The following is a 48,764-nucleotide window of genomic DNA, read 5'->3' as shown; positions in this document are numbered from 1 at the left end:
CCCTCGACCTGCGCAGATGGGATCGTGTCGTGCATACGGTTGAGCGCCCGCAGCAGCGTCGACTTGCCGGAACCGGACGGCCCGATGATGGCAAAGACTGAGTTCTGTGGAACCGTTAGCGTAATTTCGCGGAGCGCCACGAACGTACCATAGCGCACCGTTAGATCGCGGACATCCACCTTGTGACTGGATGTCGTGATATCGACCATCGGGCGGTCAATAGCGACCGCACCAACCGCCGGGAATTGCAGACGCGGCTGCCCCTGTATCACTCTCTCCTCCTCGCTCACCGCCAACCTCTCGATCATCCGACGCGTCCGGTGATGTACTGCTCGGTCCGCGGGTCTGCCGGGACGGTGAACAGTCGCTCGGTCGGCCCGTGCTCAACGACCTCCCCAACGCCGCCATCAGCCAGCGTAATGAAGACGGTCTCGTCGGAAACACGAGCCGCCTGTTGCATGTTGTGGGTCACGATGACGATGGTGACATCGCGCACCAGATCGCGCATCAGGTCCTCAATGCGCAGCGTCGCCAGTGGGTCGAGCGCCGAGCAGGGCTCGTCCATGAGGATGATCTCCGGCTGCATCGCCAGCGCCCGAGCGATGCAGAGACGCTGCTGCTGACCGCCCGACAGCGAGACCGCCGGAGTAACGAGGCGATCCTTGACCTCATCGAACAGGCCAACGCGGATCAGGGATTCCTCGACGATCCGGTCGCGCTCCGAGCGCGAGATGCCATCGAGCTGCAGACCCATCGAGACGTTTCCGGCGATCGTGCGCGCCCGCAGCGGGTTCGGCTGCTGAAAGACCATGCCGATCCGTCGCCGAACCTGCGCCGGATCAACCCGCCGGTCGTAAATGTCCTCGCCATCGAGCAGCGCGCTGCCCTCGGCACGCGCGCCGGGGATCGTCTCGTGCAGCCGGTTGAGCGAGCGCAGCAGCGTACTCTTGCCGGTGCCGGACGGCCCGATGATCGAGGTGATCTTCTGGCGCTTGATGTCGAGCGTCACCGGGCGCACCGCGAGCTTGGGACCATAAAACGGGGCCAGGCCGCGAAGCTCCAGGTGGGCGGTCGCGCTCGCCGCAGTGTGCGTTGCTGATGTTTGAACTGCTGTTGCTGTCATACGGTCCTCCTTAGCGACCACCAGTGGTCCGGCGCGTCGCCAGGCGCACCATGACGTTGGCGAAGAGCACGATGGCGACAAGGATCAGCGCCGCGCCCCACGCCTGCTGATTGAGCACCTCGAATGGCTGTTCTGTGTAGCGATAGGCGATCAGCGGTAGCGCCTGCATCGGGCCGAAGATGTCGAAGGTCAGGTTGTTGTTGCCGAGCACGGTGACGAGCAGCGGTGCCGTCTCGCCCATCGCGCGAGCGAACGCCAGCAGGATGCCGGTCACGATGCCGCTCAGCCCCATCGGGATGACGACGTTCAGCGTGAAGCGCCACTTCGGGACACCCAGCGCCATAGCCGCCTCGCGGACACTCCCCGGCACCAGCCGCAGGATCTCCTCAGTCGTTCGGGTCACGACCGGTACCATCAGCACCATCAGTGCGATCGAGCCGGCCAGCGCCGAGAACTGCTGGGCGCGCTGCACGATCAGCACGTAGGCGACCACACCGACGACGATCGATGGCATGGCTGTCAGCACGTCGGTGCTGAAGCGGATGACATTCGACGCGCTGGTGCCCGGATACTCAGCCAGGTAGATTCCAGCCATCACGCCGACCGGCACCGCCATCAGCAACGCGATACCGACGATCAGCAAGCTGCCGACGATCGCGTGCAGCACGCCTCCGGCGCTGGTTGGCGCGCTGCCCAGCGTGACCGGCTTGAACGTCTGTGTGAAGAAGTCGAAGTTGAGCGACTGAAAGCCCTGTACGACGACGTAGCTGATGATGAGCAGCAGCGGGACGAGCGCGATCAGCGTCGCTGCGCCGGTCATGCCAACCAGAATCTTGCTGGTGATCTTCCGTCGCTGACTGCCGGAGGCTTCCAGCAGCGATTGCCGTGGAGCGTGTGTTGCTGCCATCAGGCTCTCCCTCCGCTCCCACGCTGCACCTTCCAGACGAGCAGGCGCGCAATCGAGTTCGCCACCAGGGTGATGCAGAACAGCACCAGCGCGACCAGAATGAGAGCACTGGAGTGCATCTCGCTACCGGCGTTGGGCAGCTGGCTGGCGACGAGCGACGCGGCGGTTGTCGCCGGCGCGAACAGTGAGCCTTCGATCCGCGGCGTATTGCCGATGACCATCGTCGCGGCCATCGTCTCGCCGAGCGCCCGGCCAAGGCCGAGCATCATCCCGCCGATGATGCCGGCGCGGGCATACGGGATCATGGCGTGGCGGATGACCTCCCAGCGTGTCGCCCCCAACGCGATCAGCGCCTCACGCTGGTGCGTCGGCACAACTGACAGGACATCGCGCGAGACCGCTGCGATGGTCGGCACGATCATGATGGCGAGGATGATGCCGGCCACCAGCATGCCGCGACCGACCGTAACCGGACCGGCCAGCAGCGGGATTGCGTCCCCGAACTGCTCCGAGATCGGCGTCGCGATCCACTTCCGAAAGAACGGGATGAAGACGAAGATGCCCCACATGCCGTAGACGACACTGGGGATCGCCGCCAGCAGCTCGACCAGGAACGACAACGGCATGCGTAAGCGCGACGGGCTGACCTCGGCGAGGAAGACGCCGATCATGACGCCGATCGGCCCGGCAATCAGCAGGGCGATAGCCGACGACATGACCGTGCCGTAGATCGCCGGAAGCGCGCCGTACTGATTCTTGACCGGGTTCCAGGTGGAGCTGGTCAGGAAGCCGAAGCCGAATTCGTGTCGCGCAGCAGCCGAGCCATCCCAGGTGACAGCGATGATCGCAACCAGCAGGCTGACGACCAGAACCGCAAACGACAACGCGATAAGCCAGAACAGCAGATCTCCGTGACGAGTGCGGCGTCTCAGTCGCTCCCATCCACTCACGGCATCCGCATGCTGCATGTCCACTCTCCCAACCTCAGAACCGCCCTGCCGATGCGCCGACATCCAGTGCTGGACACCGACGCCTCAGACGAGCGATGTTCACCGCCGTTACGGCGCTTCGAAAACCGCAGTGCCGTTGACGGTGACCTGGGTGAGCTTGGCGATTGCCAGCTCACGGACTTCCTCCGGCAGCGGTGCGTAGTGCAGCTCTGCCGCCTGCGCCTCACCGGTCGTGAGTGCCCAGTACAGGAAGTCGGTCAGCGCTTCCGCCTTCGCCTGATCGGTCATCTCGCTGTGGATGAGGATCCAGGTAAAGCCCGCGATCGGGTAGGCGTTCGCGCCATCCTGCGGATCGGTGATCGAGACGCGCAGGTCCTCCGGCATGTCCGCCAGCGCACCAGCTGCAGCCGCACTGGTCGATTCAATCGACGGCGCGATGTAGTTGCCCTGCGCGTTCTTGATCGCCGGGGCCGGCAGATCGTTGGCTAGCGCGTAGATCAGCTCGACGTAGCCGATGGCACCCGGGGTCTGCTGCACGCCCGCCGTCACGCCCGGGTTCTTCTCGCCACCGATGCCGACCGGCCACTCGACCGCAGTGCCGGTGCCGACCTGGTCGGCCCACTCGGTGCTGACCTTCGACAGATAGTCGGTGAAGATCGAGGTCGTGCCGGAGCCATCCGAGCGATGCACGACGGTGATCGGCGTATCCGGCAGGGTCGCGCCCGGGTTATCGGCGGCGATCAGTGGGTCATTCCAGGTCGTAACAGTGCCGAGAAAGATCGCCGCCAGCGTCTCGCCAGAGAACTGCAACTCCTGCTCAACATCGAGGTTGTAAACGACCGTGACCGCGCCGAGGACGGTCGGGATGTGCAGTGCGTCCGGCGAGGCGGCCATCTCTTCATCGGTCATGTAAGCATCGGTGCCGCCGAAGTCGGTGACGTTTCCGGCGAAGTCCTTCTTGCCCTGACCAGAGCCGACCGACTGGTAGTTGATCGTCGTATCGGATGCAACCGACTTGTACTGCTCGATCCACGCCTGATAGATCGGATCCGGGAATGACGCGCCCGAGCCGGTCAGGCCGGCCGACACGTTGCGCGGCTCCCAGCCAGCGGCCGGCGTCGCATCGTTCGCTGCCGTCGTGGCGGTTGCCGGGGCAGTTGTTGCAGCCGCCTCAGTCGGCGCTTCGGTGCTTGCCGCCGCTTCCGTCGGCTCGGTCGTCGCCTCAGCTTCGGTTGCTGTCGGTTCGACACCCGGGGCGATTGTCGCAGTTGCCGCCGTGCTATTTGACGCTGTCGCAGTGCTGTCGTCGTCGTCTCCACCGCAGGCAGCCACGACCATGGTCAGTGTCATCATCGCAACGACGGTGAGAAGCAACCGCTTCCAGCGCTGCGACGAAACGTGAGAGCTTCCGATCACGCAGGTTTCCTTTCCTGGTGTTCCGGCTGGACGCACGTCATCCAGTGAATCGATACCCAATTCCATGAACCGTCTGGATCAACGCTGATCCATCCGGGTCACCTTCCAGTCGCTCGCGGAGCCAGCGGATATGAACGTCAACATTCCGGGGATCAACAATGATCTCCGGACCCCAAACCATGTCCAGCAGCTCAGCGCGCGTGCAGACTTCCCCGGCGCGCGATACGAGCGCCGAGAGCAGCCTGAACTCCTTGAGTGGAAGGTGCAGTTCGCGTCCATGAAAGACCGCGCGATGCTCCTTGAGCAGGACCGTCAGATCGCCCGATACAAGGACGTGGCTATTCTCCTGCGCCGGCGTTACCCGGCGCATGAGCGCGTTGATCCGCGCCAACATCTCGCGCAGCGAAAACGGCTTGGTGACATAATCGTCGGCTCCGAGATCGAGACCGTTGACCACGTCAGCCTCGCGAGAGAGCGCGGTCAGCATGAGAATTGGCACGTCCGAGGTCTTGCGGATCATGCGGCAGATCTGTCGGCCATCAAGCTCCGGCAGCATCAGATCCAGAATGACCAGGTCAGGGGACTCGGACAGGGCGAGATCCAGACCCGTCTTCCCATCGGCCGCCTGAAGGACACGGTAGCCGTGCCGCTCCAGATTCCAGGCGAGCGTTTCGCGAAGGTCGTCAGCATCCTCAACGAGGAGAATTGCGCCTCGCTCCTTCGCTTGCCGTCCCACCGACTCGACCACATCACCTCCAGCCTCATCAGCGTTTGTGCAGCGGCCATCGCTGCGCTTCCAACGCTACGGGCCGTTCGTAATGGACCTGTAAGTGGATTGTTAGGTTTTGATTAGGGCTGAGTGGAAACCAACTCATATTCGCCGGAAGCGAGAGGTGGCCAGGCGTGCGGGGTGACTGGCTAGCTCAGACCCGCCAGATTGGCGTCGCCTGTTTTCGGCTGTGCCGAGGGGGTGGGAGATTACTCGCGTGCGCGCCAAATAGTCGAGCGCAGTGATTTTGTCACGTGAGCGAGCCGCCGCCGATACGTTCGGACATGACCCGGCTTGCCCATCGCGGGGTGCCAACGCCCAAGGGCACCTGGACCATGGCGATCACTCCCTCGCTAAAAACGTCGGACCCGGTCCATCGCCACCCCGTCGGTATCAAAATGTAGGGGCGTATCGCACACGCCCGGTCAGAACCACGACCATTCAACAAGTGCCCCCGAACACCGCTGCTGCCGATCGGAATGGGTTGGGGGCCAAACGGGCGTATGCGATACGCCCCTACATCTTGGGGGCGGCGCGCCAACGTAGAATCTCGCGCCAAGCACGCGAATCTCCACTCGGGAGTGATCGCCTCACGGCGATGGACAAGCCGGGTCATGTCCCTACGAACGTATCGGCGGCGGATTACCTGACAGATTCATTGTGGTCGACTACGTAAGATGACAAACGATTGGTGATTCGTGACATATGATGTCGCTCCATATCTCGAATCTCAGCGAGGCTGCGGGGCCAGTCGGTTACAGTCGCGATCAGTGAACGCGGAGAGAGGGCAGCATGGACCAACTCCGAAGCGTTGGGAATGCAAAGATTCGCTTACTCAGGTGGATCAACAGCCAGGTCTGGAACTACTGGCTGGAAATCATCGCCGTCCTGCTGCTCACAACCGCGTCGTTGGCCACCGCCTGGAACGGCTATCAGGCTGCACGATGGGGTGGCGTACAATCCACCGCCTATTCGCAAGCATCGGCCAAGCGCGTGCAGGCGAGTGACGCCAGCTCATCCGGTTTCATCGAGATGTTCATGGATGTCGAAGTCTTCAATGACTTTGCCGATGCCTACACCAGCAACGATACCCAGCTCATGGCCTTTCTTGAGCGACAGTTCTCGGACCGCTTACGGCCGGCAGTTGATGCCTGGCTAGAGACGTCGCCACTGACAAACCCCGACGCACCCGGCAGTCCGCTGGAAATGTCGGAGTACACCACACCATCATTCGACCGCGCAGCGCAACTCTCCGACGAAGCCGATGCACTCTTTGCGTCAGGGCTCGATGCCAGCGACAAGAGCGACCAGTACATTCTGAACACGGTCTATCTCGCCACAGCGCTGTTCTTCGCTGGCATTGCCGGCAAGGTCGTCGGTCGCCCAGCACGCACGATGATTGTCGTCGTCGGGATTGCAATGCTGCTGTTTGGTCTCTATCACATCTTCTCACTACCCATTCAATAATCGAACGCGTGCACTCGTCATGCTACGCTACCGACGACTGCGAAAGTTCAGCAATTGCAAGGGGATGATATGCGCGTAGAAGCTGGCATTGGGGATGTGGCCTGGGGCGAGGTCGGAGCGTTGGCGGCCCGGGCAGAGGCGCTCGGCTTCGACGCACTCGGCGCACCGGAGTTGAAGCACGATCCGTTCATTACGACAGCGGTCATTGCACCGGCCACGTCCACGATTCGTCTGGCAACATCGGTCGCGATCGCATTTCCGCGCAGCCCCATGGTCGTTGCCTACATGTCGCGCAATCTGCAGGATCTGTCGCAGGGGCGCTTCACGGTTGGGCTTGGCACGCAGGTCAAGGGGCACATCGAGCGACGCTTCTCGACGACCTGGGATTCCCCCGGTCCGCGCTTGCGCGAGTACATCGAGTCGCTGCGCGCGATCTGGGACACCTGGCAGAACGGCACGCCGCTGAACTACAAGGGGCGTTTCTACAACTTCAGCCTGATGACACCGGAGTTCAGCCCGCCGCCGTCCGAGTATCCGGCACCACGTATCGAGATCGCGGCTGTCAATGCCTACAACATCCGGCTCGCAGGCGAGCTGTGCGATGGATTGCGCGTTCACCCGTTCTCGACCGCTGAATACACGCGCGATGTCATCTGGCCAAATGTGCAGGAGGGCGCGGCGAAGTCGGGGCGCTCGCTCGATACCTTCGAGCTGAACGGCACAGGGTTTATCGCCACTGGTCCGGACGATGACGCCGTCGCAGCCGCGCGTGAGAACGCCCGCTACCGCATCGCGTTCTATGCGTCGACGCGCACCTACCTGCCGGTACTGGAGCACCACGGCTGGGGGGAGCTGAACCCGGCGCTGCGCGAATTGATTGCACAGAGTCGCTGGGACGACCTCGGTACAGTAGTTCCCGACGAGGTGCTCGATACGTTCTGTATCTCGGGAACGTGGGACACGATTGTCGCCAAGGTCTCTGCGCGGTTAAGTGGCCTCACTGATGTCGTTTCGATGAGCATTCCGCAGCACGACGATCCACGCTTCAACGCCGCGCTGGCAGGCATGAAGCAGATACCTGGACGCCGTTGAACACGCCGGAAGACCGGCTGTTCGAAGGCACCGCCTGGTACTACGCGCGCTACCGCCCGAGCTACCCGACGGCGCTGATCGACTGGGTCGTCGGCGAGGGCGGGCTCGATGGCACCGGGCATTTGCTTGACCTCGGCTGTGGCACCGGACAGCTCACGTTGCCGTTCGCGCCACATGTTGCCATCGCCTTTGGCGTTGATCCCGACACCGCCATGCTCGCGGAGGCGGACGATGCGGCGCAGCACGCAGGCGTCCACAACGTCCGCTGGCTGGAGGGTCGCGCTGAGACGATCGAGACGCTGGCCGACCAGATCGCGCCACTGCGCATCACCGTGATGGGCCGCTCGTTCCACTGGATGCCGCCCGACGCAACGCTCGCCGCACTTGATCGCCTGACGGAGCCAGAGGGCAGCGTGCTGCTGACCGGCGACGGTTGTGGCATCTGGACCGGCGAGCTGGATTGGCAGGTCATCGTCCGCACCACCCTGCGCGACTGGCTCGGCACCGAACGCCGCGCCGGTGACAGTACCTACCGCGTCGCCCACGACCCGTGGGAAGACATCCTCGCCCGCTCCGCATTCCACCGCTTTGAAGAGCGTCACTTCCCTGTCCGCCATACCTGGTCCGTCGAGACGGTCCTCGGCTTCCTGTACTCCACCTCGTTCGCCGCCCCACGCCTCTTCGGCGACAACCGGCCCGCTTTCGAGGCCGATCTTCGCGAACGCCTGCTGGCGCTGGAACCGGCTGGGCGGTTTACGGAGGATGTAGTTGTAGATGGGTTTTTGGGGCGGAAGTAATTGGGTGGACGGTCCTCACCCTCTGGACAGCGGCCGGGGAGTGGGGGCCTTCCTCACTTGCATCTCACGTAACGTCAGGTTGTACGCTCCTCGCAGACTGCTGTCATGTGGCGGAGGGAGCGATGAAGATCGGGGAATTGGCGCTGCGGACGGGGTTGACGGTTCGGACGCTGCGTTTCTATGACGAGATCGGGCTTGTCCAGCCGTCGGAGCGCAGCGAGGGTGGGCACCGTCTGTACGGACCGGAGGCGGTCCGGCGGCTGCAGCAGGTGACATCTCTTCGCAGCCTGGGTTTGTCACTCGACGAGGTGCGCGAACTGCTGGATGCGCACAATCCGTCGCTGCTGGAAACGATTGAGCTGCAACGTGCTCGACTGAGCGATCAGATCGTAGCGCTGGAGACGCTCAAGTCACGGCTCGACGGCATCGCTCAACTCCTGCAGCAAGGCGAAGCAATCACGACCGACACACTGGTTACGACGATGGAGGCGATGAGCATGGTCGAGAAGTACTACAGCGAAGAGCAGCTGGAATGGCTGCGCAAGCGCCGTGAGGAAGTCGGTGAGGAGCGCATACAGGAGGTCGAAGCGGAGTGGCCGCAGCTGATGGCTGCGGTGCGCGCCAAGATGGAGGCGGGCGCTGATCCCGGCGATGCCGAAGTGCAGGCACTGATGGTGCGCTGGCGCGGGCTCGTCGCCGAGTTCACCGGCGGCAATCCCGGCATAACGAAGTCGGTGCAGTCCTTCTACGACAATGAAGACACGATGCCGACCGGCGAGTCGATCGACAAAGAGCTGTTCGCCTATGTTGGTCGAGCGATGCAGGCCGGAGAGTCGAACAACTAGCTCGGCAGCGGTCCAGTGTAGCGAGCGCGCGGGCGGATCAGCCTGTCGCGCTCGTTCTCTTCCAGCGCGTGCGCTACCCAGCCAGCCGTCCGACCGACGGCCATCAGCGCCAGCGGAGCGCCGGGCGGCATCGCATAGGCGCGCGCCAGCAGCACCATCGCCAGATCAATGACCGGCACGAGTCCAACCTCAGCAGCGGCCGCGATGGTGGCACGGCCGAGAGCGCCGATTTCCGTATCCCCGATTGCTGCGTCGAGCAACTCCAGCAGCAACGCCGCACGCGGGTCGCCGCTGGGATAGAGGCGATGGCCGAAGCCGGGCAAGCCGTCGCCACGCCGGAGTCGTCCGGCGACGACACTTCTCGCGCGCTCCGGCGTACCGATCTCGTCCAGCAGCGCGTCGACCCGTAACGTCATCCCGCCGTGCTTCACTCCCTGCAATGCGGCAAGTCCGCCCGAAATGGCGGCGTAGAGCGGTGCCCCGGCGGACATGATGCAGCGCACGGTGAACGACGAAACGTTCAGCTCGTGATCCGCCCAGAGGATCAACGCAGCATCCAGCAGGCGAGCGAGTTCCGGCGAGCCCGGCGCCCATGCGGTCGCGATGCGAGACGCAATCGGGGAGTCCGGAAGTGAATCACCTGTGAGCACATCGACGAACGCATGCAAGATCCACCAACCTGCCCGGACAACCGCCGACGGGGTGCGATCGTAGGCCGTAGGGTCGCTGGCCGAAAGCATGGGGAGCACCCACTGCAGGGCGGCGATCGGTTCAAGCTCTGGCGGCGGGGCGAGTGCGGGAATCGGCTGGCTGATCGGTGGCTGCGACGCGGACTCCTCGGCCCAGAGCAACGCGATGACGTCCTCGAAGCATCGCTCGCGGGCCAGCGCAATCGCGTCCTGCCCGCGATACCAGAGCCGACCATCGTCGATGAGCGTGATCGCCGATTCAAGCAAGGGCACCCCGAAGCTCAGCGCCTCGCGGACCGAACCAGTCGGGTTGCGCCGCACGTCCTGCCGCTCGCGGAGGCGACGCACGTCCTCAACACGATAGCGCCGCGCGCGCACGTCGCCGGGGGCCGGCTCGGATGCGATCAGGCCGCGGCTGACGTAGGCGTAGAGCGTTGAGGTCGTGATACCGAGCTCGGCAGCCGCCTCAGCCGCAGTCAGATAGCGGGAGTCGGTCGATGCATCACTCACAGTGAGCCTCCATATACATATATTGATTTCCTGATCAAGATTGACAATCTATATGGACCGAAGGTTACTACACCCAGAACGATGAACACATCGGCTATCTGCCGATCGAGAAGGGTGCATACGATGTCAACAGCACAGGTACATGCCGGGCTTGAAGGAATCGTCGCCGCTGCAACACATCTGAGTAGCGTTGATGGCGAGGCGGGGAAGCTGATTATCGCCGGCTATCCGGTTGAGGAGCTCGCGCCAAACGCGACGTTCGAGGAGGTCATATTCCTCCTGTTCAACGATCGCCTGCCAAACACCGCTGAGCTGGAGGCGCTGCAATCGAGCCTCGCCGCCCGCCGCGCATTGCCGGAGGCGACACAGGCAATCCTTGTGACAGCTGCAGCGCAGAAGACACCGCCGATGGACGCGCTCCGCATTGCAGTCGGCACGTTGGGGATGGGAGCGAGCGACACAGATTCCACTTCGCAGGACCTCGCACTGACGCTGATTGCTCAGGTTGCGACCATCGTCGCGACCTACGCGCAGCTCGCGTCCGGGAACCAGCCAATCACGCCAGACACAACACTCGGTCATACGGCGAACTATCTCTGGATGCTGACCGGCCAGCGGCCAGATGATGCCAGCGTCCGAGCGCTGGAGACATACCTGAATACGGTCGTCGATCACGGACTGAACGCCTCGACGTTCGCGGCGCGCGTCATCATCGCGACGCATTCGGACCTGGTTTCGGCGGTGACTGGCGCGGTCGGCGCATTGAAAGGTCCGCTGCATGGTGGCGACACCCGGACCGGCGCTCGACATGGTCTTCGAGATCAGCGGCCTCGATCGGGCCGAAGCCGACCTGCGCGCTCGACTGGAACGCGGCGCTCGCCTGATGGGCTTCGGTCACCGCGTCTACAAGGTGCGCGACCCGCGTGCGGACGTGCTCGGCGCGGCGTAATGCTGGCTGGACGCCGCCCGGACGTGACCCGGCGCTCTACGAGCAATGGGCGTCGAACAGATCGCGCTGCGCTTGCTGGAGGGTACAAGCCGGGACGGCGGCTACAGACAGGCGTCGAGTACTACACCGCTCTCCTGCTGCATAGCTGGATTTGCAGACCGAGCAGTTCGCGCCGACATTCGGCGTCAGCCGGCGAATGGTCGGTTGGCTGGCGCACTACTTCGACGCTGGAAACCGGCGCATCATCCGCCCGCGCAGTCCGTGTATGTGGGACCGGAGAATCAGAGATGGGTGCCAGTCGGCGAGCGGTGAAGGGGTGCGAAAGCGACAGAGTGTCGGATTGGCAACTGACTCTGACCTCTGTCATCTCGAACCACAGTGAGAGATCTCCCACCCGTTCGTGCCAGTCCAACGCAGGGGAGATTTCTCGCGTGCTCGCTCGAAATGACAGAAGAAGTTGGTGGCTGCCGCCGCCAACAGTCGGACGGTTTGACACCGATAATCCCCGCCGAGCGACGGAGAACAATGAGGCCAATCCCACTGACTGGGATTGGCCTCTCAGATCGTCGGATGAGTTTGCGGCTACCCAGCCGGCTTGAACTTCGGCAGGGTGATCTCGTCGGTGGCGTCCTCGTAGACGATCTCGACCGGCATGCCGATCTTGACGTGCTCGGGGTCGGCCTCGACCTGGACGAGGTTTGACATCATCCGCGCGCCCTCATCGAGCTCGACCATCGCGACGACGTAGGGAACCTCTTCGGCGAAGCCCGGCGCGCGCTGGTTGTAGACGATCGTGAAGGCGTGGACGGTGCCCTTGCCCGAGACGGTCTCCCAGGAGATGTTGTCCGAGAGCGTGAACGGGCTCAGGCCACGCGGGTAGAAGAAGTACTTGCCCGTGTCATTGCAGCGCTGGATCTTCATCTCGTGCTGCTTGAGGCTATCCCAGAACGGCTGGGTCACCGGATCGGGCGTTGGCAGCGGCTTCTTGTAATCGGCCATGTCTTTATCTCCTCAACAGTCTGCGCGACTAACCGCGAGCCAGAATCGCCGTGCCGGCCGACGACAGAACGCCACCTGTGCCGTGGACGATGCCGAGCTTGGCGTCCTTGACCTGGCGCTGGCCCTGATCGGCGTAGTCGTGGCGCAACTGGCGGACGCCCTCGATGACGGCGAACATGCCGTACATGCCAGTATGGCAGTAGGACAGGCCGCCACCGTTGGTATTCATCGGGAAGTCGCCGCCCGGCGCGGTGCGCTGGTTGGAGACGAAGTCGCCGCCCTCACCCTTGCCGCAGAAGCCCAGCTCCTCGAGCGAGAGCAGGACGGTGTAGGTGAACGAGTCGTAGACCATGGCGATGTCGATCTCGTCACGGCTGATGCCAGACATCTCGAACGCGCGCTGGCCTGAGTGCTTGGCGGCGAAGCTGGTGTAGCTCGGCATCTGCGAGATCAGCGAGTGGTCGTGACCCTCGCCGACGCCGAGGACAACAACCGGCGTCTGCTTCAGCGACTTGGCGCGCTCGACGCTTGTCATAACATAGGCACCACCACCATCGGTGACGAGGCAGCAGTCGAGCAGGTTGAACGGGTAGGTGATCGGGCGCGATTCGAGGACATCCTGAATCGTGATCGGATCCTGCATCATCGCCTTGGGGTTCATCATCGCCCACTTGCGGGTAGCGACGGCGATCTCGGCGAGCTGTTCGTGCGTCGTGCCGAACTCGTGCATGTGCCGCGTCGCGGCCATGGCGTATGCACCGACCGGCGAGGGCAGCCCGTACGGCCCCTCGAACTGGCCACGGAGCGACTGCGCCGAGTATGGATACGGCAACTGGCCAACGCGCGAGCGACCACTCTCGCCGTGGGTAACGAGCGCGACCTCGCAGCGGCCGGTGGCGATCGCCGCCGCAGCGTGGGCGATGTGGATGACGAACGATGAGCCGCCGACCGACGTCGTGTCGGTCACCTTCGGCTCGATGCCCAGATATTCGCCGAGTTCCAATGTCGAGATGCCGGCGGTAAACAGGCCGTCGACATCATCCTTGGTCAGTCCCGCATCGGCGAGCGCGTTGCGCGCCGCTTCGGCGTGCAGCATGATCGCCGGCTTGTCGGGGAGCCTGCCGAGCTGATCGGACTCGGCCACGCCGACAATGGCGGTCTTGCCATTCAAGCTGACGGTCACTCCGGTCTCCTTCCCTCGCGACTGGCACGCCACAAGCGGCGCACCAGTCGATTTCCCAATTCCAGATTGTCAGGTTCTCTATCGCTGAGCGACATACAGGTCGCGCGTCAGTTCCGCCTGTCCTGCGTGCTCACCAGCGTGCGTCGCCGCCAGCATCAGCACCTGCTGACCGGTCATCGTGCCGCGCCGCGGGTGGGCGTGGACGCGTTCCAGGTCTTTCGTGCCGAGCCGAGCCAGCGTCTCCTGCACCTGCGGCTTCAGCTCCGCCCACTGGCCCTGAAGCTCTGCGGCACTGTCGCCGGCAGCGACGAACTCGGAGTCACGATCGCGCTGATCCTCCTGGTCACCGAGCACAGCCAGTACATTCTGGCGCACATTCCCCATCGTGTGCGTCGCCAGCACATAGATGCTGTTCGTGTCCGGCGCGTCCGGCTTCCAGTTGATCCCGGCTTCATCGAGACCCTCGCAGCAGGCGAGGATACGTTCGACCATCTCAACGATCTTGTCGGAGAAGTCCTGCATCAATACTCGATCGTTCACCGATGTTCCTCTCAGGTTCCGCCCGCTGCGCGTCAGGCTGGCCTGACGGCCCTACCAGACAAGTTCGCCATATGGCTCAAGTGTCGTCGTCCAGGCACGTAGACCAGCCGCAATCTCGACCCACTGGTCGTCCGGCAGTGCGTTGATGTTCGACGTAATGCCAGGCATGTTTGCCTGACCAACGAACTCCGGTCCGAAGGCGCGCGGCACGATATCGACCAGCTCATCGACTGTCCAGCGCTGTGTGTTCTGGATCGTGCGGATGATCTTCGGTTGCGACATCAGCGTGACGTTATAGCCGAACGAGCCGAATACCTGCCCGTTGACGTGGCTCGCCGCATCGCTGGCCAGGAAGCCGACGAGTGGTGCGACGTTGTCCGGGTCCTTCTCGGTGCCGATCGCCAGCTCGCTCGGCAGCTTGCCGGTGTGGGCGACGGCCTCGACGGCGCGGGGGATCGAGTCGATCATCCGGGTCGAGCCGCTGGGCAGGATCGCGTTGGCGGTGACGCCATAGCGGCTGAGCGACGCTGCGCAGACGAGCGTCAGGCCGATGATGCCCGACTTGGCCGCCGCGTAGTTCGGCTGCCCCGGTGCGCCGAACGCCGAGTTCGATGACATGTTGATGATGCGTCCGCTCTCGCGGCGCTCGCGGAAGTGAACCGACGCCCACTTCGATGTGTTGAACGTGCCCTTGAGGTGGACAGCGATGACCGCGTCCCACTCCTCGGGGCTCATGTTGAAGATCATGCGGTCGCGGAGAATTCCGGCGACATTCACCAGAATGTCAAGCTTGCCGTAGGTATCGACCGCCTGCTGGACCATGCCCTGCGCGGCCTCGTAGTCGGTCACCGAATCGGTGTTGGCGACAGCTGTGCCGCCCGCCTCGGTGATCTCCTTGACGACCGTTGCTGCCGGCCCGGTGTCGATGCCTTCGCCATCGAGCGATGCGCCGAGGTCGTTGACGACGACCGACGCACCCTCAGATGCCAGCAGGTGGGCGATGCCGCGCCCGATGCCACGTCCTGCGCCGGTTACCAGCGCGACCTTTCCGTCCAGTACTCCCATGCTCGTTCCCCCTCCTACGATTCGCTCGGCCGCTGCTGGCGGCGTGCATCGTAGTAGAGCTGCCGCTCCCAGTAGGTGATGCTGTCCGACAGTGACGTCCAGGTCGATGGGTCGAGCTGCTGGGCCGCTGCGCCGTTCAGCTTGCGGCCATTGGCCTCGACCGGCTCCGGCGGCACGACGTTCTCGCCGATGGTCTTCGGGAACAGATCGATCAGTTCCTGCACCGTCCAGCGGCGGTCGGCCTGCAGAACGCCGCCCAGCTCCCAGTGCGAATACAGGTTGATCCCGTAGCCACCGACGCCGAAGAAGTGCCCATTGATGTTCTGGGCCTCGTCGGTGGCGAGGTAGGTGACCATCGGCGCAACGTTCGCCGGATCGCCCTCGCTACCAATCGCCAGCTCGCTGGGCAGCTTGCCGGTCTCCTCGCGCACTTTCTCGGCACGCGGCGTCGAGTCGATCATGCGGGTCGCCGCGTAGGGCAGGATGGCGTTGGCCGTCGCACCGTAGCGGTTGATGCTGTTGGCCAGCACCGCCGTCAGGCCGAGGATGCCGTACTTGGCCGCCGCGTAGTTCGGCTGGCCGGGGCTGCCCCAGGCCGATGTCGACGAGAAGTTGATAATCCGTCCACCTTCGCGCCGTTCGCGGAAATGCGCCGAGGCGTGGCGGCAGGTGTTGAACGTGCCGCGCAGGTGAACCGCTATCACCGCGTCCCACTCGGCCTCGTCCATGTTGAAGATCATGCGGTCACGGAGGATTCCGGCGACATTGACGACGATATCGAGCTTGCCGTAGCGATCAATCGCGCCCTGCACCATCTCTCCGACGGCGTCGTAATCAGTAATCGAATCCGTGTTGGCCATCGCCGTACCACCGGCGGCCTCGATCTCGGAGACGACCTGCTGCGCGATTGAGACGTCCGCGCTCGCCGCCGAGGCCGGTACCGGGTCGTTCACGACGACGCTGGCGCCCTCAGATGCCAGCAGCATCGCGACGCCGCGTCCGATGCCACGACCGGCGCCAGTTACCAGCGCAACCTTGCCTTCAAGCCTCCCCATCGGCTACTCCCTTGCTTGCGTGCCGACGAGGTGCCCTCTACCACTCGACATGGCGGAACTGCACCCGCCGGGCTTCGCGATCCCAGATAACAAATTGCCCGATCTGAAGCGCTCCCGGATTGAACAGATAGCGCCGTTCTCGCAGGATAGAGACGTTGCCGCGACCGATCTCCAGCAGCCCACGTTCGTCGCGTGCCTGCCGAAAATGCGTATGGCCAGTGAAGGTCAACCGCGCAGCCGGGTCGTCTTCATGCTCATTGCGATGCCCGCCGAACATCCGCGCTACCGGGTCGATCTGACCCCAGTGCTGGATCTCGTGCGTCAGGCGGATATCGCCGATCCGCACTTCCTCTTCGAGCGCGCTCAACAGTGTGATTGTCTCCGGCAGCAGATCAACCTCACCGGCGGCGGCAGCCAGCGCGACCTCGCGCTCGTGATTGCCATAGACCCCGATGACCTGCCAGCCGACCATCAGCGCGACGCAGGCGTCGGCCTGCTCCGAGCGATCGAACAGATCGCCGAGCAGGGCGATCGTCTCTACCTCCTCACTCGCACAGATCTCGAGCGCTCGCCCGAGCATCCTCGTTGACCCATGCACATCGGAGAAGACTCCGACCCGCTTCCCGAAGCTCAAGCTGCCTCATTCTAGTTCCCACCACCATCAGCCGAGGCCGACGGCACGATCAGGCAATCGACGACGCAGGCGCCCTGCCCGTCGTCAAAGACAAGCAGCGGATTGATGTCGATCTCGGCCACATCATCGCGCAAGTCGATACAGAGCTGCCCGAACTTCTCGATGATCCCGGCGACCGCGTCGAGATCGGCTGCTGCCGCACCGCGCGCGCCCTCAAGGATCGCCCGTCCGCGCAAGCGACCGAGCATCTCGCGGCCCTGCGCGCTGGTCACTGGCGGCGCTTCAAGCACGACATCCTTGAGGATCTCGACGAAGATGCCACCCAGTCCAACGGCGACAGCCGGTCCCATGGTCGGGTCCTGCGTCATGCCGAGTATTACCTCGTGTCCGCCGGAGATCATCTGCTGGACGAGTACACCATTGATCTGCGCATCAGCATCGTAGGCCGCTGCTGCTGCGATGATCTTCGCATATCCATCGCGAACAGCATCGTCACTATCGATGTTCAGCAGCACGCCACCGGCTTCGGTCTTGTGAGCGATGTCCGGCGACTCGATCTTCAGCACAACCGGATAGCCGATCTCCTGCGCCGCCGCGACCGCCTCGTCGGCGCTCGTCGCCAGTTGCTCGCCGGTGACCGGGATGTCGTAGAGCTTGAGCAGGTCCTTGGCCTCGCGCTCAACCAGCGGCTGCCCGTTGGCTGCGCGAACGATTGCTTGCGCCTGCTCGGCCACCGCCGACGGCTTGGCGTCCTGCGGCGGCGAGTCTGCGCGCTTGCGCTGGAAGTCGGCGTACTGGTTCAGCGCGCGGACAGCCCTTAGGCCATTCTCAGCGCCCTGCAGGAACGGGATGCCGTTCCAGGTCGGCGTCGGCTCGACCGGCGGCTGATCGCCCCGGAAACCCTCGTGCATCTTGCCGGCAACAAGCGAGAGGATCAGGAAGACCTTGTCGGGGTACTTGTCCGGGATCTCTTTCATGACCCGACCGACCGGGCTATCGAGATCGACAACGTTCGGGAACGCCTGGCCGTAGATGACGGTGTTGATGTTGGGGTCTTCGGCCATCGCCTCCAGCACGCCAGCCATGATTTCCGGCTGCTGCGCGACCTGGCCGGTCGTGTCGAGCGGGTTCCCGACGGTGCCGTAGGCCGGGATGATGTCGTGCAGTCGCTCGGCGGTGTGCTCGGCCAATGCCGGGAGGTTGATGCCGAGATCCTGGCTCAGGTCGGAGATGAGCCCACCAGCGCCGCCAGAGACGAAGATCGTGCCGACGCCGTTGGCTTTCGGTAGCGTGCGCGAATGGAACGCCGCCAACGTCTCGATCATCTCGTCGAGGTTGTAGACGCGGATGATGCCTTCCTTGCGCATCACCGCATCGATCACTTCGTCCGACCCGACCAGCGAGCCAGTGTGCGCGCGGGCCGCGCGCTGGCCACCCTCGGAGCGCCCGATCTTCAGCACAACGAGCGGCTTGCCGGCCTCGGCGGCCATACGCGCCACCGCCCGCAGCTTGTCAGCGTCTCGGAACTGCTCGATGAAGCAGCCGATGATGCGCGTCTCGTCGTCCTCGACGTAATAGCGCATGAAGTCGGTCGCATCGAGATCCGCCTCGTTGCCGGTTGTGACGACGTAGGAGTAGCCGAACTGGCGATCGGTCGGCGGGATGACGGCGCTGTAGGCCAGCAGTCCGCTCTGGAAGACGATGCCAACCGGCCCGCGGTGGACGACGTCGTACGGCCCCGACTTGGCGATCATCTTGGCTGGCGTGCTGATGATGCCCAGACAGTTCGGCCCGACAATGCGGATGCCGGTGCGATCGGCGAAGTCGCGGATCTCCTGCTGGCGGTCGGAGGCGTGCTCGTCGGATTGCTCGCCGAAGCCGCTGGTGATGATGTTGACTGCTTTGGCTCCGGCGCGCTCTGCCTGTCCCAGCACATCCATGACGAACTGGCTCGGCACGACGACAATCACCTTGTCGACCCCGCCGGGAATCGCGTCGATCGACGGGTAGCACGGGCAGCCCATGACGTCGTCGTAGCGCGGGTTGACGCCGTAGACCTGACCTTCGTAGCCACCCTTCAGGATCAGACGCTGGATCGAGTTGGCGAATCCGGGACGCTGCGACGCGCCAACAATCGCGATCGACTTCGGGTGAAAGAGCGCGTCCATTGCCTGCCGAAAGGCGACGGGATCATCCCCTGGTTTTGGCGTGTTCGAGACCTGCGATGCTGTCACTCCATCCTCCTCATCACTCCCCGCGCGTCCACGACGCTACTCGAAGATATCGTCGTCCCCGTGTCTACCGATCGCCGCGTGGGCCGATTCCCACGAGAGCGCATCCCCTTCGATGACATCCGGAACACCGAGCTGCCCCAGCATCCAGATGAGCTGCGCCCGGTGATGCATGTTGTGCGTCACGATGTGGACGATCGCGCCGCCGAACCGCTTCTCAGTCGGTGGCACATCCAGCGTATCGACGAACACCTCGTCCAGCCGATCCTCGCTCTGGATGCGCCGCGAGAGATCGGCGAAGGCGGCATAGGTCTGCTCGTGAGTGCGCAGCAGCCCATCGAGCGAGAGATCGAGCGGGTTGCGCTCCACCGGGCGCTCGGCGATCAGGTCGCTCCAGATCGCGACGTTCTCGATCATGTGGGCGAACGTCTGGCGAACGCTGCGGTCATCAACGGGGAACACCCGATCAAGCTGCTCATCCGTTGCCTGTCGCGCCTGATGCAGGAGCTCACGTGTCGTGGCGTAATCATGACCAAGCAAGCGGTCGAGAATGTCCACTCGCCCAGCGCTCGCTTCCTGTTAGAACGACGTTTCGCTAAAAGTAGGTGCGACCAAGCGTCTCAGCGACACAGGCCGGCTTGTCCTGTCCCTCGACTTCAATCGTGACTTCGTTGGTCATCTGCACAGCCTTGTCGCCGATCTCTTCAACGGCGACGAGCTTGTGGCGCGAGCGGATGCGCTTGCCGACCGGCACCGGCGCAGGGAACCGCACCTTGTTCAGTCCGTAGTTGACACCCATCCGGCCGCCGAGCTCGATCTTGACGCCGTCGCGCAATCCACTGAGATAGGGGATCAGCGACAGCGTCAGATAACCGTGCGCGACGGTACCGCCGAAGAACGTCTGCTTCGCACGCTCTGGATCGACGTGAATGTACTGATGATCGCCGGTCGCATCGGCGAACGCGTTGACGCGTTCCTGATCAATCTCGACCCATTCGCTGACGCCAAGCTCCTGGCCGATCAGCTCTTTCAGCTCCGCGACACTGCGGACGACCTTCGTGGCTTCTGCCTCACTCATCCGTCTGTCCTCCTGCATTTGGTTCGATTGGCGACGACACGTCCGCGTGAATCTGCATCAGGTCGCGCACCGTCTCGCTCGGCCGACGTCCGAAGCCGCACTCCGTGGCGACACCGAAGTTCGCCACGTGCCGCTGCGCCGTCTCGATGCGTCGTTGGGTCCCTTCGACACCGCCTGTGGTGTGGACGAGGCCGAGATAGAGCTCAGTCTCGGGGTGCAGCTGCATCTGCTCGAGCGGGGCGAAGTAGGCGTCATCGTCACGATCCCGCGGAACCGGCAGATGCAGCCAGGCGATCGAACGGCTGACGCCGGCCGACACCTTGTTCGCCACCTCCACCAGCAGGCTGGTGTCTTGCGGTTCCTTGAAGTGCTTGTGTCCGGCATCGCCGTAGCACAGGTGGATGCCCAGATCGACGTCATCCGGCACCTGCCCGCAGTAGCGGATGAGCCGCTCGACGATCGAATCAACCATGCCATCCCCGAGCTCCCAGAGGAACGACGGGAAGCTGCGCTCCAGAATGCCGAACTCGACCGCCACGTCCCACTGGATAGCCAGCTGATCGTGGGGGATCGCGTCCAGAATCTGGCCGAGCTCGTGCATCAGGCGCTGCTCGTACGGTCCTTCGACCGCCGCCTGATTCTCCGGCGTGACGAAACCTGCTACCGGCGCAAGCGGCGTCGGCAGACTGACCTGGAACTTCACGTGCGCCGGGATCGCGCCGTCCGCCTGCAACCCCTTGAACACCTCCCAGGAGGCAAGCGCGGCATCGGCATAGCCGAGGTTGCCGAAGGTAACATCATCTGCCGAGCCGGCCAGCCGGAACAACGGCAGCGAGGTATAGGCGTCATCCTGCGTCGGGACGCGCTCAATGCCCGGTGTCTGCGCCATGACCGCAAACTGCCAGCCGATCCAGTTGGTTCGGTCGCCGGTCTCACCATCCGGCACGCGCCGCAGCCGATCTCCAAGGATCTCGGCTGCGGCACGGAAGACCTGTTCACTGTCAGCGAGCGGCACGCTACCAACCAGCAGCGCGCCAACAGGTGATGATGACATTGCTCCTCCGACGCTCTAGGTGGTTGCGTGTTGCGCGAGAGATTCCTCGAGAACACGCTCGCGATGGTAGACCGTGTCGCCGTAGAGCGGCTCAAGGTGCTTGGCCCGCTTCCAGTACAGGTGCAGGTCGTATTCCCAGGTGTAGCCGATGCCGCCGTGGACCTGAATGGCCTCACCACATACTCGCTTGGACGCTTCGTTGAGCATGGACTTCGCGACTGACGCCGCCAGCGCCGCGTCAGCAGCGTCAGCATCCAGCGCCCAGGCTGCGTAGTAGACGGCAGCGTGCGAGTTCTCAACCAGCTCCAGCATCTCGGCCAGTTTGTGCTTGACTGCCTGGAACTGCCCGATGAACTGTCCGAACTGCTTGCGCACCTTGGCGTAATCGGACGACATCTCAAGCGACTTCCGCGATGCGCCGAGCATCTCAGCCGCCGCGCCGACCGCAGCAACACGCAGCACTGTCTCGAGCACAGCCGCCGCGCCGCCCTCCGCACCGATCATGTTTTCAGCCGCCACCTTGACGCCATCAAACGTCAATGTCGCGACCTTCGAGGTCATGTCAAGCATGGTCGTCGGCTCGACGCTAAGCCCGGCCGCGTCGCGCGGCACCGCGACGAGCGAAACACCTTCAGCCCCGGACGTGCCCTCGACGCGGCAGGCGACGATGATGACATCGACGCTCTGACCAAACGGGACGAACCGCTTCGTGCCGTTCAGCACCAGATTGTCGCCGTCACGCGCCACGGTCGTCGACACATCCTCGGGCGACCAGTCGATCGCGTCTTCCATAATCGCCAGCGTTGCGGTGAGGTCGCCATTAGCGAGATCCGGCAGATAGCGCGCCTTGGCGTTGTCATCGCCGGAGTGCATCAGCGCCGTGCCGGCAAGGATCACCGAGGCGAAGTACGGACCCGGATAGGGAATGCGGCCCATCTCTTCGAGAATGATGGCCTGCTCGATCATGCCGAGGCCGCCACCACCGTACTCTTCCGGGAACTGCGTGATGCCGAGGCCCATCAGCTGGGTGTAGACCGACGTGTCATAGCCGCGCTCGTCGTCCATCATGTCGCGGACCTGCTTGACCGGCACCTGCTCGGTCAGGAACTCACGCGCGAGATTGCGCAGCATTCCCTGATCTTCAGTGAAGTCGAAATCCATCTAACGTCCTCCCTCACCACCAGCCGCGGCCTGCGCTGCGGCAATTCGGTCTGCACGGACCTCTTTCGGCAAGCCCAGCACGCGCTCGCCGATGATGTTCTTCTGAATCTCGGACGAACCGGCGTAGATCGTGCCGGCCCGCGACCAGACGTACGGGTAGCTCCAGGCACCGGCGTCGTCTTCGCCACTCGGCAGGCCGCCGCCATCGGCGCGAAGCACCTCCGGCAGGTTATCCAGCTGCTGGCCATACGGGCCGAGGATGTCGAGGATGACTTCCTGGACGCGCTTGTCCAGCTCGGAGTAGTGCAGCTTGGCGATGGACGCTTCCGGGCCGGGTCGCTGACCCTTTTCCAATCGGCTGAGAATCCGCAGCGACGCGTAGCGCAGCACTTCGATATCAGCGGCGATTGCGCCGAGCTTCTGACGGACGATCGGATCATCGATCGCCTTGCCACCGGCGTACTCAAGCTGCTGTACGACCTCCAGCAGGCGCGCGTACTGCACCTGCAGGCGCGAGACACGAGAGAGTGTGTTGCCACCGCGCTCGTAGCCGAGCGTCGTCTGCGCGATCTGCCAACCGGCGTTCAACTCGCCGATCAGATTGTCGGCCGGCACACGCACGTCCGAGAAGAAGACTTCCGAGAACTCGCTGCTGCCGCTGATCTGCTTCAGCGGACGCACCTCAACCCCGGGATCCTTCATATCTATAAGGATGCAGGAGATACCCTGGTGCTTCGACGCACTACGATCGGTGCGGGCTAGCATCAGCCCCCAGTCAGAGATGTGTGCGCCACTGTTCCAGATCTTCTGGCCGTTGATGACGAACTCGTCGCCGTCGATATCGGCGCGGCACTGGAGTGACGCCAGGTCCGAGCCCGAATTCGGCTCGGAGTAGAGCTGGCACCAGATCTCCTCGCCGGTCAGGATGTTCTTGACGAAGCGCTGCTTCTGGTCTTCGGTGCCATGGTGGATGATCGTCGGTCCGACGATCGAGATACCGAGACCGCCGACGCCAGCCGGGGCGTTGACGCGCGCCATCTCCTCGCCAACGATCGCCTGCTCCATCGGGCGAGCTTCCTGCCCACCGTAGGCCTTCGGCCAGCCCATGCCGATGAACCCGGCCTCGTAGAGCTTGCGATGCCAGGCGCGTCGATCTTCGAGCGTGCGCAGCGGTTCGCTCGGCAAGTTCTCTTCAAACCAGGCGCGAACCTTGGCGCGATAAGCCTGATCTTCTGCGGTGTAGTTCAGGTCCATAGTATGCCGATCCTCTCACGTCCAACGAGTGACGAAGTGACGTCTGCTGACGGCGTTCCTCCCTCGAAACCTCTCCCGGCGAATCGCTCCGCCTCCCTCACCCTGATATTGCGCGTTGCGGCTGCACGCTACCTGTATTAGAGGCGTTCGTCAAGATGGCAGTCAATCACGATCCGCGAGTCACGCGCCGCCCGAGCCAGTTTCCGAACGGCTGCAAACAGGTTCTGATTGGCCTTGACGTGGCTGCGTGTGGTGGCTATACTTCCGAGGCTTCACCACGGTGCGGTGGACGACTCAGCTGGTCTGCGTCGGCATGACGCAAGGCTGGCCGTTTTGGTTGTCGGGCCGGGGTGAATGTCGGTGTGAAGCACCTTACCAACTGAGCCGTGATGCCGAGCAAGAGTGCGAGCTCGTGGGTCTGTGGAGGAGCGGGATCTGGCGTGTCGAGAGACAGGCCGGGTCTGAGTTCTGGGACCTGCAACAAGTACGAGATATGGATTTTGATGGAGAGTTTGATCCTGGCTCAGGATCAACGCTGGCGGCGTGCCTAATGCATGCAAGTCGAACGGGAGCCACCTTGGTGGTCGACCGTGGCGGACGGGTGAGGAGCACGTAGCTAACCTGCCCTGGTGTGGGGGATAGGCCTCGGAAACGGGGTGTAAGACCGCATACGCTCACTTGGGGAGACCGGAGTGAGGAAAGGCTTCTTTGGAAGTCGCACCTGGAGGGGGCTGCGTCCGATTAGCTGGTTGGTGGGGTAACGGCCTACCAAGGCGATGATCGGTCGCTGGTCTGAGAGGACGACCAGCCACACGGGGACTGAGACACGGCCCCGACTCCTACGGGAGGCAGCAGCAAGGAATTTTCCGCAATGGGCGCAAGCCTGACGGAGCAACGCCGCGTGCGGGATGACGCCCTTCGGGGTGTAAACCGCTTTTCAGGGGGACGAAGCCAGTGACGGTACCCCTGGAAGAAGGCCCGGCTAACTACGTGCCAGCAGCCGCGGTAAGACGTAGGGGCCGAGCGTTGTCCGGAGTTACTGGGCGTAAAGGGCGCGCAGGCGGCCGATCGCATCGGCGGTGAAAGCCCCCCGCTCAACGGGGGAGGGTCCGTCGAGATGGATTGGCTGGAGGCAGGGAGAGGGCGGTGGAATTCCGGGTGTAGTGGTGAAATGCGTAGAGATCCGGAGGAACACCAGTGGCGAAGGCGGCCGCCTGGACCTGACCTGACGCTGAGGCGCGAAGGCGTGGGGAGCGAACGGGATTAGATACCCCGGTAGTCCACGCAGTAAACGATGGGCACGAGGTGTGGCGGGAGTTGACCCCTGCCGTGCCGGCGCTAACGCAGTAAGTGCCCCGCCTGGGGAGTACGGCCGCAAGGCTAAAACTCAAAGGAATTGACGGGGGCCCGCACAAGCAGCGGAGCGTGTGGTTTAATTCGACGCAACGCGCAACACCTTACCACGGTTTGACGTCCACCGAATCTGCCTGAAAGGGTGGAGTGCCTTCGGGAGCGGTGAGACAGGTGCTGCATGGCTGTCGTCAGCTCGTGTCGTGAGATGTTGGGTTAAGTCCCGCAACGAGCGCAACCCTCGTCGCTAGTTACCATGGTGTGTCTAGCGAGACTGCCGGACCAAACCGGAGGAAGGTGGGGATGATGTCAAGTCAGCATGGCCCTTACACCGTGGGCGACACACACGCTACAATGGCCGGGACAGTGGGCTGCCAAGCGGTAACGCGGAGCCAATCCCCCAAACCCGGTCTCAGTTCAGATTGAGGGCTGCAACTCGCCCTCATGAAGGCGGAGTTGCTAGTAACCGCGGATCAGCATTGCCGCGGTGAATATGTTCCCGGGCCTTGTACACACCGCCCGTCACGTCACGGGAGCCGGCAACACCTGAAGTCGGTGGGCGAACCCATTGGGACGCAGCCGCCGAGGGTGGGGTTGGTGACTGGGACGAAGTCGTAACAAGGTAGCCGTAGCGGAAGCTGCGGCTGGATCACCTCCTTTCTAGGGAGTTGGGTGCCTGCACCACGTTCGTGGACATGCAGGACATCCCTTCCATGGTCAACGGTCGCACCGTGATGACCGCCGACCGGGGTTGCATCCCCCGCCGCCTGAGGAGCCGAACGCGAGTTCGGGGAGGGCGCGGGCGCAGGCCGGTGCGGTGGCAGGGGCGATCGCCGTCCTGGGACACTGGTTCCCCCACATCCCGAGTTCCCTTCCGTTTGGCATCACGGCTCAGTTGGCGAGAAGCTTCGCCGACAGGCGGGGCGTTTAGCTCAGCTGGTTAGAGCACACCCCTGATAAGGGTGAGGCCCGTGGTTCGAGTCCACGAACGCCCACCACGTCCACACGGACGCAGCATGGGTGGCGCGGATGTCCACAACGGGGCTGTAGCTTAGTTGGGAGAGCGCCGCCTTTGCACGGCGGAGGTCCGGGGTTCGACTCCCCGCAGCTCCACCGGAGCACCTTACCAAGTGAGGATGCGCATGACGATGCGGTCGGGAGACCGGCATCGTTCTGACTGACACCCATGCTCTGGGTCGTCGCCGTTTCGTTGGCGTAGCGGGTTCCCTGGTGGGACACGGTGGCCGGGAGACGCGCGCGGGACAGGGGTGGATGCAGCGCAGATTGAGGAAACGAACGACCCACGTGACGTGGGATCCGGGCGGGGACGACGCCAGCGTGGCGTTTCGAAGATCCGCACGGAAGGCACACGGTGGATGCCTTGGCGCCTGCGGCCGAAGAAGGACGTGGCCACGCGACGATACGCCTCGGGGAGCGGCGGGCACGCGACGATCCGAGGATGTCCGAATGGGGCAACCCGGCGGAGGTGGACCTCCGTCATCCCTGGCTGAACACATAGGCCAGGAGAAGGGCACCGGGGGAACTGAAACATCTCAGTACCTCGAGGAAAAGAGAATATTCCCGGAGTAGTGGCGAACGAAACGGGAGGAGCCGAAACCGGCCACCTGGTACAGCCTGCCGGCGATGGGTGGACGGGGTTGGACGGACCTGGACTGGGGACGGCAGTGCCCGGACCGAGTCAGCAATCCAGCGCGTACCGGAAGGCCACTGGAACGGGCCACCAGAGAGGGCGAGCGTCCCGTACGGGAAACGCACTGGACTCGGCCAGGAAACCGGGAGTACGGCGGGACACGCGAAATCCCGTCGGAAGCAGGGGGGACCACCCTCCAAGGCTAAATACCGCAGGCGACCGATAGCGCACAGTACCGTGAGGGAATGGTGAAAAGCACCCCGGCGAGGGGAGTGAAACAGATCCTGAAACCGTGTGCCGACACACTGTCAGAGGCTGTTGCCCTTTTGGGGGCAGGCTGATGGCGTGCTTTTTGTAGAACGAACCGGCGAGTGACCGTTTGTGGCGTGGTTGAGGGAGTGATACCCGGCGCCAGAGGGAAACCGAGTCCGAACAGGGCGATGACAGCTTCGGCTGTTGGGTCGCAGGCGGTCGACCCGAAACCAGGTGAGCTACCCATGGCCAGGGTGAAGCGCGTGTAAGAGCGCGTGGAGGCCCGCACCGACGTCTGTTGCAAAAGGCGCGGATGAGCTGTGGGTAGGGGTGAAATGCCAAGCGAACCTGGAGATAGCTGGTTCTCCCCGAAATGGCTTTAGGGCCAGCCTCGGTCGAGGAACGACACTGGAGGTAGAGCACTGGATGGGCGATGGGGCTTCCCGCTTACTGACCCCAACCAAACTCCGAATGCCGGTGCCGGGCGACCGGGAGTGAGACGGCGGGAGCTAAGTTTCGTCGTCGAGAGGGAAACAGCCCAGACCGCCGGCTAAGGTCCCCAAGTCTGGCCTCAGTGGGCAAGGTGGTCAGTGTGCCCAGACAACCAGGAGGTTGGCTTAGAAGCAGCCACCCTTGAAAGAGTGCGTAATAGCTCACTGGTCGAGTGCACTGGCGCCGACGATGTCCCGGGGCTCAAGGCCAGCACCGAAGCCGCGGATGTGATGGGATGATCCCATTGGATGGTAGGGGAGCGTCGTCGTCAGCAGAGAAGGTCGAGCGGGAGCACGGCTGGAGCGGCGACGAGTGAGAATGCCGGTATGAGTAGCGCAAGGGCGGTGACAATCCGCCCCACCGAATGCCCCAGGGTTCCGCAGCCATGCTGATCAGCTGCGGGTGAGTCGGGCCTAAGCCGAGGCCGCAAGGCGTAGGCGATGGACAACGGGTCAACATTCCCGTACCACAGTGAACCGTTATGAGCGATGGGGGGACGCAGGGCGGCAGATCCAGCGGTCAGTCATGACCGTCTAAGCCGGTAGGGAGGTCCGGGAGGCAAATCCCCTGGACCGTTGACCGAGAGGCGAATGCGAGGTGTGCCGACAGGTGCGCCAAGTGGGTTGGGCCTGACCTGCCGGGAAAAGCCTCTAGCCAGGGACACTGTGCCCGTACCGCAAACCGACACAGGTGGGCAGGTCGAATAGACTCAGGTGGACGGGAGACCCCTCGTTAAGGAACTCGGCAAATTGCCACCGTAACTTCGGGAGAAGGTGGGCCCCGCTAGCGTGAAACCCCTTGCGGGTGGAGCGTGAGGGGGTTGCAGTGAAGCGGCCCAGGCGACTGTTTACCAAAAACACAGGTCTCTGCGAACGGGAAACCGGACGTATAGGGGCTGATGCCTGCCCAGTGCCGGAAGGTTAAGGGGACGGGTGCGAGCTCGGAACCGAAGCCCCGGTAAACGGCGGCCGTAACTATAACGGTCCTAAGGTAGCGAAATTCCTTGTCGGGTAAGTTCCGACCCGCACGAAAGGCATAACGATCTGGGCGCTGTCTCAACGAGGGACCCGGTGAAATTGAAGTGTCCGTGAAGATGCGGACGACCCGCGGCAGGACAAAAAGACCCCGTGGAGCTTTACTCCAGCTTGCCATCGGGCGTAGATCTGGCTTGTGTAGGATAGGTGGGAGCCCGTGAAGCCGCGACGCCAGTTGCGGTGGAGGCGGCGGTGAAATACCACTCTGGCCAGGTCGGCGCTCTCACCCGCGACCCTGAAGCGGGCGTGGGGACAGTGGCTGGCGGGGAGTTTGACTGGGGCGGTCGCCTCCTAAACAGTAACGGAGGCGCCCAATGGTCCCCTCAGGCCGGATGGAAACCGGCCGGAGCGTGCACTGGCAGCAAGGGGGCTTGACTGCGAGGGTGACCACCCGAGCAGGGACGAAAGTCGGGCAGAGTGATCCCACGGTTCCGGGTGGAAGGGCCGTGGCGTAACGGATAAAAGCTACCCCGGGGATAACAGGCTGATGCTGCCCAAGAGTCCATATCGACGGCAGCGTTTGGCACCTCGATGTCGGCTCGTCTCATCCTGGGGCTGGAGGCGGTCCCAAGGGTTGGGCTGTTCGCCCATGAAAGAGGTACGCGAGCTGGGTTCAGAACGTCGTGAGACAGTTCGGTCTCTATCCGCCGTGGGCGCATAGAAGGTTGCGGGGGGCTGGCCCTAGTACGAGAGGACCGGGCTGGACAGACCGCTGGTGGGCCAGTTGTCGGACAACCGGCAATGCTGGGTAGCTACGTCTGGCAGGGATAACCGCTGACAGCATCTAAGTGGGAAGCCCGCCCCAAGATGAGCCTTCTCATCGTCAAGAGTAAGACCCCCGGAAGACGACCGGGTCAAGAGGCGGCCGGTGGACAGCGGGTAACCGACTGGAGCCTAGCCGTCCTCATGGTCGAGGGCGGATCTTCCACAGCACCACACAGATCGTCACGCCGCCTGGATCGCCACACTGCGTGGTCGCGTCGTTCCTCAAGCGCTGCATCCCTCCGGTCCCCGCCGCGCGTCTCCCGACCATCGATCCCCGGGATCTGTGGCCGAGGATGACGATGGCTGGGTACCACCAGCAGGTGTGTCAGGTCGGGGGTGGGCGTGGCCGAGAGCGCTCGGGTTCCACCCCGCTCCATCCCGAACCGGGTCGTGCCCCCGGGCAGCGCCGGAGAGTACTGCGCCGGCAACGGCGTGGGAGGCGAGGCCGTCGCGCTCACCCCCGACCTGATATAGCTCCACCCACCCATCAGTCAGATCCACCGCGCATCCACACTCCTCACCACCACCGCGGGGTGGAGCAGTGGCAGCTCGTTGGGCTCATAACCCAAAGGTCGCAGGTTCGAATCCTGCCCCCGCTACCAACACCACACAGGCCTCAGACACAACCGTCTGAGGCCTTCGTGCTATCTAAAAGGTTTCAGCCAAACATCCGAAGTTGACTCGCACGTTCCATGGATCGCAGCATCGCGAGATCTGTACGCTGAGTGATTAGTGGGAATGTGTAGTCGAAATCATGCTCCGACTGATACAGCGGCCGAAATCGCTCTGCTGCGTCGCGAAGTCGGCGAAGAAGATATGTTGGGTTGGCGTCGTTGTTGAACTCGCTCACCCGCGCGAGTGTCCCGTCGTCCCGCTCAAACACCGCGACACGCTCGCCGACGCGCTCCCCACGAACAGCCTCAGCAAGCCGCTTCGTGGCAGGGCTGTTGAACGTTTGATCAGTAATCGTCTCCAGTCGCGCGATCTCATCAGCTGACAAATCGCCATCCAGAATACGCTGGCCAAGATCGAGATAGGCTTCGCGAGGATCGCCGAACTGTTCCGGGGCCAGATGGCGTGCCACCTCATCGTGGAGGAACTGGCGCAAGAACGCCTCTTCTCTCCGGCTGCGCAGACCACTGCCCTTGAGCGTCACGGCAGCGTCGTAGTCCAGCAGTGCATAGTTCTTCAGACGCAGCGACAGCATCCCACGGTAACGACCATCATGCGCCAGGTTGATGCCTGCTGGCAGGTTGGCGCTGACTGCGCGTACCAGCGCCTCCTCGTCCGCTTGCGTCCGAATGCTTGATGGCGGTTCGAAGAACACACCGTCGGTGTCAATCTCAATCGTGCGTGCTCCGTGTGACTCCAGATCACGAACGATTTGCTGAATCAGATCGTGGCCCCGGAGTGTCACTCGTTCGGCTGCACCGACATCATTGAAGTAGCCGCGCGAGTAGCCAAGATACCCGTAGAACGAGTTGATCAACACCTTGAAGCTCGACTGAATCCCCCGCCAGTTGGCTCGCTCTCGCCCCTGCGTCGCCTGTTCTCGACGCTTGGCATCGAATCGCTGCCGAGTCAACACGCTCAACATGGGCAGGAAGACTCCGAGCGAATCAGACTCAGGATAGATACGATCGGTCAACATGATCGATGGGTACAGACTCTCGACGTCGCACTTCACGACTGGAGAGAACCGGCCAGTTCTGCGGAGTTCGATGTATCCGCCAGGGTAACCGCGCGATGGGCCTGGAACCGGGATGCTCTGACCGCGCGCAAGATAGGCGCGCAACAGAAGATCGTTAATCTTCTCGCCGGGTCCACCTGTTGCGACTGCCTGGAGCCCGCGGGGGAGAATGCGTGTTTGATGGAACTCAGTTGGTAGCGCCAGCTCACTGAGAATGTTGACGTCGATGACATCGTCGGTTGCATACCGAATCAGACGCTCACGGTCGTTGAGCCAGGCATTGGCGATCTCGGGTCCCGCAACCATCGTCCGATCCGAGCGCGTCAGGCCAAGCGCCTGGATAGCGGGCTTCAGCGCGTATGAAGACAGTTGGCCGGTCGCATCGTAGCGCTGGATCTGTTGGTAAGTGTCGACGACATGGCGGCCATAGACACGAGCGACGCTATATGGAACAGTGCGGGCGCCAGCCTTGAATCGCTGCTCGCCGCCAATGCGAAGGAGTGACCCGTCACGACCCCATTCGAGCGCAACGCGATGGCGGTTCGCGCGGGCAGCAATGTACGGCAGATCGAAATTGAAGATGTTGTGGCCTTCGATCACGTCAGGGTCTTGCGCTTGAATCCAGGCCGAGAGCGATCGGATCATGTCCGGCTCGCTGAGTTCGTCACCGCGTAGCACGATCGATGGTTCACCGTTGATCGCGGCAGTAATGAGCACAATCCGCGCCTCTTCTGGTGACGGATCGAGACCGAGTGTTTCGATGTCTAGCTGCGCGCGTACAAGGTCTTCAAACTGCATTCCGCGAAAGAGTGCACGACCAGAATCGACGAGATACTGTCCTGTTGCGTTGGCAAAGGCAGCATACGAACGCCCTGAGTCTCTCAGCGATCTATATACGTCCGACCAGACCGACCAGTCGGGCATGTCGCAGCGGATGCAGGACTATCCCCATCAAGCGCGGAAGTCTCAACGGTTCGGGGTAGTGAGGTTGCCGTTCGCTCGTCAACGACAAGCTACGGTCGCTGCTCGATCGTCTCGTGGCGGATGCCGCTCGTCGTTCTGAAGAAAGGCGGAGCGAACGATCGCCGGACCGCCTGATCGCGACCACAATACCGGCCGTTGGGTCGCTTCCAAAAAGCCTGGCTCCTGGCGCATCTCCGGGGCGCGCGTCGTGCTCCATCGTTCCTCACAACCGTTTGATGCGTCACATGATGTTGATGATACTCCGTGTGCGCGACCTACCTCTGGTGGTGCGTTCTGCTAGTCTTGCACCGTAATCGCTGCATTCGAGAAACGGGATCCTCGCGTGACTGGCCGCAATGGTGACATGCTCAACCTCGTGCGACGTGCCGCAAATGGCATTATCGACATCCTGTTGCCACCGGTATGTGCCGGCTGTGGTCTCGGCGGTGCCTGGCTTTGTCCGCGCTGCGCCGAAGGCATTCTGCCAATCGATCGGAGCATGGCCTGTCAACGCTGCGGGTCTCCGCATGGCGTTGGTACGAGTGGCTGTGAGCGTTGCTCAACGTGGCCAGCGGAGCTTCAGCAGGTGCGTAGCGTGTACGCGTACCAGGATGCGATTCGGACGATGATCCACCGATTGAAGTATGGTTCGGAACCGGCGCGAGCAGCCTGGTGCGCTTCAGCTATCGCTGCAGAAGTTGCAGACATCGGTTGGTCGGTTGATCTCATTGTTCCAATTCCGTTGCATCGATCGAAGCAGAGAAGCCGTGGGTACAATCAGTCGCTTCTCATTGCTCAGCATATGGCTAGACAGATCGATGTTCAGGCGCAAGATGCTCTGGTCCGAGTCCGACATACTCAATCGCAAGTCGATCTGGATGCCGCAGAACGCCGCGACAACGTACGCGGCGCGTTCGTCGCGCGTCGACAATTCAACGGCGCTTCCATCCTGCTTGTCGATGATGTTGTGACAACTGGGTCAACGCTGATTGAGTGCGCTATCGCCTGTCATCAGGCCGGTGCCGGCTCGGTCGATGCAATGACGCTGGCGACTGCTGTCTCCGACTAGTTGCGTAGCGATCGGTAGGCAACGAGCAGCGCAATCAGCGCAGCAATAGACAGGCACACCGTTACAACGACAATTGCCAGAACCACTGTGCTCATCGGCTGGCTGTAATTCGCTGCGCGGCGGCGGTGGCAGTTGCTGTTGCTTCTGCGTCGGCGTGCTCCACTGCTTCCAGAGTCAGTGCCCCAATCGCAGGCTGGTGGGCGTCCAACGCGTGCTGTACGACCGCTGCGATATCCATGAAGCCAATTGAGCCCTCAAGGAACGCATCAACAGCTACAGAGTCCGCAGCTGACAGAACAGTTGGAAAGGTAGATCCGGCTCGGCCCGCTTCATAGGCGAGTCGAAGCAGGGGAAACACAGTCAGGTCGGGCGGCTCGAAGTCGAGCTGGGACAACTGCATCACATCAAGCATCTCGGTTGGCGCAGACGCGCGCTCGGGCCAGGTGAGCGCGTACTGGATCGGCAGTCGCATGTCATGGGAACCAAGCTGCGCGATAATCGAACCATCAATAAACTGTACGAGCGAGTGAACGAGCGACTGCGGGTGGACGACGACGTCGATGCGATCGTATGGCATGTCGAAGAGCCAATGTGCCTCGATGACTTCCAAACCCTTGTTCATCAACGTGGCAGAATCAATAGTGATCTTGCGGCCCATTGACCAGTTCGGATGCTTCAAAGCATCTTCCACCGACACCTGAGCGAGAAACGTGCAATCCCGGTTTCGGAATGGTCCGCCTGAGGCTGTCAGGATCAGGCGGCGTGCGTGCTCGACGCGGCGAATATCCCCGCCGAGACACTGCCACAATGCGGAGTGCTCACTGTCGACTGGACGTAACGCCCCCGGATACCGACGCGCCACCGGCATTACGATCTCCCCAGCTGCGACGATCGTCTCCTTATTTGCGAGCGCAACGACCTTGCCTGCTTCAAGCGCAGCGATGGTTGGTTTGATGGCGGCGTGGCCAGTCGTCGCGACGACGAGGATGTCGACATCCTCAAGCGTTGCGATCGTGGACAATGCATCGCCGGTGATGCGCGTCGCACCCGGCACATCAATGTCGCCATGCTCTAAGGCAATGTAGCGCGCAGAGTGCGTACGCGCTTGTTCGCGTAACGTGGCTGCGTTTTGTGATGTTGCGAGGGCGACGACACGGAAGCGATCTGGATGCGTTGCAATGACATCCAGCGTGCTCCGGCCTATCGAACCGGTGGACCCGAGGATCGCAACTCTTTGCGGAATATCACTCACGACCACCCCAGCCAGCCGACAAACAGCGCTGCGTAAAAAGTCAACGGGACGGTAACCAAAAGGGCGTCAATGCGATCGAGGACGCCACCGTGGCCGGGAATGACCGAGCCCATGTCTTTGATGCCGATCTGCCGTTTGATCAGCGACTCACACAGGTCACCGGTCATCGCGCCAAATGCGACGAGCATGCCCAGGACGAGCATGACGATCGCCGATGCGGGCACACCAAATGCCCAACCGGCGATGAGGCCAGTGAGCGCACCGCCGACAAGTCCGGCGATCGCGCCTTCGCGCGTTTTGCCCGGGCTGATGTGCGGGATCAGCTTCTCTCGGCCCCAGGTTCGACCGATGAGGTAGGCAAAGACATCGGTCATCCAGGTCGTCACCAGGACGAACAGAAGCCAGGCAAGACCCAGCGCGGCACGACCGTCACCGATCAATGCATCTGCCTGACGTACCCAATCCATGTCCACGGTACCGTGGATTCGGCGAATGAGGATGAAGTGCATCAGGGTGAATCCGATATACATCACACCGCTCAGGCTGAACGACCAGTCAATGAGCGCGCCGTTGATGTCCTTCTTGGTCAGATGCTGGGCCAGCGCGAGCAAGGTGTACGCACACATCGCGCCGGTGAGTGCCCTGAACGGCGCGTCGGTTCCTGCGATGATGATGAGGGCGATAATGGCGATCGTGCCGGTCCAGGTAGAGGGTCGGGCACCCACACGCTGATAGGCGCGATAGAGCTCGTAGAGCGCACCAATGGCGATCATACCGACGACGATCGAGAAGACGGGGCTGCCCAGAATCGCCGGGATAATGGCGACGAGGACGACGCCGATGGACGATATTGCGCGCTGACGCATGACTGCCTCAGACCCGCGCCGGCTGTGCCGGCTGAGAGTCGGTCAGGCCACCAAAGCGGCGATCGCGCTGCCCGTATTCGACCACGGCATCATCAAGATCGTCGGGGCCGAAATCGGGCCACAGGACCGGACTGAAGACGTACTCGGCATATGCAGCCTGCCAGATCAGGAAGTTACTCGTCCGGAATTCTCCAGACGTCCGAACAATGAGATCTGGATTCGGCATGCCTGCCGTAAACAGATGTGCGTTGATGACTTCTTCGGTGATCTCTTCGGCCGGAATACCGTCGTTCACAATCGCCTGGATAGCGCTCACGATTTCAGCGCGTCCGCCGTAATTGAAGGCAAGCGTGAGCGTAATGCGCTGGTTGTCACGCGTAAGCTCGATCGCGTTGTGAATCGAAGCACACAGGCTGGGTGACAGTCCATTGAGGCTGCCGATGTGCTGCAACCTCGCCCCTTGTCTGTGCAGTTCGGCAGTCTCGCTCTCGATTGCATGCGCGAGGATGTTCAGGATGCCGTCGACCTCTTCACGCGGTCGACGCCAATTCTCAGTTGAGAATGCCCAGAGAGTGAGATAACCGATGCCAAGCTCAGCGGCGCGGGTCGTGATCCGGCGGATGTTCTCAGTACCGGCCTCGTGCCCGGCGATGCGTGGGAGTCCACGCTGTTTTGCCCAGCGGCCATTGCCGTCCATAATGATCCCGACATGCTCGGGGATAGGTTTGGCGACTGGCTCCGCGCCATCGTGCATCGTGCGTGCCCCTGTCGGCGGCTAAACCTCGAGGACTTCAGCCTCTTTGGCTTGACCGATCTGATCCGCGTCGTCGGTGAATCGCTTGGTCAACTGGTCGATGTCAGTTGCGGCTCGTCGCTCGTCGTCTTCGCCGATTTCCTTGTCCTTCAGAAGGGACTTCAAACTATCGACAGCGTCGCGGCGAACGTTGCGAATGGCAATCTTGCTCTCCTCGACCTTGCCGCGCACGACCTTTACGAGCGACTTGCGGCGCTCCTCGGTCAGGCTGGGGATATTCAGACGAATGACTGCACCGTCATTGTTGGGTGTCAGACCGAGATCCGACTTCTGAATTGCGCGCTCGATATCCCCCATGGCTCCGCGATCCCACGGCTGAATGACGAGCATGCGTGCCTCCGGAGCGGAGACGCCGGCGATCTGATTGAGTGGCGTTGGGGTGCCGTAGTAATCGACCATGAGGCGTTCAACGAGCGCAGGTGCCGCTCGGCCCGTTCGAATCCCGGACAGCTCGCGATGCAACGCGTCGATCGCACCAACCATTCGATGTTCGGCATCGGCCTTAATCTCAGGAATCATATCGCCCCCTCACTGACACCGAACGGATCGTCCGGCACGCTCAGTTCATCGCCTTCTGTTCGTGCGAGCAGATGAGTGTGCCAACCGATTCGCCTTGTGCTGCTCGCTGGATGTTACCATCCTCCTGAATATTAAAGACGATGATCGGCAAATTGTTATCCCGACACAGCGCCACCGCTGAACCATCCATCACCCGTAGGTTGCGTTCGAGGACGTCCTGATATGACAGCACGTCGTAGCGCACTGCCGTGGGATCCGTGCGCGGATCAGCAGTGTAGACACCGTCGGTGCCGTTCTTCGCCATGAGGATCGCTTCGGCACCGAGTTCGGCCGCACGCAGAGCGGCGGCAGTATCGGTGGTGAAGAACGGGTTGCCCGTGCCGCCGGCCAGGATGACAACACGGCCTTTTTCCATGTGCCGGATCGCTCGCCGTCGGATAAATGGCTCGGCGATCTGATGCATCTCTATCGCCGTTTGAACACGCGTCGGCGTCCCCTGATGTTCGAGGGCATCTTGTAACGCCAGCGCGTTCTGAATCGTCGCGAGCATGCCCATGTAATCGGCGGTTGCGCGATCCATGCCGGTCGTGCTGGCTTCGAGCCCGCGCCAGATGTTGCCGCCGCCGATGACGATGGCGATTTCAGTGCCGGTGTCGTGAACATCACGGATGTGGCGAGCGAGGCTCGACACGACCGCTGGGTCGATGCCGTAGCCTCGATCACCTTCGAGAGCTTCACCGGAGAGCTTAAGGACGATGCGCGTGTATCGCTTCCGCTCGCACGAATCGCCCGACATTATGCGTCGGCCGCATCACTGTCGCCGGCCGTTTCGCCGAGCTCGAAGCGTGCAAAACGGCGGATGACGATGTTCTCGCCAATCTTGGCGATGGCATCCTGCACCAGATCGTTGACCGTGCGTCGCGGCTCGCGAATGGATGGCTGCGACAGCAGGACCCTGGCCTCAACGAAGTGCTTCTCGTCGCCGAACTCGGTAATTCCGGCTGCGCGGTCGTCAGCCGAAACGTCTGAGTCCGAGACCCAGGCAGGGCTGGCAGCTGCGATCTGCATCGCGACTTCCTTCGCCAACTGCTTGAAGTCGTCCGTTCGAGCAACGAAGTCGGTTTCGCAATTGATCTCAACCATCGCGCCGATGCGGCCGCCGTGGATGTAGGTCTCAATCAGACCCTGGCGAGCATCGCGACCGGCCTTCTTGCTGGCCTTCGCAGCGCCCTGATCGCGAAGAATGGCGGCTGCCTTGTCAAGATCGCCGCCGGCTTCTTCGAGCGCACGCTTGCACTCCATGATGCCCGCGCCGGTGCGCTCTCGAAGTTCCTTTACGAGTGCAGTGGACATTCAGTTCCCCTCATTTCAGATGAATGGCGCGAGTTACGCCCTCGGCTTCATGGGACGGCCCGTGCTGGTGTCGCTCACCAGTCACGGGCCGTCGCGCAAAATCGTCTAGTTATCGGCGTCGCGGCCGACGGGACTGCGCATCGCGATCGGACTGCTCACCCGCGTTGTCCGGGTAGCCGTAATCGGCGGCCGATCCACGAGCTTCCTCTTCGTCCGCTGCTGCAATCTCGAGGCGTGTTCGGCCTTCTATGATCGCGTCTGACAGCTTTGAGAGGACCAGCCGCACCGAGCGGATTGCGTCGTCGTTCGCGGGGATCACGAAGTCGATCGGATCCGGATCGCAGTTGGTATCGACCATCGCGATGATGGGGATGCCCAGTCGACTGGCTTCCTTGATCGCCAGCTCTTCGCGGCGCGGGTCAACGACAACGATAGCTGCCGGGCGCTGCGTCAGCTCCTTGAGTCCGCCGAGCGTGCGCTGCAGCTTCTCAAGCTCCTGCTCTTTCGACTGCGCTTCCTGCTTCGGAAGAGACTCGAAGTCGCCGCCCAACGACTGGCGCTCCAGGTTGCGCAGGTACTGCAAGCGGGAGCGGATCGTCACGAAGTTGGTGAGCGTTCCGCCCAGCCAACGGCGATTGACGAAGAACATTCCGCAGCGGCTGGCTTCCTGCTCAACCGTCGCCTGTGCCTGCTTCTTGGTGCCAACGAAGACGATCTTTCCGCCACGAGCGGCGAGGTCAGACAGGAACTCCTGCGCCTCAGCCAGGAGCTTGGCGGTCTGATGCAGATCAATGACGTGGATGCCATTGCGCTCGCCGAAGATATAGGGGCGCATCTTCGGGTTCCAGCGCTTGGTCTGGTGACCGAAGTGCACTCCCGCTTCGAGGAGCTGCTTCATCGTGACCTGGGTTTCTTCGGGAGACATTGTGGCTGTCATCCGACCTCCTGGTGTTTGATCCTCCGCGCGCCTCAACTCGGCCACCCGATCGGCATATGCCGCAACACCAGGCGTCGATCCGCGCACGTGCGAATTAGTCCGGCGCGTGCCGAACCATCCGACATTGTAGCACAACGGGCGCTGAATTCAGCGCCCGTTGGAGTCAAACTGCTTGAGTTGTGGGCAAGGCTATTGTGCCTGAAGATAGTCCTGCACGAGCCAGCCGGTGCCGGAATCGGACTCAACCTGCCACCACGTATAGCCCTCGGCATCAAGCGGCCCGTCGAGAATCGTCAGGCTCGTGCCATCAAGAAGCACGTCGATGATGTCGGACTCGGTCGATGGTTCCGCTCGGAAGTTGACGCCGGTTCCACCTGAATTTGCGACGACCGCAGAACCGCCGATGGCGAGCTCGCCACCTGTTTCCGGCGGATTGTCTGTGCCCGGCACTTCGGTGGATGCCCCGGCTGGCGGCGTCGTCACAATGATCGGCGGCTGCCCGGTGCCAGTCTCGACCGTCATCGTTGGCGAAGCTGTGATCGCCGGTAGCGTTGAAACGGCTGTGCTCTCCCCGACCGTGTTGGTGTCGTTGTCGTCGCCCCAGAATGCCTGGGCCCAGAACCAGAACAACGCCAGGATCAGGATGACGCCCAGAATCGGCGCGCCGATTCGCAGGTAATCGGTCCAGTAGCGCTCTTCGGGATAGTAGCCCAGATCGCGTCCGCCAGAAGGTGGCGGCTCTCGTCCATTTCGTCATCCATCGGTGGATAGTCGTCGTCTGGGTCGTTGCTGTAGCCCGATGAGCCGGAGACGCTGTAGATCGGCTGTCCGCCGCGCGTTGAAATGATCCGATTGGCATCCGCCTGATCAGCAAAGACAGGGCGCAGCGGGATGAACGGTCGAATCTGACCGGTTGCGTCGGCCGGTTCCCAGTAGTTGCCCATGCCGCGCTCACAGTCGAGGTCATCTTCAAAGACGAGGTGGTTTTGTTGCGGTGCGTATAGGACCGGATTACGGCACCACCCTCTGCGCCAGATCGGCGCCGGCTCGTAGTGCTTGCAGGTGCTGCACTTGCGTCCGGTCATTCCGCCCCCCATCACCGGCTGGCTCGAAGCCACAACACAATGGTCGGAACCGCATGAATCGAGCACCTGCGGCGCAGCAGTTCTGCGCGCGCCGACAGATCTTTAACTCGATACACCGGCCGGTGACGAGTATAGCACGGTCGATTTCGTCAGTTGCGGAATTTAGTTTTCGTCGTCTGTTCCGTCGTCCTCGATTTCACCTTCTTCACCGCCCGGTAGGTCGTCCTCGCCTGAGGCAGACGTTGCGCTGGGGGAGGAGAAGCTCCGCAGGTAGGAGAACGAAGAAGATGCACTGGAGTCGATGCCTGATGTTTCTGACTCGAGTGCGCTGGTCGCGCCGGACGCGTCAGCAGATGCTTCGGCTGGCGCAGCCATGTCGAGCCGACCCTCCAGCACAGCGCCCTCGTGGATTACTAGACGATGCGTGTTCACGCCAGCGCGAATCACGCCGGTCGGTCGAATCTCGAGGCGTCCTGCACAGGCAATTGAGCCTTCAAGCAGCCCTTCGACGATCGCGTCAGTTGCGGTGACATCGGCATTGATCTCTGCTCCGGGGGCGACGTAGAGAACGCCGTCGCAGCGCAGCACGCCCGACACGCGCCCCTCAACGCGCAAGTCATGTTCGGTCTCCAGCGTGCCGTCGACCGACGTGTGGCGATCAACCAGTGAACGGCTTCCATTGAGTGACTGAGATGCCGCAAGGTCGGTCGATCCAGCTGATCCGCGAATGCTCATCGGTGGATACTCCTTCGATCGTGTCCTGCCTGCGTCATTCCGTCGCTTCCGAGAGCTGCATCTTCATTTCGCCTTCAACAGATGCACCCTCATGCACGATCAGCGTCGGCGACTGTACATCCCCGGAGATGATCCCGGTCGGCAGCACTTCCAGTCGGCCGAGGCAATCGATGGTTCCCAGCACCGTACCGGCAACGACAATCGTGCGCGCGCGAAGCATGGCTTTCACCGTCGCGCCTTCGGCAACATAGATCTCATCTGCCGCCGTCAGCTCCCCTTCGATCGAACCGAAGATCTGAACGGAGCCGTCTGACGAGAGAGTGCCCGACCAGCTGGAGTTGGCAGCCACGACGCCAGTCGCTGAATCCGCCATCCGCGGCGGTTGGTGCGGCTGGCTCATCGCAGGCGCAGGTGAGGCAATTCGAGGCGAAGAGTCGCTGGGCAGCGGATACGCCTCGGCGTCATCTTCAATCTCGTCGCCTTCGTCCTGGTCGGATCCAAGCTGCTGGCGCAAGGTCGATATCTGCCGTTGGAATGAATCTGCGCGACTCTCTTTGCGGAATACCATTGTCTGCCTCCCTCAGATTGAGGTGAACGCGACGACCACGACAGTGTCGTGAAAGAGACTGATCGATTGTCTGCTCACGAGAGTGGCACTCAGATCCTCCAACGCACCATCCTCCCGCAGTCGAGTATAAAGTGTACGTACACCTCTGTCCAGATTTGTCAGGAAGTCAAGGACGACACGAAATTCGGCACTTGACGTGACTCGGATAAATTGACTTGCCAAGTACCCGTCAGTAGTTGGAATCACGTACGGGTCGCGTTGGTAATTCAGCAGGAGGAGCGGACGTCAGTGCGACACGAGCTGCGTGGCGCAAGCGTTGTAGCGAGGTGACACGCACCCGACATGACGCGAGGAAAGTGGTACGCCCGACAGGATTCGAACCTGTGGCCTCTTGCTCCGGAGGCAAGCGCTCTATCCACTGAGCTACGGGCGCGAGATGGCGCGCACGGGTGCGGAGCCAGCATGGATTGTAGCATCTGCGAACCATCCTGAACCGCGCCGGTCGCGCTGATCTGGGATGATCGGCCCTGGTCTAGGAACGTTGGTTTGTAAGATCGTCGGCAACAAGAGTTGCCACCCGATTGCCCAGATCGACGGCGTAGTTCGTGCCTCGATCTTCCGGGTAGATCTGCGACATATTGGCGACATACAGTCCGTCGATCGGTGTTCGCAGTGCCGGCACCTTACTGGAGTAGTCCAGGGTGATGACCGGCTGCGCTGCGCGAGCGCGGAACACCCACATCTCTTTGACCCAGGATTCGTCGAACGCCGGATTGATGAGCCGAAGCTTTGGCAGTAACTCGGATCGAATCTCTTCGTCTGACATCTGGATGAATGGGTGGTCCCAGTCCAGATACTTCCCGAGATAGACAAGATGCGTGTTGCCATAGACGGCCGGGTCGATGAGGTTTGTGTGCTCGATGATCCCGGTAAACGGCAGTCGCTCGTCGCCGATGTTCAACCAGTAGGTGTCCGAGAGCTTGCGGTCTAGCCGCAGCAAAACGACCAGCGCCCCCTGATACGTCATCGAGGTCATCTGCGACCGATAGGGCTCCGGCAGATCCGGCACGAGCTTGAGGACAAGCGGGGACGGGATTGTCGCGACGGTGATGTCCGCTTCATGCGACGCGCAGTCTGTGCCGGTGAGGGTAAAACGTGCCGGCCCGTTGTCATTGATCTGCAAGTTGGAGATGCCAACGCCTGAGCGGATGTCGACCCCCAACTCCCGGCAGCGCTCGGCCAGGCGGTCGATCAGGACGTTGAAGCTGCCGTCGATATACCCCAGTTGCTCACGCGCCAGCAGTCCTGGCCGTGACTGCGTCCGCAAAAACACCTTGTTCCAGAACCAGACCATCGAGACTTCGGTCGCGCGCGGCCCCCACTTGGCTCGCAGCTGTGCGCCCCAGACGCGGTCGAACGCGCGCTGCCCGACGGCTTTGCGCAGCCACTCCCAGGCTGTCACCTTCTCGAAGCGCTTCCAGCGTCCGCTTGCTTCGGTGATGCGCTGCAGGTACAGCGTCGTGAATCCGATGCGCAGCCGGTCGATCATCGGGATGAATGAGAGCCGGAGGAGATCGGTTGCCGAGGTCAGCGAATAGATCTTGCCGTCGTAGAAGAATCCAACGTTTGAATCGATCCAGCGCAGATGGTCACCGATGCCAAGCTCGTTGATGAGCTCGGTGATCGCCGCATCGCTCATAAACAGGTGGTGATAGAACTTTTCGATTGGCGCGCCGTTTTCGAGCGGGAAGGCGGCGGCCAGACCGCCGAGCTTCGTGTCCTGCTCCCAGAGCGTGACCTGGTGCCCTTGTTTAGCCAGTCGATAGGCTGCAGTTAGCCCGGCGATGCCGCCGCCGATGACGGCAACGCGCTGCGGGGTCGGCGATCCGTCCGTCGTCATTCGATCAGGCGGTACGCGCGCGGGAGTCGGACGGCTTCCGCCAGAACGTGAAGAAGCGCTGAATCTCGCCGTTGCGCCACGACACAAGCAACTGGCTGGCGTTGAAGATCGACGAGTAGGTACCTGCCGCGACGCCGATGAGCAGCGCAAACACGAACCAGCGCGTCGATTCACCACCAAAGAGATAGAGCGCTGCGAGCGTCAGGATGACGGTGAGCGAGGTGTTCAGGGATCGCACAACTGTTTGCGCGACGCTGAAGTTCACAGTCTCTTCGTAGGTCGGCGCAATGCGTCGGTCCAGGTTTTCGCGGATACGGTCGAAGACGACGATCGTATCGTGGACGGAGAAGCCCATGACGGTCAGGACTGCTGTGACAAATAGCGCGTCGATCTCTACGTCTGCGACCCAGCCGAGGATCGAGAACACGCCAAGGACGAACAGAACGTCGTGAAGCATGGCGACGATTGCAAACGCGCCGTAGAGGACAGGACGCTCGGTATTGCGGAACGCCCAGGCGATATACAACAGCACGCCGATCGAGGCGAGAATGACTGCCATGATAGCGCGGTTACGAATCTGATTACCGACGGTAGGCCCAACGGTCTCGATCTGCAGTTCGGTGAACTCGCCGAACTGGCTGCGGAACTCGTCTTCGATCTCGGCCTTCACCGGGGAGCCCTCTTTCAGCTCCTTCATCCGAATCAGGATCGAATTGTCTTCCGAGGTTTGAACAACAGAGTCGTTGAATCCCTGGCCTGCGAGAATAGTTCTCACTTGCTGCGAATCCACCGGCTGGTTGAACTGCAACTCCCAGGAGGTGCCGCCGGTGAAGTCGATCCCGAGGCTCAATCCATGGACAAACAACGCGATGATTCCGGGCAGGAGCAGGATCGCCGAGACGGCGTACCAGATGTGGCGCTTACCAACGATGTCGATCATGTCGTTGCGATTCCCGTCCTCTTGGTAACTACTCGGTGGCGCTCGCTGGAACGCCCTGCCCGTGGTCGACGCCCAGCCACCAGCGATCATTGATTGGGCGAATCGTCAACAGGATTCGCAGCATGTTGCGAGTGACGACAATCGCCGTGAACATCGAGATGACAACGCCGATGAAGAGCGTCAGCGCGAAACCCTGGATGATGCTGGCACCGGTGTAGCGCCCGAACCAGAACAGGATGGCGCAGGTAATCATCGTCGATACGTTCGAGTCGCGGATCGACGGCCAGGCATGGTCAAATCCGGCCTCAATGGCTGCCGGGATTGGTCGACCAAGGCGTAACTCATCCTTCAGTCTGGCGAAGATCAGGACGTTCGCATCGACGGCCATGCCGATCGACAGAATGAATCCGGCGATGCCGGCCAAAGTCAGCGTTACCGGAATCAGCTTGAACAGCGCGAAGACGATTGCGGTGTAGATGAACAGCGCTGCGACGGACAGAAGACCCGGCAGGCGGTAGTACAGGATCATCATCAGCGCGACGAGCCCGAGGCCAACTGCGCCGGCGAGGATCGACTTGTCGATCGAGTCCTGACCGAGCGACGGCCCGACTGTTCGGCTCTGGACAACTTCGAGCGGAACCGACAGAGCACCGGACTTCAGCTGCAGGACCAGATTCGTCACTTCTGTGGCTGACAGCCCGTTGATGACGCCTTCGTTAGAAATTGCATCCTGGATGGTCGCGGTATTGATGACGGTCTTATCGACGACGATCGACATCGGCTGGCCGATGTGCGTGCTGGTGAACTCGTAGAACTTGTCGGCGGCGTCTGACTTGAGGCGGAAGCCGACGACGAGCGAACCGACGCTATCCTGGGTCGGGAACGCATCTTCCAGGTCGGAACCCGAGACGATCGTCGTGAAGACTGGCCCCGTTACTTCTGGAGTTGATTCAGCGCCAGGTGTGGCTTCTGCCGTTGCATCTGCGGTGGCGTCCGGGCTGGCTTCGGCAGTGCCGGGTGTCGCGCTCGAATCCGGCTGCGTCGCATTACCGAGCGTCGTGTTGACCTTGGTGCCAACAGCGAGTGACTGGCCCTGCGTATCAATGATCTCGAGGAGAGCGGTCTGCTTCAGCAAATCAACTGCCTGCTGCGGATCGGTGACGCCTGGTAGCTCGACGACAATCTGATTGCTACCGCGAGTCTGAATAAGCGGCTCAGAAACACCGAGGCCGCCGACGCGGCGCTCAATCGTGTCACGCGTGCCAACGAGCTCGTCGCGACCAACTGAACCACCGTCCGGAGGTCGAGCCTCAAGCACAACCTGCAAGCCACCCTGCAAGTCGAGCCCCTGATGAACATAAATATTGTCCTTGGCTCCGGCGATGTTGAGCCAGTCGGATGGGATGGCGATCCAGGTCGAGACGAGGGTGATGATGAGGATCAACGCGATTGTCAATTTGGAATGCGCGCGCAATGAATTACACCCCTTGCCGGTGGCAGCACCGGATATATTCGGCACGAACCGCGCCTGGTCCAACAATTTTCATCATGCCGACCGATGAGTGTACGCGTGGCGTTCGTATCGTGTCAACGTGACTGCGATTCACCCGAGTCGGCCTCTCGATAGAGTCGGTGCGATTCGATGTAGTCGGCGACAGTCGGCAGGACTTGAAACCTGTACGGCCCGTCTGCTCGCACGTTTGCGCGAATCTCCGTTGCCGATACGCCAATTAACGGAATCGGTATCATCTCGATTCGGTTACGCGCTTCCGGAACGCGCTGTTCGATCGCTTCAACATCGACATCAACCGCCGGCCGCAATGCAACGCCAAGACGGGCGAGTTCAGCAATACGTCCGGGTTGATACCAGGTCGGAAAATCACGCAAAGAATCCTGCCCCATCAGGAAATACATCTCAACGTCATCACCAAGCTGGTCTTTGATCAGCTTGAGTGAATCAGCCGTGTACGACCAACCCGGTCGATCGAGATCAATCGTATTGATCTCAAAATGCGCATCATCTCCGACCGCCAATTGCAGCATCGCCAGGCGATGAGCTCCCGAAGAAATCACGCGTCCGGGCTTATGCGGTGGGGCACCAGCCGGCAGGAAGATGACTCGATTAAGGCCGAGTCGAAAGCGCATGATCTCGGCACTGATGAGATGTCCGACGTGAATCGGGTCGAACGTCCCACCGTAAATACCAACACGAGTGTCGCGAGTCAGCTTCGGCCTCCGTCGGTCCTTACACCCGGACCAGCGTAGCATCCATCGTCCGTACGCGGGTGGTTGTGGAAGTTATAGCACTGCCTGTTCGACGTGAGGCGGTAGAATCCGGGAATGAGACAGCAACGTTCAACTCAACCTCCGCCACGTCGCCATTTTCAGCCGCCTCGCCAGCGTCCATCACGTCCGGCGCGTGTCTGGCTTCCTGCCGACTGGCGGGCGTTGGTGCCGCCTGCTTTGTATCGCGCAATGGCGGCGGCGGTATTGCTGGCTATCCCGGCGCTGGAGCGCCAGGCGGGCGAAGGGGCGCTTGCCGCGGCCCTGGTCGCCCTTGCCGTCATGTTTGCAATCGGTTCGTATCTCGTCTACCGCTCTGAAGCACAGACTAGTTGGCCGATCCCGGCCAGTGACGCGCTCGCGATGATCGTGATCGTTCCTGTTGCGCTGGTTGCGTCGAGCATGGCGCAATCAACAGTGCAGTTCGGCGGGGGTTGGGGGCCGAATCTCGCCGCCGTCGTTGCCGCCTGTTGCGCGGGTGGGATCGTCCTTATCGGCGCAGCAGTCGCTACGTCAATGGCCGAAGTGTCGCCGGAGTCCGCGCCTCTGGCGTTCCTTGCCGGCCCGCTGATGCTCGTTGTGGTTGTGTTGGGGGCAGGTCGATTCGGTGGGCAGGATGCGGCGCTCGGTCTCTCTGCGGCGATGATGACGGCGGCATTGGCAACGACCGCGAGCGGTGTCGTCGCAGCGCACATCCGCCCGTGGGTCCCGATTATCGCGTCGCTGGTGTTCATCATCGTCGTGGCGTTGCTGGCGCGCTCAGCGGCGAACCTCTCGACGGCTGCAACGACGATCAGCCTGTTTGCCACGGCAATCGCCGCAGCGTCATTGCTGGCAGTGTCGGCGGTGGCGAGCTGGTTAGATCGTCACCGCCGCCGGCGGATACGTCCTGCAGTCGATTAGCGCTTCGCCTTTGAGGCCCGCGGGGTTCGTCCGTTCGACTTCGGACTGTCATTCGCAGATGATTCGATTTCGGCGAGTGTGTCGACGAGTGCGTCTGCTTCTTCACTCTGCTCCGAGAGTACCGTCATCGAGGCAACGTGGTCGCCGTCTCCCAACTTCATCACGGAGACGCCCTGAGTTGCTCGCCCATAGCGCGAGATTTGCGCGACGCGCATGCGGATGACGATGCCGTCGTTCGACATCAGCATGACTTCCTGTTCCGGGTTCACCATCTCGGCACTGGCAAGGCGGCCGTTGCGTGCGTTCAGCCGCATGGCCGTAACGCCCTGTCCGTTGCGGTTCTGGACGTTGAACTCGGACAACGCTGTGCGCTTGCCGAAGCCGTTCTCTGAGATCGTCAGCAGGTCGTCGTGCGCCGAAATTTCGTCAATGACAATCGCCGCCATAACGCGATCACCGGCAGCGAGCTTGATCCCACCAACGCCGCGCGTCGCACGGCCCATAGGTCGCGCATCGTTTTCGTCGAACCGGATCGCCTTGGCACGCTCAGTCACCAGAATGACGTCGTCCTTGCCGGTGGTCATCCGCACCCAGGCGAGCTCGTCATCGTCCTCCAGGACGATCGCAATCAGCCCGGTCGAACGCACCGACGAGAAGTGATTGAGCGCGGTGCGCTTCACGCGACCGTTGCGCGTGCAGAACAGCAGATACTCAGCTTCCTTGAAGTCGCGCACCGGCAGCAGCGTCGTGATCGATTCGCCCGGGTCGAGGCCGATCAGGTTGACGACCGGCATGCCCTTGGCCGTGCGTCCGGCATCGGGCAGGTCATACACCTTCAGTTGGAAGACACGACCACGATTCGTGAAGAACAGCAGCGAGTCATGGGTGTTGGCCGCGACCAGATGCTGAACGGCATCCGCTTCGCGCATCGTGACGCCTGTGACGCCGCGACCGCCGCGACGCTGCGTGCGATAGACACCATCCGGAATCCGCTTCACATAACCACGATTAGTGATGGTGACCAGCACATTCATCTCCGGGATGAGATCCTCGTCGCTGATCTCACCATCGGCATCGACGATTCGCGTTCGCCGCTCGTCGCCATACGTCTCCTTGAGGTAGGTCAGGTCGTCCTTGATGAGGCCGAGGATCTTCTCCGGATGCGCCAGCAGGTCTTCGAGCCGCGCAATCTCCTTGAGCAAGGCGTTGTACTCATCTTCGATTCGCTGGCGCTCCAGAGCCGCGAGGCGGCGGAGCTGCATGTCGAGGATGGCAGTCGCCTGCACCTCAGTCAGACTGAAATTCGTCATCAGGTTGTTGCGAGCGCTCTCGCTGGAATTCGATTCGCGGATGGTCTTGATCACTGCGTCGAGGTTATCCAGCGCGATCTTGAGACCTTCGAGGATGTGGGCACGCCGCTGCGCTCGCTCCAGCTCGAACTGTGTTCGCCGAGTAATGATCTCCTGCCGGTGCTCAATGTGCAGCTGCAACATCCGGCGCAGACCGAGCACACGCGGCTGGACGCCGTCGACAAGTGCAAGCATGTTGACGCCGAACGACGATTGCAGCGCGGTG

General features: G+C 62.2%; 43 protein-coding genes, 4 tRNA genes and 2 rRNA genes. 12 read left to right on the top strand and 37 right to left on the bottom strand.

The window, feature by feature from the left end; all coding sequences use genetic code 11:
- The 6 genes from M9890_05610 to M9890_05585 all read right to left on the bottom strand — a co-directional run.
- The coding region (locus M9890_05610) for an ATP-binding cassette domain-containing protein (GenBank protein MCO5176433.1) at window positions 1–290 on the bottom strand (290 nt) is incomplete at its 3' end.
- 14 nt (window positions 291–304) lie between these two features.
- Complete coding sequence (locus M9890_05605; protein MCO5176432.1) at window positions 305–1,123, bottom strand: phosphate ABC transporter ATP-binding protein; 819 nt, start codon at window positions 1,121–1,123, stop codon at window positions 305–307.
- A 10-nt stretch (window positions 1,124–1,133) separates the two neighbouring features.
- Window positions 1,134–2,030, bottom strand: coding sequence for a phosphate ABC transporter permease PstA (gene pstA / locus M9890_05600; GenBank protein MCO5176431.1), 897 nt, complete (start codon window positions 2,028–2,030; stop codon window positions 1,134–1,136).
- Window positions 2,030–2,998 (bottom strand): phosphate ABC transporter permease subunit PstC, encoded by a 969-nt coding sequence (gene pstC / locus M9890_05595; protein ID MCO5176430.1) that lies wholly within the window; start codon window positions 2,996–2,998, stop codon window positions 2,030–2,032. The genes pstA and pstC overlap by 1 nt, the downstream gene beginning before the upstream one ends.
- Window positions 2,999–3,088: 90 nt before the next feature.
- The gene (gene pstS / locus M9890_05590) at window positions 3,089–4,396 is read right to left on the bottom strand and encodes a phosphate ABC transporter substrate-binding protein PstS (GenBank protein ID MCO5176429.1); all 1,308 of its coding nucleotides are present in this window, start codon (window positions 4,394–4,396) and stop codon (window positions 3,089–3,091) included.
- A 37-nt stretch (window positions 4,397–4,433) separates the two neighbouring features.
- Window positions 4,434–5,144, bottom strand: a complete 711-nt coding sequence (locus M9890_05585) for a response regulator transcription factor (GenBank protein MCO5176428.1) — start codon at window positions 5,142–5,144, stop codon at window positions 4,434–4,436.
- An 813-nt stretch (window positions 5,145–5,957) separates the two neighbouring features.
- Here M9890_05585 and M9890_05580 point away from each other — a divergent pair.
- The 4 genes from M9890_05580 to M9890_05565 all read left to right on the top strand — a co-directional run bounded on the left by M9890_05580 (window position 5,958) and on the right by M9890_05565 (window position 9,366).
- Complete coding sequence (locus M9890_05580; GenBank protein ID MCO5176427.1) at window positions 5,958–6,632, top strand: hypothetical protein; 675 nt, start codon at window positions 5,958–5,960, stop codon at window positions 6,630–6,632.
- A gap of 69 nt (window positions 6,633–6,701) precedes the next feature.
- The gene (locus M9890_05575; protein ID MCO5176426.1) at window positions 6,702–7,724 is read left to right on the top strand and encodes a TIGR03617 family F420-dependent LLM class oxidoreductase; all 1,023 of its coding nucleotides are present in this window, start codon (window positions 6,702–6,704) and stop codon (window positions 7,722–7,724) included.
- Complete coding sequence (locus M9890_05570; protein ID MCO5176425.1) at window positions 7,721–8,521, top strand: methyltransferase domain-containing protein; 801 nt, start codon at window positions 7,721–7,723, stop codon at window positions 8,519–8,521. Before M9890_05575 ends, M9890_05570 begins: the two co-directional genes overlap by 4 nt.
- 122 nt (window positions 8,522–8,643) lie before the next feature.
- Entirely contained in the window at window positions 8,644–9,366 is a 723-nt protein-coding gene (locus tag M9890_05565) for a MerR family transcriptional regulator (GenBank protein ID MCO5176424.1), read from the top strand.
- Here M9890_05565 and M9890_05560 read toward each other — a convergent pair.
- Window positions 9,363–10,565, bottom strand: coding sequence for a citrate synthase (locus M9890_05560; GenBank protein MCO5176423.1), 1,203 nt, complete (start codon window positions 10,563–10,565; stop codon window positions 9,363–9,365). The two genes, M9890_05565 and M9890_05560, sit on opposite strands and share 4 nt — an antisense overlap.
- Before the next feature lie 778 nt (window positions 10,566–11,343).
- Between M9890_05560 and M9890_05555 the strand changes: the two genes are divergently transcribed.
- Entirely contained in the window at window positions 11,344–11,514 is a 171-nt protein-coding gene (locus M9890_05555) for a hypothetical protein (protein MCO5176422.1), read from the top strand.
- Window positions 11,515–12,096: 582 nt separating this feature from the next.
- On the opposite strand, the gene M9890_05550 is transcribed toward M9890_05555, so the two are convergent.
- From M9890_05550 to M9890_05495, 12 genes are all read right to left on the bottom strand, one after another.
- Window positions 12,097–12,513 carry a Zn-ribbon domain-containing OB-fold protein gene (locus M9890_05550; GenBank protein ID MCO5176421.1) on the bottom strand — a complete coding sequence of 139 codons (417 nt, stop codon included), beginning with the start codon at window positions 12,511–12,513 and terminating at the stop codon, window positions 12,097–12,099.
- Between the two features lie 28 nt (window positions 12,514–12,541).
- Window positions 12,542–13,696, bottom strand: a complete 1,155-nt coding sequence (locus tag M9890_05545; protein MCO5176420.1) for an acetyl-CoA acetyltransferase — start codon at window positions 13,694–13,696, stop codon at window positions 12,542–12,544.
- A gap of 78 nt (window positions 13,697–13,774) precedes the next feature.
- Window positions 13,775–14,236 carry a DUF1572 domain-containing protein gene (locus M9890_05540; protein ID MCO5176419.1) on the bottom strand — a complete coding sequence of 154 codons (462 nt, stop codon included), beginning with the start codon at window positions 14,234–14,236 and terminating at the stop codon, window positions 13,775–13,777.
- 51 nt (window positions 14,237–14,287) lie between these two features.
- Window positions 14,288–15,301 carry an SDR family oxidoreductase gene (locus tag M9890_05535; GenBank protein MCO5176418.1) on the bottom strand — a complete coding sequence of 338 codons (1,014 nt, stop codon included), beginning with the start codon at window positions 15,299–15,301 and terminating at the stop codon, window positions 14,288–14,290.
- 14 nt (window positions 15,302–15,315) lie between these two features.
- Window positions 15,316–16,356, bottom strand: coding sequence for an SDR family oxidoreductase (locus M9890_05530; protein ID MCO5176417.1), 1,041 nt, complete (start codon window positions 16,354–16,356; stop codon window positions 15,316–15,318).
- 37 nt (window positions 16,357–16,393) lie between these two features.
- Window positions 16,394–16,990 carry a metallophosphatase family protein gene (locus M9890_05525; protein ID MCO5176416.1) on the bottom strand — a complete coding sequence of 199 codons (597 nt, stop codon included), beginning with the start codon at window positions 16,988–16,990 and terminating at the stop codon, window positions 16,394–16,396.
- Between the two features lie 11 nt (window positions 16,991–17,001).
- On the bottom strand, window positions 17,002–19,224 hold the full coding sequence (locus M9890_05520) for an acetate--CoA ligase family protein (GenBank protein MCO5176415.1): 2,223 nt from the start codon (window positions 19,222–19,224) through the stop codon (window positions 17,002–17,004).
- 36 nt (window positions 19,225–19,260) lie between these two features.
- Window positions 19,261–19,779, bottom strand: a complete 519-nt coding sequence (locus tag M9890_05515; GenBank protein MCO5176414.1) for a DinB family protein — start codon at window positions 19,777–19,779, stop codon at window positions 19,261–19,263.
- Window positions 19,780–19,816: 37 nt separating this feature from the next.
- Window positions 19,817–20,299: a MaoC family dehydratase gene (locus M9890_05510; protein ID MCO5176413.1), complete on the bottom strand. Its 483-nt coding sequence runs from the start codon at window positions 20,297–20,299 to the stop codon at window positions 19,817–19,819.
- Window positions 20,292–21,353 (bottom strand): hypothetical protein, encoded by a 1,062-nt coding sequence (locus M9890_05505; GenBank protein ID MCO5176412.1) that lies wholly within the window; start codon window positions 21,351–21,353, stop codon window positions 20,292–20,294. The genes M9890_05510 and M9890_05505 overlap by 8 nt, the downstream gene beginning before the upstream one ends.
- A 15-nt stretch (window positions 21,354–21,368) precedes the next feature.
- Window positions 21,369–22,514: an acyl-CoA/acyl-ACP dehydrogenase gene (locus M9890_05500; protein MCO5176411.1), complete on the bottom strand. Its 1,146-nt coding sequence runs from the start codon at window positions 22,512–22,514 to the stop codon at window positions 21,369–21,371.
- The gene (locus tag M9890_05495; GenBank protein ID MCO5176410.1) at window positions 22,515–23,768 is read right to left on the bottom strand and encodes an acyl-CoA dehydrogenase family protein; all 1,254 of its coding nucleotides are present in this window, start codon (window positions 23,766–23,768) and stop codon (window positions 22,515–22,517) included.
- A 500-nt stretch (window positions 23,769–24,268) separates the two neighbouring features.
- On the opposite strand from M9890_05495, the gene M9890_05490 reads away from it, so the two are divergent.
- From M9890_05490 to M9890_05470, 5 genes are all read left to right on the top strand, one after another.
- Window positions 24,269–25,778, top strand: a 16S ribosomal RNA gene (locus M9890_05490).
- A 261-nt stretch (window positions 25,779–26,039) separates the two neighbouring features.
- Window positions 26,040–26,116, top strand: a tRNA-Ile gene (locus M9890_05485).
- Between the two features lie 42 nt (window positions 26,117–26,158).
- Window positions 26,159–26,231, top strand: a tRNA-Ala gene (locus M9890_05480).
- Between the two features lie 236 nt (window positions 26,232–26,467).
- Window positions 26,468–29,474 (top strand): 23S ribosomal RNA (locus tag M9890_05475).
- The 16S and 23S rRNA genes sit together here with 3 tRNA genes alongside, the layout of an rRNA operon.
- 365 nt (window positions 29,475–29,839) lie before the next feature.
- A tRNA-Met gene (locus M9890_05470) sits at window positions 29,840–29,914 on the top strand.
- A 56-nt stretch (window positions 29,915–29,970) separates the two neighbouring features.
- Here the strand turns inward: M9890_05470 and M9890_05465 are convergent.
- A complete protein-coding gene (locus M9890_05465) occupies window positions 29,971–31,800 on the bottom strand; it encodes a hypothetical protein (GenBank protein ID MCO5176409.1) in 1,830 nt (609 codons plus the stop codon).
- Window positions 31,801–32,590: 790 nt separating this feature from the next.
- On the opposite strand from M9890_05465, the gene M9890_05460 reads away from it, so the two are divergent.
- Complete coding sequence (locus M9890_05460; GenBank protein MCO5176408.1) at window positions 32,591–33,034, top strand: hypothetical protein; 444 nt, start codon at window positions 32,591–32,593, stop codon at window positions 33,032–33,034.
- 91 nt (window positions 33,035–33,125) lie between these two features.
- Here the strand turns inward: M9890_05460 and dxr are convergent, their stop codons facing one another.
- From dxr to nadD, 16 genes are all read right to left on the bottom strand, one after another.
- A complete protein-coding gene (dxr, locus tag M9890_05455) occupies window positions 33,126–34,286 on the bottom strand; it encodes a 1-deoxy-D-xylulose-5-phosphate reductoisomerase (protein ID MCO5176407.1) in 1,161 nt (386 codons plus the stop codon).
- The gene (locus M9890_05450) at window positions 34,283–35,152 is read right to left on the bottom strand and encodes a phosphatidate cytidylyltransferase (protein MCO5176406.1); all 870 of its coding nucleotides are present in this window, start codon (window positions 35,150–35,152) and stop codon (window positions 34,283–34,285) included. The genes dxr and M9890_05450 overlap by 4 nt, the downstream gene beginning before the upstream one ends.
- A gap of 7 nt (window positions 35,153–35,159) precedes the next feature.
- Entirely contained in the window at window positions 35,160–35,906 is a 747-nt protein-coding gene (gene uppS, locus M9890_05445; protein MCO5176405.1) for a polyprenyl diphosphate synthase, read from the bottom strand.
- A 21-nt stretch (window positions 35,907–35,927) separates the two neighbouring features.
- On the bottom strand, window positions 35,928–36,485 hold the full coding sequence (gene frr / locus M9890_05440) for a ribosome recycling factor (GenBank protein MCO5176404.1): 558 nt from the start codon (window positions 36,483–36,485) through the stop codon (window positions 35,928–35,930).
- 40 nt (window positions 36,486–36,525) lie between these two features.
- Window positions 36,526–37,281 carry a UMP kinase gene (gene pyrH, locus M9890_05435; protein MCO5176403.1) on the bottom strand — a complete coding sequence of 252 codons (756 nt, stop codon included), beginning with the start codon at window positions 37,279–37,281 and terminating at the stop codon, window positions 36,526–36,528.
- Window positions 37,281–37,838, bottom strand: coding sequence for a translation elongation factor Ts (gene tsf, locus M9890_05430; protein MCO5176402.1), 558 nt, complete (start codon window positions 37,836–37,838; stop codon window positions 37,281–37,283). Before tsf ends, pyrH begins: the two co-directional genes overlap by 1 nt.
- A gap of 109 nt (window positions 37,839–37,947) precedes the next feature.
- Window positions 37,948–38,763, bottom strand: a complete 816-nt coding sequence (gene rpsB / locus M9890_05425) for a 30S ribosomal protein S2 (protein MCO5176401.1) — start codon at window positions 38,761–38,763, stop codon at window positions 37,948–37,950.
- Between the two features lie 201 nt (window positions 38,764–38,964).
- Window positions 38,965–39,405 carry an SH3 domain-containing protein gene (locus tag M9890_05420; protein MCO5176400.1) on the bottom strand — a complete coding sequence of 147 codons (441 nt, stop codon included), beginning with the start codon at window positions 39,403–39,405 and terminating at the stop codon, window positions 38,965–38,967.
- A gap of 8 nt (window positions 39,406–39,413) precedes the next feature.
- Entirely contained in the window at window positions 39,414–39,860 is a 447-nt protein-coding gene (locus M9890_05415) for a hypothetical protein (GenBank protein MCO5176399.1), read from the bottom strand.
- A 162-nt stretch (window positions 39,861–40,022) separates the two neighbouring features.
- A complete protein-coding gene (locus tag M9890_05410) occupies window positions 40,023–40,595 on the bottom strand; it encodes a polymer-forming cytoskeletal protein (protein MCO5176398.1) in 573 nt (190 codons plus the stop codon).
- Window positions 40,596–40,629: 34 nt separating this feature from the next.
- A complete protein-coding gene (locus M9890_05405; protein ID MCO5176397.1) occupies window positions 40,630–41,163 on the bottom strand; it encodes a polymer-forming cytoskeletal protein in 534 nt (177 codons plus the stop codon).
- 357 nt (window positions 41,164–41,520) lie between these two features.
- A tRNA-Arg gene (locus tag M9890_05400) sits at window positions 41,521–41,596 on the bottom strand.
- A 99-nt stretch (window positions 41,597–41,695) separates the two neighbouring features.
- The gene (locus M9890_05395; protein MCO5176396.1) at window positions 41,696–43,063 is read right to left on the bottom strand and encodes an NAD(P)/FAD-dependent oxidoreductase; all 1,368 of its coding nucleotides are present in this window, start codon (window positions 43,061–43,063) and stop codon (window positions 41,696–41,698) included.
- A gap of 4 nt (window positions 43,064–43,067) precedes the next feature.
- Window positions 43,068–44,003: a protein translocase subunit SecF gene (gene secF / locus M9890_05390; protein MCO5176395.1), complete on the bottom strand. Its 936-nt coding sequence runs from the start codon at window positions 44,001–44,003 to the stop codon at window positions 43,068–43,070.
- 28 nt (window positions 44,004–44,031) lie between these two features.
- Complete coding sequence (gene secD / locus M9890_05385; protein ID MCO5176394.1) at window positions 44,032–45,459, bottom strand: protein translocase subunit SecD; 1,428 nt, start codon at window positions 45,457–45,459, stop codon at window positions 44,032–44,034.
- A 131-nt stretch (window positions 45,460–45,590) separates the two neighbouring features.
- The gene (nadD, locus tag M9890_05380; GenBank protein MCO5176393.1) at window positions 45,591–46,271 is read right to left on the bottom strand and encodes a nicotinate-nucleotide adenylyltransferase; all 681 of its coding nucleotides are present in this window, start codon (window positions 46,269–46,271) and stop codon (window positions 45,591–45,593) included.
- Between the two features lie 183 nt (window positions 46,272–46,454).
- On the opposite strand from nadD, the gene M9890_05375 reads away from it, so the two are divergent.
- On the top strand, window positions 46,455–47,189 hold the full coding sequence (locus M9890_05375; protein MCO5176392.1) for a hypothetical protein: 735 nt from the start codon (window positions 46,455–46,457) through the stop codon (window positions 47,187–47,189).
- Here M9890_05375 and M9890_05370 read toward each other — a convergent pair.
- The coding region (locus M9890_05370) for a DNA gyrase subunit A (GenBank protein ID MCO5176391.1) at window positions 47,186–48,764 on the bottom strand (1,579 nt) is incomplete at its 5' end. The two genes, M9890_05375 and M9890_05370, sit on opposite strands and share 4 nt — an antisense overlap.

This window comes from Thermomicrobiales bacterium (assembly GCA_023954495.1).
GTDB lineage: Bacteria > Chloroflexota > Chloroflexia > Thermomicrobiales > CFX8 > JAMLIA01.
This window is presented reverse-complemented; position numbering and strand designations above follow the sequence as displayed.

Coding starts and splice junctions, on each gene's coding strand:
- M9890_05605 (MCO5176432.1), bottom strand. CDS start 1,123: ATGACAGCAACAGCAGTTCAAACATCAGCAACGCACACTGCGGCGAGC.
- pstA (MCO5176431.1), bottom strand. CDS start 2,030: ATGGCAGCAACACACGCTCCACGGCAATCGCTGCTGGAAGCCTCCGGC.
- pstC (MCO5176430.1), bottom strand. CDS start 2,998: ATGCAGCATGCGGATGCCGTGAGTGGATGGGAGCGACTGAGACGCCGC.
- M9890_05580 (MCO5176427.1), top strand. CDS start 5,958: ATGGACCAACTCCGAAGCGTTGGGAATGCAAAGATTCGCTTACTCAGG.
- M9890_05575 (MCO5176426.1), top strand. CDS start 6,702: ATGCGCGTAGAAGCTGGCATTGGGGATGTGGCCTGGGGCGAGGTCGGA.
- M9890_05565 (MCO5176424.1), top strand. CDS start 8,644: ATGAAGATCGGGGAATTGGCGCTGCGGACGGGGTTGACGGTTCGGACG.
- M9890_05555 (MCO5176422.1), top strand. CDS start 11,344: ATGGTGGCGACACCCGGACCGGCGCTCGACATGGTCTTCGAGATCAGC.
- M9890_05550 (MCO5176421.1), bottom strand. CDS start 12,513: ATGGCCGATTACAAGAAGCCGCTGCCAACGCCCGATCCGGTGACCCAG.
- M9890_05535 (MCO5176418.1), bottom strand. CDS start 15,301: ATGGGAGTACTGGACGGAAAGGTCGCGCTGGTAACCGGCGCAGGACGT.
- M9890_05530 (MCO5176417.1), bottom strand. CDS start 16,356: ATGGGGAGGCTTGAAGGCAAGGTTGCGCTGGTAACTGGCGCCGGTCGT.
- M9890_05510 (MCO5176413.1), bottom strand. CDS start 20,299: ATGAGTGAGGCAGAAGCCACGAAGGTCGTCCGCAGTGTCGCGGAGCTG.
- M9890_05505 (MCO5176412.1), bottom strand. CDS start 21,353: ATGTCATCATCACCTGTTGGCGCGCTGCTGGTTGGTAGCGTGCCGCTC.
- M9890_05500 (MCO5176411.1), bottom strand. CDS start 22,514: ATGGATTTCGACTTCACTGAAGATCAGGGAATGCTGCGCAATCTCGCG.
- M9890_05495 (MCO5176410.1), bottom strand. CDS start 23,768: ATGGACCTGAACTACACCGCAGAAGATCAGGCTTATCGCGCCAAGGTT.
- M9890_05465 (MCO5176409.1), bottom strand. CDS start 31,800: ATGCAGTTTGAAGACCTTGTACGCGCGCAGCTAGACATCGAAACACTC.
- M9890_05460 (MCO5176408.1), top strand. CDS start 32,591: ATGATCCACCGATTGAAGTATGGTTCGGAACCGGCGCGAGCAGCCTGG.
- M9890_05450 (MCO5176406.1), bottom strand. CDS start 35,152: ATGCGTCAGCGCGCAATATCGTCCATCGGCGTCGTCCTCGTCGCCATT.
- uppS (MCO5176405.1), bottom strand. CDS start 35,906: ATGCACGATGGCGCGGAGCCAGTCGCCAAACCTATCCCCGAGCATGTC.
- frr (MCO5176404.1), bottom strand. CDS start 36,485: ATGATTCCTGAGATTAAGGCCGATGCCGAACATCGAATGGTTGGTGCG.
- pyrH (MCO5176403.1), bottom strand. CDS start 37,281: ATGTCGGGCGATTCGTGCGAGCGGAAGCGATACACGCGCATCGTCCTT.
- tsf (MCO5176402.1), bottom strand. CDS start 37,838: ATGTCCACTGCACTCGTAAAGGAACTTCGAGAGCGCACCGGCGCGGGC.
- rpsB (MCO5176401.1), bottom strand. CDS start 38,763: ATGTCTCCCGAAGAAACCCAGGTCACGATGAAGCAGCTCCTCGAAGCG.
- M9890_05415 (MCO5176399.1), bottom strand. CDS start 39,860: ATGACCGGACGCAAGTGCAGCACCTGCAAGCACTACGAGCCGGCGCCG.
- M9890_05410 (MCO5176398.1), bottom strand. CDS start 40,595: ATGAGCATTCGCGGATCAGCTGGATCGACCGACCTTGCGGCATCTCAG.
- M9890_05405 (MCO5176397.1), bottom strand. CDS start 41,163: ATGGTATTCCGCAAAGAGAGTCGCGCAGATTCATTCCAACGGCAGATA.
- M9890_05395 (MCO5176396.1), bottom strand. CDS start 43,063: ATGACGACGGACGGATCGCCGACCCCGCAGCGCGTTGCCGTCATCGGC.
- secF (MCO5176395.1), bottom strand. CDS start 44,003: ATGATCGACATCGTTGGTAAGCGCCACATCTGGTACGCCGTCTCGGCG.
- nadD (MCO5176393.1), bottom strand. CDS start 46,271: ATGCTACGCTGGTCCGGGTGTAAGGACCGACGGAGGCCGAAGCTGACT.